The sequence below is a fragment of the Halomarina halobia genome, assembly GCF_029338575.1.
GTDB lineage: Archaea > Halobacteriota > Halobacteria > Halobacteriales > Haloarculaceae > Halomarina > Halomarina halobia.
The window spans coordinates 2,252,322-2,306,739 of record NZ_CP119992.1 but is presented as its reverse complement, the minus strand read 5'-3'; the positions used below and the strand labels follow the sequence as shown (position 1 = coordinate 2,306,739).

Annotated in this window: 58 protein-coding genes and 1 pseudogene (2 of these 59 only partly in view); 36 read left to right on the top strand and 23 right to left on the bottom strand. The window is 70.2% G+C overall.

Translation table 11 applies throughout. The annotated features are described in order from the left end of the window. Positions 1-19 carry the end of a hypothetical protein gene (locus tag P1K31_RS12190; protein ID WP_276303596.1) on the top strand. The gene continues 773 nt to the left of window position 1, outside the view, so 19 of the gene's 792 nt are visible here — the last part of the coding sequence; its start codon lies beyond the left edge, outside the window; its stop codon occupies positions 17-19. Between the two features lie 45 nt (positions 20-64). On the opposite strand, the gene P1K31_RS12185 is transcribed toward P1K31_RS12190, so the two are convergent. Both P1K31_RS12185 and P1K31_RS12180 read right to left on the bottom strand, forming a co-directional pair. Beyond that, on the bottom strand, positions 65-2,374 hold the full coding sequence (locus P1K31_RS12185; RefSeq protein ID WP_276303595.1) for a cation:proton antiporter domain-containing protein: 2,310 nt from the start codon (positions 2,372-2,374) through the stop codon (positions 65-67). Between the two features lie 650 nt (positions 2,375-3,024). Beyond that, positions 3,025-4,905 (bottom strand): ABC transporter ATP-binding protein, encoded by a 1,881-nt coding sequence (locus tag P1K31_RS12180; RefSeq protein ID WP_276303594.1) that lies wholly within the window; start codon positions 4,903-4,905, stop codon positions 3,025-3,027. Between the two features lie 186 nt (positions 4,906-5,091). Here P1K31_RS12180 and P1K31_RS12175 point away from each other — a divergent pair, with 186 nt between their 5' ends. From P1K31_RS12175 to yqeC, 3 genes are all read left to right on the top strand, one after another. Further along, the gene (locus P1K31_RS12175; protein ID WP_276303593.1) at positions 5,092-5,496 is read left to right on the top strand and encodes a DoxX family protein; all 405 of its coding nucleotides are present in this window, start codon (positions 5,092-5,094) and stop codon (positions 5,494-5,496) included. 183 nt (positions 5,497-5,679) lie between these two features. Beyond that, positions 5,680-6,270 (top strand): 50S ribosomal protein L15e, encoded by a 591-nt coding sequence (locus P1K31_RS12170; RefSeq protein ID WP_276303592.1) that lies wholly within the window; start codon positions 5,680-5,682, stop codon positions 6,268-6,270. 118 nt (positions 6,271-6,388) lie between these two features. Next, the gene (gene yqeC / locus P1K31_RS12165) at positions 6,389-7,123 is read left to right on the top strand and encodes a selenium cofactor biosynthesis protein YqeC (protein ID WP_276303591.1); all 735 of its coding nucleotides are present in this window, start codon (positions 6,389-6,391) and stop codon (positions 7,121-7,123) included. Here the strand turns inward: yqeC and mobA are convergent. Together mobA and fdhF are read right to left on the bottom strand one after the other, a co-directional pair. Next, positions 7,120-7,779: a molybdenum cofactor guanylyltransferase gene (gene mobA / locus P1K31_RS12160; protein ID WP_276303590.1), complete on the bottom strand. Its 660-nt coding sequence runs from the start codon at positions 7,777-7,779 to the stop codon at positions 7,120-7,122. The genes yqeC and mobA overlap by 4 nt on opposite strands. A gap of 139 nt (positions 7,780-7,918) precedes the next feature. Continuing rightward, entirely contained in the window at positions 7,919-10,000 is a 2,082-nt protein-coding gene (gene fdhF / locus P1K31_RS12155; protein WP_276303589.1) for a formate dehydrogenase subunit alpha, read from the bottom strand. A gap of 304 nt (positions 10,001-10,304) precedes the next feature. On the opposite strand from fdhF, the gene P1K31_RS12150 reads away from it, so the two are divergent. Beyond that, a complete protein-coding gene (locus P1K31_RS12150; protein ID WP_276303588.1) occupies positions 10,305-10,871 on the top strand; it encodes a hypothetical protein in 567 nt (188 codons plus the stop codon). A 259-nt stretch (positions 10,872-11,130) separates the two neighbouring features. Continuing rightward, entirely contained in the window at positions 11,131-12,279 is a 1,149-nt protein-coding gene (locus P1K31_RS12145; protein WP_276303587.1) for a CobW family GTP-binding protein, read from the top strand. Between the two features lie 5 nt (positions 12,280-12,284). Here P1K31_RS12145 and P1K31_RS12140 read toward each other — a convergent pair whose 3' ends face one another. Beyond that, positions 12,285-12,443: a hypothetical protein gene (locus tag P1K31_RS12140; protein WP_276303586.1), complete on the bottom strand. Its 159-nt coding sequence runs from the start codon at positions 12,441-12,443 to the stop codon at positions 12,285-12,287. A 113-nt stretch (positions 12,444-12,556) separates the two neighbouring features. Between P1K31_RS12140 and P1K31_RS12135 the strand changes: the two genes are divergently transcribed. Further along, a complete protein-coding gene (locus tag P1K31_RS12135; RefSeq protein ID WP_276303585.1) occupies positions 12,557-12,679 on the top strand; it encodes a hypothetical protein in 123 nt (40 codons plus the stop codon). Between the two features lie 32 nt (positions 12,680-12,711). Here the strand turns inward: P1K31_RS12135 and P1K31_RS12130 are convergent, their stop codons facing one another. Both P1K31_RS12130 and P1K31_RS21890 read right to left on the bottom strand, forming a co-directional pair. Then, positions 12,712-13,872, bottom strand: a complete 1,161-nt coding sequence (locus P1K31_RS12130; protein WP_276305741.1) for a glutathione-independent formaldehyde dehydrogenase — start codon at positions 13,870-13,872, stop codon at positions 12,712-12,714. A 44-nt stretch (positions 13,873-13,916) separates the two neighbouring features. Then, entirely contained in the window at positions 13,917-14,177 is a 261-nt protein-coding gene (locus P1K31_RS21890; protein ID WP_368410806.1) for a hypothetical protein, read from the bottom strand. On the opposite strand from P1K31_RS21890, the gene P1K31_RS12125 reads away from it, so the two are divergent. The 5 genes from P1K31_RS12125 to P1K31_RS12105 all read left to right on the top strand — a co-directional run bounded on the left by P1K31_RS12125 (position 14,158) and on the right by P1K31_RS12105 (position 17,423). Next, on the top strand, positions 14,158-14,862 hold the full coding sequence (locus P1K31_RS12125) for a GNAT family N-acetyltransferase (RefSeq protein ID WP_368410805.1): 705 nt from the start codon (positions 14,158-14,160) through the stop codon (positions 14,860-14,862). The genes P1K31_RS21890 and P1K31_RS12125 overlap by 20 nt on opposite strands. Positions 14,863-14,949: 87 nt before the next feature. After that, positions 14,950-15,633 carry a CDP-alcohol phosphatidyltransferase family protein gene (locus tag P1K31_RS12120; RefSeq protein ID WP_276303583.1) on the top strand — a complete coding sequence of 228 codons (684 nt, stop codon included), beginning with the start codon at positions 14,950-14,952 and terminating at the stop codon, positions 15,631-15,633. Then, the gene (locus P1K31_RS12115) at positions 15,630-16,352 is read left to right on the top strand and encodes a CehA/McbA family metallohydrolase (protein WP_276303582.1); all 723 of its coding nucleotides are present in this window, start codon (positions 15,630-15,632) and stop codon (positions 16,350-16,352) included. Before P1K31_RS12120 ends, P1K31_RS12115 begins: the two co-directional genes overlap by 4 nt. A 34-nt stretch (positions 16,353-16,386) precedes the next feature. After that, positions 16,387-16,785: a thioredoxin family protein gene (locus tag P1K31_RS12110; protein WP_276303581.1), complete on the top strand. Its 399-nt coding sequence runs from the start codon at positions 16,387-16,389 to the stop codon at positions 16,783-16,785. 350 nt (positions 16,786-17,135) lie between these two features. Continuing rightward, positions 17,136-17,423 carry a hypothetical protein gene (locus P1K31_RS12105; RefSeq protein ID WP_276303580.1) on the top strand — a complete coding sequence of 96 codons (288 nt, stop codon included), beginning with the start codon at positions 17,136-17,138 and terminating at the stop codon, positions 17,421-17,423. Between the two features lie 63 nt (positions 17,424-17,486). On the opposite strand, the gene P1K31_RS12100 is transcribed toward P1K31_RS12105, so the two are convergent. After that, a complete protein-coding gene (locus tag P1K31_RS12100) occupies positions 17,487-18,116 on the bottom strand; it encodes a DsbA family oxidoreductase (protein ID WP_276303579.1) in 630 nt (209 codons plus the stop codon). A gap of 549 nt (positions 18,117-18,665) precedes the next feature. On the opposite strand from P1K31_RS12100, the gene pyk reads away from it, so the two are divergent. The 3 genes from pyk to P1K31_RS12085 all read left to right on the top strand — a co-directional run bounded on the left by pyk (position 18,666) and on the right by P1K31_RS12085 (position 22,671). Beyond that, positions 18,666-20,462: a pyruvate kinase gene (pyk, locus tag P1K31_RS12095; RefSeq protein ID WP_276303578.1), complete on the top strand. Its 1,797-nt coding sequence runs from the start codon at positions 18,666-18,668 to the stop codon at positions 20,460-20,462. A gap of 143 nt (positions 20,463-20,605) precedes the next feature. Continuing rightward, entirely contained in the window at positions 20,606-21,682 is a 1,077-nt protein-coding gene (gene wecB / locus P1K31_RS12090; protein ID WP_276303577.1) for a non-hydrolyzing UDP-N-acetylglucosamine 2-epimerase, read from the top strand. Beyond that, positions 21,682-22,671: a glycosyltransferase gene (locus tag P1K31_RS12085; RefSeq protein WP_276303576.1), complete on the top strand. Its 990-nt coding sequence runs from the start codon at positions 21,682-21,684 to the stop codon at positions 22,669-22,671. Before wecB ends, P1K31_RS12085 begins: the two co-directional genes overlap by 1 nt. An 83-nt stretch (positions 22,672-22,754) precedes the next feature. Here the strand turns inward: P1K31_RS12085 and P1K31_RS12080 are convergent, their stop codons facing one another. Both P1K31_RS12080 and P1K31_RS12075 read right to left on the bottom strand, forming a co-directional pair. After that, entirely contained in the window at positions 22,755-23,732 is a 978-nt protein-coding gene (locus tag P1K31_RS12080; protein ID WP_276303575.1) for an alkaline phosphatase family protein, read from the bottom strand. 63 nt (positions 23,733-23,795) lie between these two features. Continuing rightward, entirely contained in the window at positions 23,796-24,803 is a 1,008-nt protein-coding gene (locus P1K31_RS12075; RefSeq protein WP_368410804.1) for a glycosyltransferase family 4 protein, read from the bottom strand. A 161-nt stretch (positions 24,804-24,964) separates the two neighbouring features. Here P1K31_RS12075 and P1K31_RS12070 point away from each other — a divergent pair, with 161 nt between their 5' ends. The 4 genes from P1K31_RS12070 to P1K31_RS12055 all read left to right on the top strand — a co-directional run bounded on the left by P1K31_RS12070 (position 24,965) and on the right by P1K31_RS12055 (position 29,481). Next, on the top strand, positions 24,965-26,497 hold the full coding sequence (locus tag P1K31_RS12070) for a flippase (RefSeq protein WP_276303573.1): 1,533 nt from the start codon (positions 24,965-24,967) through the stop codon (positions 26,495-26,497). Between the two features lie 91 nt (positions 26,498-26,588). Next, a complete protein-coding gene (locus tag P1K31_RS12065) occupies positions 26,589-27,611 on the top strand; it encodes an AIR synthase family protein (RefSeq protein WP_276303572.1) in 1,023 nt (340 codons plus the stop codon). A gap of 257 nt (positions 27,612-27,868) precedes the next feature. Then, a complete protein-coding gene (locus P1K31_RS12060; protein ID WP_276303571.1) occupies positions 27,869-29,002 on the top strand; it encodes a hypothetical protein in 1,134 nt (377 codons plus the stop codon). Between the two features lie 128 nt (positions 29,003-29,130). Next, positions 29,131-29,481 carry a DUF8071 domain-containing protein gene (locus P1K31_RS12055; RefSeq protein ID WP_276303570.1) on the top strand — a complete coding sequence of 117 codons (351 nt, stop codon included), beginning with the start codon at positions 29,131-29,133 and terminating at the stop codon, positions 29,479-29,481. A 93-nt stretch (positions 29,482-29,574) separates the two neighbouring features. On the opposite strand, the gene P1K31_RS12050 is transcribed toward P1K31_RS12055, so the two are convergent. Both P1K31_RS12050 and P1K31_RS12045 read right to left on the bottom strand, forming a co-directional pair. Further along, positions 29,575-29,979 carry an HVO_A0114 family putative DNA-binding protein gene (locus P1K31_RS12050; protein WP_276303569.1) on the bottom strand — a complete coding sequence of 135 codons (405 nt, stop codon included), beginning with the start codon at positions 29,977-29,979 and terminating at the stop codon, positions 29,575-29,577. A gap of 51 nt (positions 29,980-30,030) precedes the next feature. Continuing rightward, positions 30,031-30,318 carry a toxin-antitoxin system TumE family protein gene (locus P1K31_RS12045; RefSeq protein ID WP_276303568.1) on the bottom strand — a complete coding sequence of 96 codons (288 nt, stop codon included), beginning with the start codon at positions 30,316-30,318 and terminating at the stop codon, positions 30,031-30,033. A gap of 224 nt (positions 30,319-30,542) precedes the next feature. Between P1K31_RS12045 and thiD the strand changes: the two genes are divergently transcribed. Then, the gene (gene thiD, locus P1K31_RS12040; RefSeq protein ID WP_276303567.1) at positions 30,543-31,889 is read left to right on the top strand and encodes a bifunctional hydroxymethylpyrimidine kinase/phosphomethylpyrimidine kinase; all 1,347 of its coding nucleotides are present in this window, start codon (positions 30,543-30,545) and stop codon (positions 31,887-31,889) included. Positions 31,890-31,897: 8 nt separating this feature from the next. On the opposite strand, the gene P1K31_RS12035 is transcribed toward thiD, so the two are convergent. Beyond that, on the bottom strand, positions 31,898-32,080 hold the full coding sequence (locus tag P1K31_RS12035) for a hypothetical protein (protein ID WP_276303566.1): 183 nt from the start codon (positions 32,078-32,080) through the stop codon (positions 31,898-31,900). Positions 32,081-32,235: 155 nt separating this feature from the next. Between P1K31_RS12035 and P1K31_RS12030 the strand changes: the two genes are divergently transcribed. The 4 genes from P1K31_RS12030 to P1K31_RS12015 all read left to right on the top strand — a co-directional run bounded on the left by P1K31_RS12030 (position 32,236) and on the right by P1K31_RS12015 (position 37,132). Then, entirely contained in the window at positions 32,236-35,490 is a 3,255-nt protein-coding gene (locus P1K31_RS12030) for a glucodextranase DOMON-like domain-containing protein (RefSeq protein WP_276303565.1), read from the top strand. A gap of 158 nt (positions 35,491-35,648) precedes the next feature. Then, the gene (locus P1K31_RS12025) at positions 35,649-36,218 is read left to right on the top strand and encodes a GNAT family N-acetyltransferase (protein WP_276303564.1); all 570 of its coding nucleotides are present in this window, start codon (positions 35,649-35,651) and stop codon (positions 36,216-36,218) included. 252 nt (positions 36,219-36,470) lie between these two features. Then, a complete protein-coding gene (locus P1K31_RS12020; protein ID WP_276303563.1) occupies positions 36,471-36,845 on the top strand; it encodes a MarR family transcriptional regulator in 375 nt (124 codons plus the stop codon). Then, positions 36,845-37,132 (top strand): hypothetical protein, encoded by a 288-nt coding sequence (locus P1K31_RS12015; protein ID WP_276303562.1) that lies wholly within the window; start codon positions 36,845-36,847, stop codon positions 37,130-37,132. The genes P1K31_RS12020 and P1K31_RS12015 overlap by 1 nt, the downstream gene beginning before the upstream one ends. A 295-nt stretch (positions 37,133-37,427) precedes the next feature. Here P1K31_RS12015 and P1K31_RS22080 read toward each other — a convergent pair. Continuing rightward, positions 37,428-37,526 (bottom strand): annotated as a pseudogene (locus P1K31_RS22080) (GNAT family N-acetyltransferase); the annotation flags it as partial. Between the two features lie 115 nt (positions 37,527-37,641). Between P1K31_RS22080 and mutS the strand changes: the two are divergent. The 5 genes from mutS to P1K31_RS11990 all read left to right on the top strand — a co-directional run bounded on the left by mutS (position 37,642) and on the right by P1K31_RS11990 (position 44,460). Then, positions 37,642-40,341, top strand: coding sequence for a DNA mismatch repair protein MutS (gene mutS, locus P1K31_RS12010; RefSeq protein ID WP_276303561.1), 2,700 nt, complete (start codon positions 37,642-37,644; stop codon positions 40,339-40,341). Next, on the top strand, positions 40,338-40,733 hold the full coding sequence (locus tag P1K31_RS12005; RefSeq protein WP_276303560.1) for an NUDIX hydrolase: 396 nt from the start codon (positions 40,338-40,340) through the stop codon (positions 40,731-40,733). Before mutS ends, P1K31_RS12005 begins: the two co-directional genes overlap by 4 nt. Next, positions 40,730-42,754 (top strand): DNA mismatch repair endonuclease MutL, encoded by a 2,025-nt coding sequence (gene mutL / locus P1K31_RS12000; RefSeq protein ID WP_276303559.1) that lies wholly within the window; start codon positions 40,730-40,732, stop codon positions 42,752-42,754. Before P1K31_RS12005 ends, mutL begins: the two co-directional genes overlap by 4 nt. A 201-nt stretch (positions 42,755-42,955) precedes the next feature. Beyond that, complete coding sequence (locus tag P1K31_RS11995; RefSeq protein ID WP_276303558.1) at positions 42,956-44,173, top strand: carboxypeptidase-like regulatory domain-containing protein; 1,218 nt, start codon at positions 42,956-42,958, stop codon at positions 44,171-44,173. A gap of 56 nt (positions 44,174-44,229) precedes the next feature. Further along, the gene (locus tag P1K31_RS11990; RefSeq protein ID WP_276303557.1) at positions 44,230-44,460 is read left to right on the top strand and encodes a hypothetical protein; all 231 of its coding nucleotides are present in this window, start codon (positions 44,230-44,232) and stop codon (positions 44,458-44,460) included. Here the strand turns inward: P1K31_RS11990 and P1K31_RS11985 are convergent. Further along, a complete protein-coding gene (locus tag P1K31_RS11985; RefSeq protein ID WP_276303556.1) occupies positions 44,414-45,175 on the bottom strand; it encodes an SDR family NAD(P)-dependent oxidoreductase in 762 nt (253 codons plus the stop codon). The two genes, P1K31_RS11990 and P1K31_RS11985, sit on opposite strands and share 47 nt — an antisense overlap. 158 nt (positions 45,176-45,333) lie before the next feature. Between P1K31_RS11985 and bcp the strand changes: the two genes are divergently transcribed. After that, on the top strand, positions 45,334-45,795 hold the full coding sequence (gene bcp / locus P1K31_RS11980; RefSeq protein ID WP_276303555.1) for a thioredoxin-dependent thiol peroxidase: 462 nt from the start codon (positions 45,334-45,336) through the stop codon (positions 45,793-45,795). 54 nt (positions 45,796-45,849) lie between these two features. Then, positions 45,850-46,602: an SDR family oxidoreductase gene (locus tag P1K31_RS11975; protein WP_276303554.1), complete on the top strand. Its 753-nt coding sequence runs from the start codon at positions 45,850-45,852 to the stop codon at positions 46,600-46,602. On the opposite strand, the gene P1K31_RS11970 is transcribed toward P1K31_RS11975, so the two are convergent. Together P1K31_RS11970 and P1K31_RS11965 are read right to left on the bottom strand one after the other, a co-directional pair. Then, positions 46,599-46,997 carry a DUF7988 family protein gene (locus P1K31_RS11970; protein ID WP_276303553.1) on the bottom strand — a complete coding sequence of 133 codons (399 nt, stop codon included), beginning with the start codon at positions 46,995-46,997 and terminating at the stop codon, positions 46,599-46,601. The genes P1K31_RS11975 and P1K31_RS11970 overlap by 4 nt on opposite strands. A 4-nt stretch (positions 46,998-47,001) precedes the next feature. Next, a complete protein-coding gene (locus tag P1K31_RS11965; RefSeq protein ID WP_276303552.1) occupies positions 47,002-48,201 on the bottom strand; it encodes an MBL fold metallo-hydrolase in 1,200 nt (399 codons plus the stop codon). A 94-nt stretch (positions 48,202-48,295) separates the two neighbouring features. Here P1K31_RS11965 and P1K31_RS11960 point away from each other — a divergent pair, with 94 nt between their 5' ends. Continuing rightward, positions 48,296-48,931: a rubrerythrin family protein gene (locus P1K31_RS11960; protein WP_276303551.1), complete on the top strand. Its 636-nt coding sequence runs from the start codon at positions 48,296-48,298 to the stop codon at positions 48,929-48,931. A 165-nt stretch (positions 48,932-49,096) separates the two neighbouring features. Here P1K31_RS11960 and P1K31_RS11955 read toward each other — a convergent pair whose 3' ends face one another. The 4 genes from P1K31_RS11955 to P1K31_RS11940 all read right to left on the bottom strand — a co-directional run bounded on the left by P1K31_RS11955 (position 49,097) and on the right by P1K31_RS11940 (position 51,024). After that, positions 49,097-49,516: an acyl-CoA thioesterase gene (locus P1K31_RS11955; RefSeq protein ID WP_276303550.1), complete on the bottom strand. Its 420-nt coding sequence runs from the start codon at positions 49,514-49,516 to the stop codon at positions 49,097-49,099. Between the two features lie 45 nt (positions 49,517-49,561). Beyond that, on the bottom strand, positions 49,562-49,936 hold the full coding sequence (locus P1K31_RS11950) for a DUF8159 domain-containing protein (RefSeq protein ID WP_276303549.1): 375 nt from the start codon (positions 49,934-49,936) through the stop codon (positions 49,562-49,564). Positions 49,937-49,962: 26 nt separating this feature from the next. Further along, positions 49,963-50,616 (bottom strand): DUF6663 family protein, encoded by a 654-nt coding sequence (locus P1K31_RS11945; protein WP_276303548.1) that lies wholly within the window; start codon positions 50,614-50,616, stop codon positions 49,963-49,965. 63 nt (positions 50,617-50,679) lie between these two features. Beyond that, positions 50,680-51,024: a YkvA family protein gene (locus P1K31_RS11940; protein WP_276303546.1), complete on the bottom strand. Its 345-nt coding sequence runs from the start codon at positions 51,022-51,024 to the stop codon at positions 50,680-50,682. An 83-nt stretch (positions 51,025-51,107) separates the two neighbouring features. On the opposite strand from P1K31_RS11940, the gene P1K31_RS11935 reads away from it, so the two are divergent. Together P1K31_RS11935 and P1K31_RS11930 are read left to right on the top strand one after the other, a co-directional pair. After that, complete coding sequence (locus P1K31_RS11935; protein WP_276303545.1) at positions 51,108-52,016, top strand: BtuF-related (seleno)protein; 909 nt, start codon at positions 51,108-51,110, stop codon at positions 52,014-52,016. An 8-nt stretch (positions 52,017-52,024) separates the two neighbouring features. Next, on the top strand, positions 52,025-52,429 hold the full coding sequence (locus P1K31_RS11930) for a desampylase (protein WP_276303544.1): 405 nt from the start codon (positions 52,025-52,027) through the stop codon (positions 52,427-52,429). 11 nt (positions 52,430-52,440) lie between these two features. Here the strand turns inward: P1K31_RS11930 and ubaA are convergent, their stop codons facing one another. Together ubaA and P1K31_RS11920 are read right to left on the bottom strand one after the other, a co-directional pair. After that, positions 52,441-53,265 carry an SAMP-activating enzyme E1 gene (gene ubaA, locus P1K31_RS11925; protein WP_276303543.1) on the bottom strand — a complete coding sequence of 275 codons (825 nt, stop codon included), beginning with the start codon at positions 53,263-53,265 and terminating at the stop codon, positions 52,441-52,443. 76 nt (positions 53,266-53,341) lie between these two features. Continuing rightward, a complete protein-coding gene (locus P1K31_RS11920; RefSeq protein ID WP_276303542.1) occupies positions 53,342-53,692 on the bottom strand; it encodes a hypothetical protein in 351 nt (116 codons plus the stop codon). A gap of 113 nt (positions 53,693-53,805) precedes the next feature. Here P1K31_RS11920 and P1K31_RS11915 point away from each other — a divergent pair, with 113 nt between their 5' ends. Continuing rightward, the gene (locus P1K31_RS11915) at positions 53,806-54,117 is read left to right on the top strand and encodes an EthD family reductase (protein WP_276303541.1); all 312 of its coding nucleotides are present in this window, start codon (positions 53,806-53,808) and stop codon (positions 54,115-54,117) included. Between the two features lie 46 nt (positions 54,118-54,163). Further along, on the top strand, positions 54,164-54,418 hold the 5' end (the start) of the coding sequence (locus P1K31_RS11910) for an MFS transporter (RefSeq protein ID WP_276303540.1). The gene runs 1,011 nt beyond the window's last position; 255 of the gene's 1,266 nt are visible here — the first part of the coding sequence; its start codon is at positions 54,164-54,166; its stop codon lies beyond the right edge, outside the window.

Sequence of the window (54,418 nt, the reverse complement as noted above, 5' to 3'; positions counted from 1 at the left end):
CACGAACGAGAGCGGCTGACGAGTCCGCCCGAGACCGGACCACACCCCCACCCCGTTTCAGGCGTCAGGCGGAGCTGAGGACGGCGACCGGGCAGGGGGCGTTCTTGACGATGTACTCGACGCGGTGGCCGAAGAACGCCCGCTGGGAGACTGGACGGAGGCTCGATCCCATCATGACCAGATCGTGGCCGCCCTCCTCGATCAACCGGACCAGTTCCTCCTCGGGTTCCTCCCTCGCGACTAACACGCGCGTGCTCACCTCGACGCCCATCCGCCGGCCGCGGTCGGCCGCCTCGTCGACGATCTCCTCCCTGAACTCGACCAGCGAGTGGACGTTCTGGTTCCGGCGGGCGACGAACCGGTTGCTTCGGCGGGGCGGGTTCACGTAGTGGACGAGTTCGACCATCGCGTCCCGGTCGCGGGCGACGGCGAACGCGACCTCGGCGGCGTGACGGTTGTACTGCATCCCCGCCGTCGGGAGGAGGATACGCTGGATCGGGTTCTCGTCGACGCCGTATCGGCCGGTCGTCCGGTCCTCGTGGGCGTCGACGACCATGACGGGACACGGCGCGTTCACGATGATGCGGTCGACGGCGGCACCGAACAGCGGGTCGTTCGGCCGAGCGCCGCGCTCCGCGGCCCCGAGCACGAGCAGGTCGTACCCCTGCTCGGCCTCGGCGAGGACGGTCTCGGTCGCGCCGACCGTCTCCTCCCGGACGACGTTCCGGAGATCGTTGTCGCCGTCGAGCGCCAGCCGTTCGGTCATGACCTCGAAGCACCGATCCGGATCGTCCTGGATGGATCGGTCGTCGTCGGCCTCCGCGACGTCGACGGCTCCCGAGGGGTCGCCGCCGTCGGGGAGCAACCGCGCGAACCACCTACCGGAAGCCGTGGAACGGGGACCGGTCGTCGAGGACCCGCTCCGCGCGAGGTACATGTTGGTGACCTCGATCTCCTCGCCGCGGGTCATCAGCCCCACGAGGCGGGCGGCGAACTGCGAGTCCTCGCTTCCGCGGGTGGGGATGAGCACGCGCGTGAGGTTGGCGACGAAGCTCCGCTCGCGCTCTGCCTCGCGTTCGAGGCGCTCGCGCTCCTCCTCGCCCATCTCGATCCGCGGAACCGTAAAGCGCAGCAGCGGCGGGGCCATGATCGAGGTGACGATGGCGACCATGACGATGATCGTGTACATCGCGCCGGTGAGGACGCCGAGGCTGAGGCCGATGGTGGCGATGATGATCTCCATCGCCCCGCGGGCGTTCATGCCCGCGCCGAGGCTGATCCCCTCCCACCGCGAGAGCCCGGCGGCCGCCGCGCCGACGTACGTCCCGACGAACTTCCCCGCGATCGCGACGCCGAGCGCGGCCATCCCGACCGCGAACACCGTCGGGTCGAGCATGGCCGCGAGGTTCACCCGCAGACCGGCGGTGGCGAAGAAGATCGGCGCGAAGACGCCGACGGTGACGACCTCGAAGAGGTGTCGCGCCTGGCGGTCGAACCGCTTCACGTCGCCGACGAGGATGCCGACGACGAACGCGCCGAGCACCGCCTCGATGCCGAGGTAGTGCGTCAGGGAGCCGACGCCGAGCGCGAGCACCATCAGCGTCGTGATCTTCGCCGTGTCCCCGCCCACGGCGTTGTCGACGAAGCGGACGATGCGCCTCGACAGACGGCGGCCGAGGGTGAACGAGACCCCGAGGAAGACCAGCAGAATCAGGATCGTCTCGGCCGCGGACCCGAGGTCGACGACCCCGCTCCGCGCGAGGCCGGCGACGACCGACAGCATGATCCAGCCGAGGCTGTCGTTGATCATCCCCGACGCGAGCGTGATCTGCCCGATGTCACGCCGGACGAGGTCCATGTCCATCAGCACCTTCGCGATGACAGGGATGGAGGAGATGCTCATCGCGGTCGCGACGAACAGGCTGAACACCAGCCGCTGGTCGGGCGACACGAGGAACTCGGCGGGGAGGACGTACGCGAGCGCGAAGCCGAACGCGAACGGGACGGCGACCCCGGCGATGGCGACGCTCGTCGCGGACTTCGCCCGGGCGACGATGAGATCGAGGTCGGTTTCGAGGCCAGTGAGCACGAGCAGCATCAGCAGCCCGACCCACGAGACGACTTCGAGCAGGTGGAACTGCTCGGCCGCGAGGGGGAAGACCGCCTCGAAGACCCCCGGGGCGACCGTCCCGAGGATGGACGGGCCGACGACGATGCCCGCGAGCAACTCGCCGACGACCGACGGGAGGTCCGCCCTCGTCGCGAGCACGCCCAGTCCCCGCGCCACCAGCAACAGCAGGAACAGCTGGAAGAACAGCAGCAACAGGGCGTGGTGGTCGATCGGTTCGACCACCTGCTGGAGGACCACCGGCATCACGGCTCACCCTCGGGCCGGGGGCGGAGCCGCCGGTCGGGTCGGGTCGGAGCGGTCGCAGAGCGGTTCTGCCGTGCGCTCGATACGGCGTATCGGTGGGTGCGGTTACTCATGGTTCGATGGGACGGTGTGACCGAAGGAGGGCCGATCAGACCGGCGTCTTCGTCGCCGGAGGCGCGTCAGCGGGGCGATGCGCCGAGCGTGGGTCGTCGACGCAGGGTCCGTCGGACGGCGGGCGCGTCCGCGGGTCGTCCGTCGAGTCGGTCGGCCGAGACGGCGTCGGCGCGGACGCCGAGTGCGACGGAGACGAGGCCCGGAGCCAGTTCCCCCACCGGGTCGGTGGTCGCGAGTCCGTCGGCGTCCCGCGCGTCGATCGCGATGCGGCGCGTGGGCTCGGTCGTGAGCGACGAGCGGCGTGCGCTCGGACCGCTGCACGGCCCCTCTACGGGACGGAGCGTGATAAATAGTAGGTATAGATTATCGAATCGATAAAATTTTAATCAAATAGTAGCAGACCGTCTTGTACCGCGGCGGCAGATCGAGCCGCGCGCCGGGTCGCGCTCCCGCCGGCCGCGTCGGTCGCCCCTCCGCCGTGGGGCCAGTTCTCGTTACCGACGAGCCACACGGACTCGACTCCTCGCCCTGCGAACTCACTCCTCGCTTCCGTCGGCTCTGAGGAGCCGGTCCAGGACCGCATCGGTGGCCCGCTCACCCGCCTGCACGCTCCACAGGGTGGAGTAGAGCCCACCGGCCGCGAGGAGGTCGTCGTGGGTGCCGCGCTCGACCACCCGGCCCTCTTCGAGGACGACGATCCCCTCGGCGTCCCTGATCGTCGAGAGGCGATGGGCGATGACGAGCGTCGTTCGATCCGCCGTGAGGCGGTCGAGCGCCCGCTGGATGAGCACCTCCGTCTCGGTGTCGACGGCGCTGGTCGCCTCGTCGAGCACGAGCACGGCGGGATCCTGCAGGACCGCGCGGGCGATGGAGATGCGCTGGCGCTGCCCGCCCGAGAGCTTCACCCCGCGCTCTCCCACGCGCGTGTCGTAGCCGTCGGGGAGGTTCCGGACGAAGTCGTGGGCCTCGGCGGCCCTCGCCGCCGCCACCACCGCCTCGTCGTCCGCCTCGAACGCCCCGTACGCGATGTTCTCCCGGACGGTGCCGTCGAAGAGGAACACGTCCTGGCTCACGTAGCCGACGTTGGAGCGGAGGGCGTCGAGCGCGAGGTCCCGAACGTCGATCCCGTCGATCCGGATCGCCCCCCCGTCCACGTCGTACAGCCTGAGGAGGAGCTTCGCGGCGGTCGACTTCCCCGCGCCGGTCGGCCCGACGAAGGCGATCGTCTCGCCCGGCTCGCCGGCGAAGGAGAGCCCCTCGACGACCGGCCGTCCCGGCAGGTACGCGAAGTGGACGTCGTCGTACTCGACCCGGCCCTCGACGCGCTCGGGGCGGACGGCGTCGGCGCGGTCGCGGACCGAAACGGGGCGCTCGACGAGGTCGACGATGCGCTCGCCCGAGGCCCGTGCGTTCTCGTAGGAGTTGACGATGCGCCCCGCCCCGGAGAGCGGTTCGACGAACCGCTGGGTCATGAACAGGAAGGTGACGAACTCGCCCACGAGCAGCTCGCCCGAGAACCCCGGCGGCGGCCCGACGACCAGCCAGTACCCCCCGAGGGCGAACGTCGCGGCGAACGAGAGACCCGCCAGGAGATCCATCGACGGCTGGTAGAGGTACTCCAGCTTGGCGACCGACCAGGTCGTCAGGTAGTTCTCCCAGGAGGCGGCACCCACGCGCTCGTTCTCGTAGCGCTCCGCGTTCGAGGTCTTGATCACCTCCATCCCGCTGAGGTTGTTCTCGATGCGCGTGTTGAGGTCGCCGATGCTCGCTCGGAGCGCGCGGTAACGCGGCCGGATGGTGCGCATGAACCAGACCGTGAAGACCGCGAGGACCGGGACGCCGAGGAGCGTGACGGCGGCGAGCTGCGCGTTCAGGTAGAACAGCAGCGCGGCGATGCCGAGGACGGTCGCGAGCAGCTGGAGCGCGCCGCTCACGGTCGAGCCGAGGAACATCCGCAGGTTGCGCACGTCGTCGTTGAGGATCGCCATCACCTGCCCGGTCTGCTTGTCGTCGAAGAAGGCCATGTCGAGCTCCTGCATCGCGCGGTAGGCGTCCACGCGGACGGCGTGCTGGATGCGGTTCGAGAACAGCGAGAGGCTCACCCCCTGCGTCCAGGTGAGCGCCCCGCCGACGACGAGCGATCCGAGGATGAGCGCGACCGAGAGCCACAGCTGCGTTCGCGGATCGCCGGGGATCCACGCGGCCGGCACTAGCGGAAGGCGGTACGCGACGTCCCTCGACGGGGTGAACAGCGCGTCGATGGCGACGCCGAGCACCAGCGGCGGGACGAGGCTCACCGCTCGGCCGACGATGCTCGTGACCACGCCGAGGACGAACAGCGGGAGTTCGGGCAGGGCGTAGCGGGCGAACAGGTCGCGCACGGGCGCGGCCAGCGGCGAGAAGTCGTCCCCGCTCACGGCGCGCGATCGCGGTCCCGGCGCGACCCGGCGGTAGCGAATCCGTACGGTGACATTAACGTCAGGTAAGCGCCGAGCGGATATGAGGGTCGCGCCGGGCGGGCCGGGCTGCCGCACGACCAACACCTAAGGCAGTCGCGCGACTGGTGAGAGGTATGCGGTACCACGAATCGATGGGTGAGGTCGATGGGTGACTCGACCGACGAACCGGCGGACGCGCCCCCGTCCCGCCTCGCGCGACTGCTGTTCGGCGGCGTCCTCGCGTTCATGGCGCTCGACAACTTCCAGAGCCTGGAGGGGATGGTCCAGTACGCGGAGGGGAACGGCGTGCCGAAGGCCGACCTCGCCGTCCCGTTCGCGAGCGGCGCGTTACTGTTCGGCGGCACCGGGATCGCGCTCTGGAGGCTGCCGCGGCTGGCGGCGACCGCGGTCGCGACGTTCTTCCTCGGCGTCACGCCGCTGATGCACGACTTCTGGAACCGCGAGGGCGAGGAGAAGCAGGCCCAGCAGATCCACTTTCTGAAGAACCTCGCGCTGCTCGGGGCGGCGATCGCCTTCCTCGTCCGCGGGGGGCGACGCTGTCGGACGTGACGGGGCCCGAGTCGCGAAGTGGCGTTTCGAAGGCCCTAAGTACGCCATCGGAGTAGTCACGCTGACTCGCTGGTCGGACGGGCCCCAGCGGGCACCTGCACACCGGAGCAGGCCGGAATGTGGCGCGCGCGGTTCGTCGAACCGCCCTCGCGCTGAACCACCCAACGCCCGTCGGAGCACACCATGGCACGAAGCTTCTACTCCCACATCCGAGAGGCGTGGCAGAACCCGAAGGAAGGCAAGCTGGCCGAACTCCAGTGGCAGCGCCAGCAGGAGTGGCGCGATCAGGGCGCGATCGAGCGCGTCGAACGCCCCACCCGTCTGGACAAGGCCCGCTCGCTCGGCTACAAGGCCAAGCAGGGCGTCGTCGTCGCGCGCGTCAGCGTCCGCAAGGGCGGCGCGCGCAAGCAGCGCTTCACGGCCGGACGCCGCTCGAAGCGCCAGGGCGTCCGCAAGATCACTCGCAAGAAGAACCTCCAGCGCGTCGCCGAGGAGCGCGCCTCGCGGAAGTTCCGCAACCTGCGCGTCCTCAACTCCTACTGGGTGGGCGAGGACGGCTCCCAGAAGTGGTTCGAGGTGATCCTCCTCGATCCCGAGCACGGCGCGATCAGGAACGACGACGACCTCAACTGGATCTGCGACGACTCCCAGCGCGGGCGCGCCTTCCGCGGCAAGACCGGGGCCGGCCGTCGCGGGCGCGGCCTGAACAACCGCGGCACGGGCGCGGAGAAGTCCCGCCCCAGCGTCGGCGCGAACAGGGGCCGCGGAAAGTAGGCACCGCCGCCGCCATTCGTTCTCGACGTTCTTCAGCCGCCCGCCAGCGGCGGCCGCGACCGCGCGCCTCGCGCACGACCGGCGTAGCAGTGAAATCCACGGCGCACGAGGATCCCCCATGGACCTCACCGAGGCGCTCGTTCCCGAGACGGACGTCGGAGCGCCGCTCGTCCCCGTCGTCGGCGCGGGCGGGAAGAAGACGGCGCTCTACACCCTCGCGAACCGGCTCGATCGCGCGGTGGTGACCGCGACCGTCAGGATTCCGCTCTTCGACGAGCACGTCGCGCGCGTCGTCGTCACCGACGACCCGGCGGCGGCGGCCGAGTCCGCGGGACCGGACGACTGGCCGCTCGGCGTCGTCCCCGAGCGCGAGGGCGACCGCTACCTGGGGTACGATCCCGACGACGTGGGCGCGCTGGCCGGGTCCGACCTCGACGCCGTGCTCGTGAAGGCCGACGGCGCGCGGATGCGCGAGTTCAAGGCCCCCGGCGAGGACGAACCGCGACTGCCCGACGGCACTGACGCGGTCCTCGCCATCGCCAGCGTGCAGGTCGTCGGCCGCCCGCTGACGGCGGAGTACGTCCACCGCCCCGAGCGGGTCGCGGCCCTCACCGGCCGTGAGGTCGGCGACACCGTCCGCGCCGAGGACGTGGCGACGGTGCTCGCCCACCCGGAGGGCGGATTCGAGAACGTCCCCGACGGCGCGACCGTGATCCCCGTGCTCAACAAGGTGGACGACGAGGACTGGGAGCGGACCGCCCGCACCGTCGCCCGGACGATCAGAGAGCGCGCCGACGTACCCTACGTCGCGCTGACGCGGCTGAACCGCGGTGAACTGATCGCGACCGTCTAGGCGAGGCGCTCCTCGGCCGCCGCGAACTCCTCGCGGGTGTTCACGTTCTCGAACGTGTCGAGCGAGCCGCGCGCCCGGATCGCGGGTTCGTCCACGACGACGTAGTCCAGTTCGAACAGCGGGGCGACGACCCGGCGCTCGCCGCGTTCGAGCGCCGCGTCGCAGGCGTCGGCCATCGCCGCCGCCCGGTAGACCGCGTGGGTCGTCTGGAACCACTCGTCGTCGAGGCGCGGAACCGCCGCGTCGTACGACCGCGTCCGCGTCTCGCCGTCCGCACCCGCCTCGCCGCCGTCGCGTCCCGTCGCCCGCTCGAACAGGTACCGGACCACGTCCGGTTCGACGAACGGCATGTCGCAGGCGACGACGAACGCGTACTCGTCCTCGACGGCGCGGAGTCCGGTCCGGATGCCGGCCATCGGTCCCTCGTCGGGGTCGTCGTCGACGGCGAACGCGGTATCGAGAGGATAGCCGTCGAGCGCCGCCCGGACGGCGGAGACCTGTTCCTCGCGGCAGTTGACGACCAGCGCGTCGACGACTCCGGCGAGGCGGTCCGCGACCCGGCGGATCATCGGCGTCCCGGCGAGGTCGGCGACGGCCTTGTCGGCCTCGCCGAAGCGCGTCGAGCGACCCCCGGCGACGACGACGGCGGTGGACATGATCGCGGGTACGCGCCGCTCCCGAGAAAACCGCACGGATTCATCGAATACAGGAACGTTTCGGTCCTGGAGTGGAAACGGAGGGGTTCGCCACCGCGTTCGGGGGCCGACGAACCGACCGCGAACGCCGGTAGCGGGGTCAGTCGCCCGGCTGGGGGGTCGGTTCGACGTCGACCTCGACGCTCGCTGCCGACGCCTTGTACTCCGGGATCTTCGCGACCGGGTCGAGAACGTCGTTCGTCAACTGGTTGATCGGGGAGTCCGCGAAGTGCGGCGTCGACCAGAGGATGCCCGGCTTCACGTCCTCGGTGACGTGCGCCTTGACGCGCACCTCGCCGCGACGCGAGACGAGCCGCACGTACTGCTCGTCCTCGATCCCCAGCGACTCCGCGTCGACGGGGTTGATGTCGACGAAGTTCTCCGGCGTCCGCCGGATCAGCGTCGGGGAGCGGGTGCTCATCGTCCCCGTGTTGTAGTGCTCCTCCAGCCGGGCCGTCGTCAGCACGAACGGGTACTCCTCGTCCTCGACCTCCTTCGGCGGCTGGTGTCTCACCCCCCGGAGCTTGCCGAGCCCGTTCGGCGTGTCGAACGACCCCTCGTAGAGGAACGGATCGCCCTCGTCGTCCTCGTCGTAGCAGGGCCAGTGGATGCCCTCGAAGCCGATCCGCTCGTAGGTGATGCCGCGGTAGATGGGCGCGACCTCCCTGAGTTCCTCGAAGGCCTCCTCGGGGGTCTCGAAGTCGAAGCCCTCCCCGAAGAGGCGCGTGCCGACCTCACAGAGGATCTCCAGGTCGTGTCGCGTGTTCCCGGGAACGCGCGTCGCGGGCCGCATGAGCTGGACGCGGCGGTCGGTGTTCGTCACGGTGCCGCCGCGCTCGGCCCACGAGGTGGCGGGGAGGACCACGTCGGCCAGTTCGGCCGTGTCGGACATGAAGATGTCCTGCGCGACGATGAACTCGAGCCGTTCGAGGTGCTCTCTCACCTCGTTGCCGTTCGGTTCGCTGATGACGGGGTTCTCGCCCATGACGTAGGCCCCGTGGATCTGCTCGCCGGCGGCCTGCGTTATCTCGACGTTGGACAGCCCGGGTTCCGGCGGCAGTTCGAAGCCCCACACCGCCTCGACCTCCGCGCGCCCCTCGTCGTCGTCGACGGGGATGTAGCCGGGGAACGTGTTGTACATCGCGCCCACGTCGCAGGTCCCCTGGACGTTGTTCTGCCCGCGGAGCGGGTTCACGCCGGTCCCGGGCCGGCCGAGGTTGCCCGTCGCGAGCGCGAGGTTGATGAGGTTCTGGACGTTGTCCGTCCCGCAGGCGTGCTGGCTCATCCCCATCCCGGTGAAGATAGCGGCGTTGTCCGCGGTGGCGTACGTCTCGGCCGCCCGCTGGATGTCCTCCAGGGGGACGTCGCAGATCTCGGCCGCCTCCTCGACGTCGAAGTCCTCGAGCGTCTCGACGAGGTCCTCGAAGCCCTCCGTCCGCTCCGCTACGAACTCCTCGTCCACCCAGCCGTTGTCGAGGATCGTCCTGAGGACGACGTTCAGCAGCGGGATGTCGGTCCCCGGTTTCACCTGCAGGTGGAGGTCGGCGTCCCGACTGGTCTTGTTCGCGTGCGGATCGACCTGGACGACGAAGGTGTCCTCGAGGGCGGCCTGCTTGAAGTACTTGCTGTGCGCGATGGGGTGCTGCTCGCTCGGGTTGGCGCCGTGTATCCAGTACACGTCCGCCTCCTCCATGAGGTCCTGCATGCTGTTGGTCATCGCGCCCGCGCCGAGGCTCTGCCTGAGCGCCGCGACCGTCGAGGCGTGACACATCCGCGTGCAGTTGTCGACGTTGTTGGTGCCGTACCGGCGGGCCAGCTTCTGGAGCACGTAGTTCTCCTCGTTCGTGCACTTCGAGGACCCGAAGAAGCCCATCGCGTCCGGTCCGTACTCCTCGCGGATGCGCCCCATCTCCGCGGTGACGCGCTCTAACGCCTCCTCCCACGTCGCCTCGCGGAACTCGCCGTCCTCGCGGATCAGCGGCTCAGTGAGGCGGTCCTCGTGGTTCACCACCTCCGTCGACGCGCCGCCCTTGATGCAGAGCGCGCCCTCGTTGACGGGCGCGTCGAACCACGGTTTGAGGCGTACCTCTCCCTCCTCCTCGCCCTCCTGAAGCTGTAGCCCGCACCCGACGCCGCAGTACGGACAGATCGTACAAACTCCCTCGTTCGCTTCCTGGCTCATGACTGGTGTGGTGTGTCTCTCGGTGGTCTGTCGCGATCGGCGCCGGCGATCGGTTTCCGAACCGACGCGACTGTTCTACGTTACCAGTCGTCAGACGAGGCGCGGGGGGTTGAAACTTACGCACCACCCGCCGACGTTCGTCGCGTCGAGACCGTGCGGCGGGGCGAGGGATCGTCCCGCGGGTCGCCGGGAACGCGGACGGCCCGCGCTCCCGGTAGGGTTAGGGGCGCCGCCGCCGTCTAGCCGGACGGATCGCGGCGAGCGCGAACGCCGGCGTGCACCCGCCGGAGGTGGTGAGTCACGGATGAAACTCGACAGAGCGGTCGTGGTCGAACTGAGCCGGGACTACGAGCGACAGGAACCCCTGTACCTCGTCGAGCGGGACTACCTGGAGACGCTGCCCGACGCGTTCGAGAGCGGGACCGTCCTCTGGAAGGACGTGGAGTGGATCGTCTGGTGGTACTTCAGACGGTACCTCGGGGAGTTCCCGCACGGGGAGCGGGAGGCGGCCGAGCGCCGGTTCCGCGACAACGAGTGGGAGACCGTGAGCGAGGTCGTCGAGTCGGTCGTCGGGATCGCGGCGGACGGCGAGAAGGTCGAGCGACTGCTCCGGTTGCGCGGGGTGGACGTACCGATCGCGTCCGCCGTTCTCCAGTACGCGGACCCGTCGGCGTACGTCGTCGTCGACGAACGGACCTGGACCGCGCTCCGTGACGCCGGCGCGCTGGCCGACGGCTACCCCGACCCGCCGTCGGTCGACGAGTACCTCCGGTACCTGGAGCGGTGTCGGGCGCTGGCCGACGACCTCGACGTCGAGCTCCAGACCCTGTACCGGGCGCTCTGGCGACTGTCGGCGGAAGGAGGGGCGTAGCGGCTCAGAACGGCGGCGTCAGGTCGGGATCCCGTCGCCGCCGCGCGAGGACGAGGAGGGCGGCGGCCGCGAGCGCGAGCGAACCGAGGAGCGAACGCGGTTTCGACATGGCGAGTCGTTCGTCCGCCCGCCAGTTAGGCCTTGGCGCGGAGGGGCGGCCGTCGCGGGGAGCCCGCGCCACCGAACGTAGACGGCGGCAGAACAGTCAGTTGAAGTGACGGACGGCGGATACTTGCCGTCGCGGGACGACTCCCCGGCGATGAGCGACACGAAGGTTCCGGTGACGGTCGTCACGGGCGCGCTCGGGGCGGGCAAGACGACGCTCGTGAACCGCCTGCTGACCGCGCCCGGCGACCGGCGGGTCGCGGTGATCGTCAACGACGTGGGGGAGGTGAACGTCGACGCGGCGCTCGTCGAGGCCGAGGCGGACGGCATCGTCGACCTCTCCAACGGCTGCATCTGCTGTCGCCTGCGCGACGACCTCGTCACCGAGGTGGTGCGGCTGGCCCGCGAGCGCACGTTCGACTACCTCGTCGTCGAAGCCTCCGGGATCAGCGAACCCGTCCCCATCGCGCGGACGCTCACCGTCGGTTCCGAGGACGGACCGGACCCCGTCGACGACTACCGCCTCGACACCGTGGTGACCGTCGTCGACGCGTACGGGTTCTGGAAGGAGTTCGACGCGGGCGCGGACCTCCCGCCCGGTCACGACCCCGACCGCCCGCTCGCCGACGTGCTCGTCGACGGGATCGAGTTCTGCGACGTGCTCCTGCTCAACAAGTGCGACGCGGTGCCCGACGACGTGCTCGACGAGATCGAGGCCGTGATCCGGCGGCTCCAGCCCCGCGCGGCGCTGCACCGGACGACTCACTCGGACGTCCCACCCGAGGCGGTGCTCGCGACCGGGCGGTTCGACTTCGAGGCGGCGAGCCGCGAACAGGGCTGGAAGCGCGAACTCGCGGGCGGCGGGCGCGACGACGGGGGCGGTGACGATCACGGGCACGACCACGATCACGAGCACAGCCACGATCACGGCCGCGATCGCTCCGCCGCGGAGGCCCACGGCGTCGAGTCGTTCGTCTACGAGCGCGACCGGCCGTTCCACTCGCGGCGCTTCGCCGCCTGGCTCGACGACTGGGACGGCTCGGTCGTCCGCGCGAAGGGCTTCTGCCGGCTCGCGAGTCGCCCGGAGGAGGTGATCGGGCTGAACCAGGCCGGCCCGTCGTTGCGCGTCGGCCCCATCGGGGAGTGGGGCGACGACGACCCGGTCACGCGGCTGGTGTTCATCGGGACCGACCTCGATCCGGATCGACAGCGGGCGGAACTCGACGCGTGTCTGCTCGACCCCGGCGAGTCCGACGCGACGCAGGAGGAGGACCCCTTCCCGCGCGAGACGCTGCTGAAGTGACCTCCTCAGGGCGACGCGCCCGGCCCGATCTGCTCGCGCAGCTCCTCGTAGGACTCGTGGAAGCCGTAGGTCGACTCGCTCCGTCCCCTAACGGCGTTCTGGTAGACCTCGTCGTACTGGAGGAGCGCGGACCAGCCCTCCCCGACGTTACAGTAGAGGCACACGACCGTACGTACCGTCGAGCGGAAGAATAACGATTGTGGTGACTGCGGCGGACCTGGAACGACGGGACGGTCTCCGTCAGAGGGATACGTGCCACCCGAGTACGCGTCCTCGTATGCCGATCGGCAGATGTACGCGCTGTGACTGGCGTGCGGTGGCGGGATCCCACTCGAAGATGACGAGGCTCTACCAGGACCACCTCAGGGCCGAGCACCCGAAGGCGTGGCTCCGCACCTGAACGCGTCGAAAAACGGAGATCGGTAGCGACGGTTACGGCTCGAGCAGCACCTTCGTGACGCCCTCCTCGCGCTCGTCGAACCGCTCGTACATCTCGGGCGCGCGGTCGAGGCCGACGCGGTGTGAGACGACGAAGCTGGGGTCGGCGCGCCCCTCGATGATGAGGTCGCGCAGTTGCCGGTTGTACTGCTTTACGTTACACTGGCCCGTGCCGAGGCGCAGGCCCTTCTCGAACAGCTTCCCGAAGTCGATGCCGAGCCGACCCTGGGCGGCCATCTCGTCGGGCGCGCCGGGGTCGGACGGGACGTACAGCCCCGGGATCCCCAGCTGACCCGTCGCGCGGACGACCTGGATGAGCTGGTTGAGCACGACCGCCGGGTTCTCCCGGGCGGGGTCGTAGGCCTCGTCGCCGGGATCGGTGTCCGGGTCGATGGCCTGGTAGCCGACGGCGTCCACGCCGCGATCGACGCCGTCGCCGTGGGCCTCCTTGATCTGTTCGACCGGGTCGGCCTCCTCGAAGTTGATCGGCGTGGCGTCGCAGTGCTCGACCGCCAGGTCGAGACGGCTCTCGACGCGGTCGACGACGTAGATCTCGGCGGCCCCCTTGATCCTCGCGCTGTAGGCGGCCATCAGCCCCACCGGTCCCGCGCCGAAGATCGCGATGGACTCGCCGGGCTGGAGGCCCGCCAGTTCCGTCCCGTGCCAGCCGGTCGGGAAGATGTCCGCGAGCAGGGCGAAGGAGTCCTCGTGCTCGTTCCCCTCCGGAAGCTTCAGCGCGTTGAAGTCGGCGTAGGGCACGCGGAGCTTCTCGGCCTGCCCGCCCTTGTACGGCCCCATCGCGACGTAGCCGTACGCGCCCCCGGCGAAGCCGGGGTTGACGTTCGTGCAGAAGCCCGTGAAGCCGTTCTCGCAGTTCCGGCAGTGCCCGCAGGCGACGTTGAACGGGAGGACGATCCGATCCCCCTCCGAGAGCGTTTCGACGCCCTCGCCGACCTCCGTGACGGTCCCCATGTTCTCGTGACCGAAGACGATCCCCGGTTCGGCGGACGTCCGCCCCTCGTACATGTGGAGGTCGGAGCCGCAGATGGCCGTCGTCGTGATGTCGATGAGTACGTCGTTCGGGCTCTCGAGTTCCGGTTCGTCAACCTCCTCCACTGCGACGTCGTGCGGTCCCTTGTACACGACCGCGTCCATTGTCATCGAATTACACCTCACCTCACAACACACCGCATGGCTCCTTACTCGTTTTTCAGAGACGGGTTGACTGTAGCCCCGAGGGGACAATCACCGACGCCGTTCCCGCCCGCCGACGGTGGTGCCGGTCGTCGCTTCGAGGTGTTTGACGAGCGCCGCCGCGTCCTCCTCGCCGACCCGAGCGACCGGGTCGCGCTGGCGGCCTTCCGGGTCGCGGCCGTCGTCGCGTCGTGCGAGACGGTGCTCGTGTCGACGACGACGGTGTCCGCCGTGAGTCCCTCGACGATGCCCTCCTCGCCCGTCACCACCGCGCGAAGCGCCTCGGGGCCGGTCACCCTCGCGAAGACGGCGGCCGGCGACCCCCGGACCACGAACTATATTCCCCGGGGGCAGAATACATACCCAATGGCCGCCCGCCTCCCCCTCTGGCGCGTGACCCGCACCGCCCGCGCTCGGCGACTGTACGAGTGGCTGGCGGCGCGGGGCGTCACCGGGGCCCGCATGTACCAGTACGTCCGCGACCTGGACGAGGGCCTTCCCGCGCCCGCGCCCCCCGCCGACGTGACGCTCGCACGGGAGAGCGGAGCCGACGCGGGGCTGGAACGGCTCGACGGCGACCTCGCCCGGGACGATACCGTCGTCGTCGCCCGGAGCGACGACGGTGGCGAGGCCGCCGGACAGGTGGTCGTCAGCGTCGGGCGGCCGGTCCGCGTCCCGCCGCTCGGCGCGACGGTGCGCACCGACGGGGCGTACGTCTGGCGGCTCTACGTCCCGCCCGCCCACCGCGGCCGCGGTATCGCGACGGCGCTCGTCGCGGCGGGCGCTCGGGCGGCCCGCGAGCGCGGAGCCGACCGGGCGGCCGCGCTCGTCGCCACGGACAACCGCCCCTCCCAGCGGGTGTTCGAGGCAAACGGCTTCGAGGCGCGGACGCTCCACACGTACTACCGGTTCCGGAACGCGACCCGCCGCGGTCGGCGACGGCTGCGATAGGGGGCAGAAATACCCATATTTAGATCTAAATAAATATTATATGCGAAATATTTATAAATCAGTTCGTCGCAGGCGTGACTGTACGCGATGTCCGACGAAATCGGGTCTGCGGTCCGGCGGGTCGTGACGCGGGTCGACCGACGAGGGCCGCGCTTCGAGCGGGAGAACGTCCTCCGGCGGCTGACCGTCGCGGACTACATCAGCCTCGCGGCGCTGTTCTGGGGGTGGGCGAGCGCCGTGCTCTTCCTCTCCGGGGAACCGAACTGGGCCGTGCTGGCGATGCTCGGCGGTTACGGCTTCGACAAGCTCGACGGGTACTGGGCGCGCCGTTCGGGCGTCAGTTCGGCGTTCGGCCGGCAGATCGACTCCTTCATCGATGTCTTCGTCTACCTCGTGAGCGCGGCGCTCCTCTATCACTACGCGCTCGCGCCGACCGTCTACGCCAGCCTCGTCGTGGGCTTTCTCGTGGTCGCGTTCGGCGGCCTCCGGCTCGTACGGCACAACGACGAGGGGTTCATCGCGGAGGACGGGACGAGCTACTACCGGGGGACGACCGTCGTCCACACGAACCTCGTGGCGGTCGGCTGCTACCTCTCGGCGGCGTTCACCGGGGTTCCGAACGGCTGGATCGCCGGCGCGCTCCTCGTCCTCGTCAGTCCGCTGATGGTGTCGGACTACCGCGCGCCGAAGACCGACCGCAGCCACGCCCTGGCCGCGCTCGCGGCGCTGGCCGTCGCCGCCGGCTGCCTCTACCTGGAGGTCGGCGCGTGAGGACCCGACGGCTGACCGTCGATCCGCACGCCCACTCGGCGGGCTCCTACGACGCGACGGGGACGGTCGGGGAGCTCCTCGCGCGGGCGAGCGCCGCGGGGCTCGACGCGATCGCCGTGACCGACCACGACGCCATCGAGCGATCGCTACGGGCGGTCGAGCTGGCCCCCTCCTACGGGCTGCTCGCGGTTCCGGGGGTCGAGGTGTCGACCGCCGACGGACACCTGCTCGCGCTCGGCGTCGATCGGTGCCCGCCCGCCGGCGAATCGTTCGCGCGCACCGTCGAGCGCGTCCGCGACCGGGGGGGCGTCGCGGTCGTCCCCCACCCGTTCGAGCGGCTCCGACACGGGGTCCGGGCGGCCGCCGTCGACGACTGCGACGCGGTCGAGACGTACAACGCCTGCTCGCTCCTCTGCGTCCGGCGGCGGGCGGCCCGGCGGTTCGCCGCCGAGCGGGGATACGCCCGCGTCGGGGGGAGCGACGCCCACACGCCCGCGATGGTCGGGCGGGCGTACACGGAGGTGGTCGTCGAGACGACGGCCGCGGCGTCCGAGGAGGTGCCCGTCGACGCGGTGCTCGACGCGATCCGGCGCGGCGCGACGCGCGCTCGCGGGCGACGGACGCCGGTCCACCGGTTCGTCCGCAAGTACGCGACGAACGCCCGCCTGAAGACGGGCGCGCTGCTCGCGAGCCAGGGCGCGACGCTCACGCGCCGGTGACGGAGGTAAGTAGTCGGCGGACCTACCGGAGGGCGTGACCGACACGACCGCCGAAACTGATCCGCTCGCCGCGGCGCGCGAGCGCCCGGACCGCCCCGTCCGCCTGCGGGACGGCGACGACCTCGACGCGCTGGTCGCGGCCCACGACCTCGTGCTCGTGGACTTCCACACGAAGGGCTGTACCCTCTGTCGGAGCATCGAACCGGTCCTCGGGAACGTCGCGCGGGCCACGGACGCGGTGGTCGCGCTCCTCAACCCGCGAGAGGACCTCCCGCTCGTCGAGGAGTACGCGATCCGGAGCGTGCCGACGCTCGTGCTGTTCGAGCGGGGCGAAGTCGTCGATCGTCTCGCGGAGGGATTTCGGGGGACGGAGGCGATCGTCGCGTTCGTCGAACGGCGCGGCGAGGGAGGAGAGGGGAGAGAGTACGAGTAGCGGCCGCGGCGGGGAGGGGAGAGTGCCGCGGTCCGCACGAGTGGCTGTCGGCGGCGAGTCGAGCGGGTGCCGCCGACGGACGGAGGTTCGGGGGCGACGTAATGGGCTTTCTGTTCGGGACGAACGCGACGGCGCCGGTCTCCTCGCGCCCGCCGCAGACCCGAGAGAGCGCCCCGCGATCGTGACCGATCGTACACTATCTTCCAGGACTGAGAGCCGCACGCACATCTAATCGACGTTACGAAAATATTTACTACGATCCGAATTCTATCGTCGAACGCGAACGTCCGCACGTCCTTCTCTCGTCGGCACGCCGGGCGCGTGACAGCGAACTACGGAGAGACTACATCATGTGGCAAGACTACGTCATCCTCGTCGGAAGCATCGTCGCCATAACCAGCCTCGTCCCGACCCTCCTCGACGATGAGGCGGCCGTCCCCTACTCGACGAGCGTCCCGACCGTGTTCGTCCTCCTCGGGCAGTCGGTCGCGTTCTACACGATCGGCCTCGTCGGGTCGGCCCTGGGGGCGGTCGCGGGGTTCGTCCTCTGGACGTTCATCGCGGTGTACAAGTCGCCGCCGACCGGGGAGCCCCGGGAGCGGGCCGAGAGCACCACCGCGGTACAGCCGGCTGACTGACTCGTTCTTCACCGGTTCCTCCGACCTCACCCCCGATCTCGGGCGCGAGGAGGATCAGCCGGGCTAGACGCCCTCGACGAGCCGCTTCAGCTGCTCCGGCGGGACCGCGCCGCGGGCGGCGTAGCCGTCGTAGGCGAACGTCGGCACGCCCGTCACGCCGTCCCGCTGGGCCTCGGCGAACCGCTCGCGGAGGCGCTCGCGCAGGTCGTCGTCCGCGAGCGCGTCCCGGATCTCGTCCCCGGCCAGGCCGACGTCCTCGGCGAGGTCGACGAGCACGTCCGGGTCGCCGATGTCCCGGCCCTCCGTCCAGAGCGCCTCGAAGATCGCCTCGTCGAACTCGCGCCACCGCTCGGGGTGTTCCTCCTTCACGTGGAACGACGCGACCTGCGCGTTCAGGGAGTCGACGTCGGTGGCGATCTCCTGGGTCATCTCGACGTCGTACTGCTCCTGGAGCCGCCGGACGTTCTGTCTGGCCTGTTCGTAGTACCCCTCGTCCTTCCCGTCGTCGACGTCGGGATCGATCTCGCCGTCCGGCCCCCGCTTCCCCGACCGGAGGTCGAACGGGTGCCAGTCGAGCGCGAGCGACTCCTCGCGCGTCTCCTCGTACCGTTCGAGGGATCGGCGTCCCAGGTAGCAGAACGGACAGACGTAGTCGGAGTAGATCGTGATCGTCTCCGATCGCTCTTCGCTCATACGTTCACGTAACGGAGGACGCGCCAAAAGACACTCGTCCGGGTGTGCGAGCGGGTCGCCCGACCGGCGACTCGAACGCGTCGCCCCGCCCGCGACGGGGATCTCCCCCGCGGCGACCGTCGGGAGGGCACGGCACGTATCGGCTCGCCGGAGGAGTGGAGGACCGACATCGAACGGACGGTGAACTTCAGCGACGCGGTCCTCGCCGTCGCCATCACGCTTGCCGCCCTCTACGTCCCGGTTTCCGAAGCGCCCCCGAGACGCTCCGGTCCGGCAGCTCGCCGGTCTGGCACGAGCTGACCAGCTACGCGATCAGCTTCCTCGTCGTCGGCTCCTACTGGCTCGCGCTGTTCTTGGAACCGGGTCCGCCCACGCGCGCGCGTCGCCGAGCCGGTACTGTTCAGATGAGATCGGCTCAGCCGAGCCATCCGGAGAGACCTCCTCGAAAGTCCCTCACCGCGGCGGCTGATCGGCCGGCAGCGGCTTCTCCGAACCCTGCCCCCTGAGCCGGCGCGAGGGTTTTTATCCGATGCCGGGCGACAGTAACCGATGGGCGACGCGAAGATCGTCTGCACGCTCGGGCCGGCCTCGGCGTCGCGGGAGACGATCCGCGACCTCGCCGACGCGGGGATGGCCGTCGCGCGGATCAACGCCAGCCACGGCACCAGCGAGGAGCGCGCGGCGCTCCTCGACCGCGTCCGCGAGGTCGACCGCGAATCGGACGCGCCGCTGGCGTCGATGATCGACCTGCAGGGACCGGAGATCCGCACCGCGCCGCTCGACGACGCGGTTCACCTCGACGAGGGGAGCGAGGTGCGTTTCGTCGAGGGGGAGGCGGCGAGCGCGGAGCGGGTCGGGCTCTCTGCGTCGCTAGCGGACGCGGACCCGGGCGACCGGGTGCTGATCGACGACGGGCGGATCGAGGCGACCGTCGAGCGCGTCGAGGACGGCGCGGTCGTCGCCCGCGTCGACAGCGGCGGCGCTCTCGGAAGTCGCAAGGGCGTGAACGTCCCCGGCCTCGACCTCGACCTCCCGCCCGTGACCGAGCGCGACCGGACGGACGTCGAACTGGCCGTCGAGCGGGGGGCGGACTTCGTCGCCGCGAGCTTCGTCCGCACCGCCGAGGACGTGCTGGCCGTCGCGGGCGTCGTCGAGGACCTCGGCGGCGACGTCCCGGTAGTGGCGAAGCTGGAGCGCAGCGGCGCGGTCGAGCACCTCGACGGGATCGTCGAGGCGGCCTACGGCGTGATGGTGGCGCGCGGCGACCTCGGCGTCGAGTACCCGATGGAGGAGGTGCCGCTCATCCAGAAGCGGATCGTCCGTCGCTGCCGCGAGACCGGCACGCCGGTGATCGTCGCCACGGAGATGCTCGACTCGATGGTCCACGCCCGTCGACCCACCCGCGCGGAGGCGTCGGACGTGGCGAACGCGGTACTCGACGGCACCGACGCGGTGATGCTCTCGGCGGAGACCGCCGTCGGCGACCACCCCGTCCGCGTCGTCGAGACGATGGCCCGCATCGTCGCGGAGGTCGAGGCGAGCGGGGAGTACGCCGACCTGCGCGAGGGGCGCGTCCCGCGGGCGGGCGCGACCAGCGCCGACTCGCTCGCCCGGGCCGCGCGCTTCCTCGCCCGCGACGTCGGCGCGAGCGCCGTCGTCGCCGCCAGCGAGTCCGGCTACACGGCGCTCAAGACGGCGAAGTACCGCCCGCAGGTGCCCGTCGTCGCCGCGACGCCGAGCGAACGGGTGCGCCGACGCCTCGCGCTCTCGTGGGGCATCCACCCGGTCCGCGTCGACCACGTCGCGGACGCCGAGGCGGTCATCCGCCGGGCGGTCGACGCCGCGCTCGGCGCGGGCGTCGCGGAGAGCGGCGACACCGTCGTCGTCCTCTCGGGGATGATGACGGGCGTCGAGGGGGCCGACACGACGAACATGCTCAAGGTGCACGTCGCGGCCGAGACGCTGGCGACCGGCCGCGGCGCGGTCAGCGGCCGGGTCGTCGGCCCCGTCGCGTACACCGACGGCGACCTGCGCGACGTGCCCGAGGGGGCGGTCGTCGTCCTCCCCGAGGAGTTCGACGACGCGTTCGACGGCGATCCGAAGCGGATCGGCGCGATCGTCGCCGCCCGCCGCGGCATGACGGGCTACCCCGCCATCGTCGCTCGCGAACTGGGCGTGCCGATGATCTCGGGTGCGGCGCTCGACCGCCGCGTCGTCCCGGCCGGGACGACCGTCACCGTGGACGCCGAACGCGGCGTCGTCTACGAGGGCGACGTGATGACCCGCGAGCGCGACGCGGAGGAACGCGACGCGACGGGGCGCGGCGCGGGGGAGCGCGGCTCGTAGGGAGAGGGGGGACGCGGGATCGGCGACCCGCCGACGGGGTGGGAGCCGACCTCGCACCCTCGCCGGGCCGGGACGGTTGGCACCACGCGTCGATGGTCAGCGGGGGCAGAAAGACGGAAGGGGATGGCCGTGGCGTATCCGATATGCGAGAACTCGTGGTCGTCGTCGGGACGCGCCCTGAGATCATCAAGATGGCCCCGGTGATACGGGCCGCCGAGGGGACGTTCGACCGCTATCTGGTCCACACGGGACAGCACTACGACGCGGAGATGAGCGGCGCGTTCTTCGAGGCGCTCGACCTCCCGGCCCCCGACGAGAACCTCGAGATCGGCAGCGGCACGCAGGGCGAGCAGACCGCCGACGGGCTCGTCGGCGTCGAGCGACTCCTCCTGGAGCGCGACCCGGCCGCCGCGGTGGCGCTCGGCGACACGAACGCCGTCCTCTCGACGGCGCTCGCGGCCTCGAAGCTTTCCACCACGTTCGGCCACGTCGAGGCCGGGCTACGGAGCTTCGACCGCAGCATGCCCGAGGAGGTGAACCGCGTCGTCGCCGATCACGTCGCCGACCTCTCGTTCGCGCCGACCGGGCAGGCCGTCGCCAACCTCGCCGAGGAGGGCGTCACCGACGGCGTCCACGAGACCGGCAACACGATCGTCGACGCCTGCCGCGAGCACGCCCCCCTCGCCGCGGAGCGCTCCGCCGTGCTCGAGCGGTTCGACCTGGAGGGGTGCTACGCCGCGGCGACCATCCACCGGGCGTCGAACACCGACGACCCCGAGCGTCTGCGCGCCATCATGGACGCCCTCGACGGCGCGAGTGCCCCGGTCGTCCTCCCGGCGCACCCGCGCACGCGAGGCGTCCTCGACGAGATCGGCTACGAACCCTCGGGGTCGCTCCGCCTGGTCGAGCCCCTCGACTACCTCGACTTCCTCAAGCTGCTCGACGCGGCCCGCGTCGTCGTAACCGACTCGGGCGGGATCCAGGAGGAGGCCTCGATCCTCGAGGTCCCCTGCCTCACCGTCCGGCCCAACACGGAACGCCCGGAGACGGTCGAGGCCGGCGTGAACGAGCTCGTCGAGCCCGGGGAGCTGGGCGCGCGCCTCGACGCCCTGCTGACCGACGACGACGCCCACGACGCCATGACGGGCCATCCGGACCTCTACGGCGACGGGCGCGCGGGCGAGCGCATCGTCGACGCGCTCGCCGCCGAATTCGACTGATGGCGCGGGTACTCTGGCTGACGCCGGACAAGCCCGAGAACGTCAGCGTCGGTCGTCGCCGCATCGCTGACGAACTCGAGGCGCGGGGGTTCGAGATCGCGCTCCGCGGGACGACCCCGGCCACTGTCCTCGCTTCTCTGCGCGAGCGCGACCGCTACGACGTCGTCGTCGGGACGACCCGCTCGGGGGCGCTGGCCGGAACGCTCCTGAAGGCGCTCGGGACGCCCCTCGTGGTGGATCACATCGACCCCATCCGCCAGTTCGAGGCGACCCACCCGCGCTGGCTGTCGCTGCCGGTCCGCGCGCTGGAGGCGCTCGCCTTCCGCCTCGCCGATCACGTCCTCTACGTCTACGAGGAGGAGGGGAGGCGGGTGCGACGCCGCGCCCGATCGGCCTCGAAGACCGACCTCGGCGTCGCCTACGAGCGCTTCGCCGATCCGGACGGGGCGACGGTCGAGCGGGCGCGCGAGCGCCTCGCGGACGCGGGCGTCCCCGCTGACGATCGGGTCGCGATCTACGTCGGCGGCCTCGAGCCGCTCTACCGCATCGAGGAGCTGCTGGCCGCGTCGCGGTTCCTCGACGGCTGGACGCTCGTCGTCCTCGGCGCGGGGACGCTCGAACCGGCGGTCCGGCGCGCGGCGCGCGACCGCGAGAACGTCGTCTTCCTCGGGACGGTCCCCCATTCCGACGTGCCGGGCTACCTCCGCGCGGCGGACGTGGGCGTCTGCCTGGTGGACGACCCGCACACGCTGAAGGTGCTCGAGTACGGCGCGGCGGGGCTCTCGGTGGTGCAGGCCCGCGGGCGTGCCGAGGCGCGCTTCGACGGCTACGTCACCTTCTGCGACCCGACGCCCGCGGGCGTCGCCGCGGGCATCCGCGAGGCGGGCGGACGCGACGGCGGCGACGGCTTCGGCGAGTACGTGGCCCGCTTCGACTACGGGCGGGTGGCCGACGACTACGCCGACGCGATAGCCCGCGCCCTCTCCTGACGTGGACGCGGACTGTCGGACGGAAGCCCCTAAAGAATCTCGCCAGGGGTGGCGAGTCGCTTCACGAAGCTACGTCCGAAGTATCACTCGACGTAGCCGAGCGCCTGGAGCCGGTCGGAGACGGTCTCCGGGTCGGCGTCGGTCTCGGACTCGACGGAGCCGACGCGGACGGCCCGCCGCTCGCCGATCGTCCGGACGGCCCACGGGACGGTGACGAGGTCGGGGTGCCGACAGCCGACCGGGTGGCCGTACAGGCGGACCGGGATCGGGGAGCTGCGCTCCCCGAGCAGGTTGCCGTGGTCGGAGGTGATCGCGACGCGCCCCTCGATCGCGTCGAGGAGCGGTTCGACGTGTTCGAGCGCGTACTCGAGGTTGCGGCGGTAGCCCGCCCACACCTCGTCGTAGGAGACGTAGCCGTAGCGGAGCGCCTGCCAGACGTCGCGGGCGCGGTCGTCCGCGTTCTCGTTCTGGATCAGGTCGGTCCCGCCCCAGTTGGTGAACTGGAGGTCGGGGTCGCGGACGAAGGGGTAGTGGGGCTGCATGTAGTGGACGACGATCCGCTTGTCGGGGTACGCCTCGTGCGCCTCGATCGCCGCCTCCGTCACCGCGTCCGCGGGGATGCTCCCCAGTTTCGGATCGTAGGCGTCGTGCCACACCTCCTCGAGGCGGTGGAAGACGTCCGGCGCGTGGCGCGAGGTGGTCGGGTTGCCCGTCACGTAGACGATGTCGCCGTGGGGGGCCGTGTCGGTGAACGCCCGCTTGGTCCACTCGCTGGTCGCGCTGCCGGGGCTCGCGACCCGCTCGTAGGAGTCGTAGGCGGTGGTGTCGACGGTCTCCTCGAAGAGGTCGTACCGGCACGCGTCGAGGACGACCAGCGTGTCCCAGTCCGCACCCACCACGTCGAAGGAGTCGTCCGGCCGAAGCGCGCGCCGGATCGGCGCGTTAATGCGCGCCTGGATGCGGTTCGCCCACCAGTCGACGTCGTCCCCGTTGCGCCGGATCTCGGAGTAGGCGTAGGAGGCTGCGCGTTCGACGTCCGAAACTGCGCGTTGGATGACCATGTGATAGATCGTGTGCGAGGCGACGATATAACGACCACGGCCGACGCGCCCCGTGGGACCGGTTCACAGGAGCGACGCCCACAGGTCGACGTAGGCGGTCGCGGCCCGCTCGTCGTAGTCAGCCATCCGCGACTCGCTCGCGGCCGCGACCTCGCGGCGGCGGGCCGGGTCGCGGAGGAGTTCGCCGACGGCGTGCTCGACGCCGGCCGGCGTCGGGGGGCAGAGGTAGCCCGCGGCGCCGGCGGCCTCCGGGACGCCCATCGTCCCGCCGCAGACGACGGGGAGGCCCGCCGCCTGCGCCTCGAGGACGGTCATCGCCAGGGAGTCGAGGAAGCTGACGTAGACGAACAGGTCGGCGTTCGCGAGGAGCGAGGGGACGTCAGAACGGAACCCGAGCAGGTCGACCCGATCCGCGTGCGGGTAGGCCTCGACGAACGAGGCGAGCGAGTCGAACGCGCGGCCGGCGCCGGCGACCGCGAAGCGGAGTTCCTCGTGGGCGTCGAACAGGGGTTCGATCCCGCGGAGGACGGTCCGAACGCCGCGGGCCTTCTCCTCGTACCGCAGGTTGGTCACCGTCAGGAGGCGGAACTCGTCGTCGTCGCGGGAGCGGGCGGCGGCCGCGCGGCGGAACGGTTCGAGGTCGAACGGCCGGTCGATGACGCACCCCTCGTCGAACCGGTACCGGCGTCGCATCATCTCCCGGCAGACCTCGCTGACGAAGACGGCGGCGTCGGCCCGGTCGAGGACCCACTGCGCGCGGCGCGCGAGCCACCACGCCTTCGGGAGGGAGTACTGCCCGTGGTCGTTGGTGTAGTCGGCCCACCCGCGGACGGCGGCGACCAGCGGGACCCCCCGTCGCTCCGAGAGGAGCGCCGCGAGGACGCCGTTGCCGACGAGTTCGTCCGCCTGGACGAGGTCGTAGCGGCGGCGGAGCAACCGGGCGACGCGTGCGGGAACCGACGCCGAATCGGTGTAGACGTCGACCTCGAACTCGGGGCGGACGCGCTCGACGGTCGTCGCGAGCGCCGTCGCGAAGTCGGGGCGGGCGTGGAGGAGCGCGACGCGCGGCATCGTCACCGACGGCGCGGGCGGGGGCGATCTGCGAACGGGACGGTCCGAGCGTGCGGGGACGAGCGACGACGCATGGGACGGTGATGACGCGGGGTCGGCATAACTCGCCCGGCTCGACACAAGCCACAACCGCTACCAATGAGTGCCGACAATGGGCGTCTGTGCCGACCGACTCGAAATCCGTCGTACGCACCCTCTTCAAGGGCGGAACCGTGCTCTTTCTCGGGCTCTTTCTCGAACTCGGGATCTCGTTTCTGGCGAAGCTCGTCATCGCCCGCGTCCTCGGGCCCGTCGACTACGGGGTGGTCTCGCTCGGCATCACGACGACGACGATCGCCTCGACGCTCGTCCTGCTCGGCCTCGACGTCGGCGTCGGGCGGTACCTCCCCCGGTCGAAGACGGCCGAGGAGCGACGCGGCGTTCTCGTCTCCGCGTTCCAGCTCGCCGTCCCGCTCTCGATCGTGGTCGGGATCGGAGTGTCGCTCGCCGCGCCCGTCATCGCGACGGACCTGTTTCACGACCCGTCGACCGAGCCCGTCCTCCGGGTGTTCGGGCTGGCGATCCCGCTCGCGGCGCTGATGAAGCTCACCATCGGCGGCGTCCAGGGGCTCCAGCGGTCGCTCCCCAAGGTGCTCATCAGGAACATCGTCAACCCGGTCGCCCGGTTCGCGGGCATCCTCCTCGTGCTCGCGCTCGGGTTCCGCGGCGTCGGCATCGCCTGGGCGTACGTCCTCTCGTACGCCGTCGCCGGGGCGGTGGGGGTGTACTTCCTCGCCACCCGAACGCCGCTGTTCGAACGGGGCGTCCGGGCGGTGTCGATGCACCGGGAGTTGCTCGCCTTCTCCGCGCCGCTCGTCGTCTCCACGACGATGACGCTCGTCCTGTCGGACATCGACACGTTCATGCTCGGGGCGCTGTCGACGAGCGGCGCGGTCGGCATCTACAACACCGTCTACCCGATCGCCGAACTCCTCACGGTGATGCTCGCGTCGTTCAGCTTCATCTTCATGCCGGTCGTCTCGGAGCTCCACGGCGAGGGCCAGTACGAGGAGACCCGGCGGCTCTACCAGGTCGTCGCGAAGTGGATCTTCGTCCTGTCGCTGCCGCTGTTCGCGCTGCTCTCGCTGTACCCCCGTCGCGCCATCCTGCTCACGTTCGGCCCGGAGTACGTCGCCGGCGCGCTCGCGCTGTCCGTGCTCACGATCGCCTTCTTCACGCACGCCATCGCCGGGCCGAACTCGAGCGCGCTCACCTCGGTCGGCCGCACGCGGCTCATCATGCTCGACAACACGTTCATCGCGGCGCTCAACGTCGGGCTGAACCTCGTGCTCATCCCCCGGTACTCCTACCTCGGGGCGGCGGCCGCCACGGCGGTGTCGTACGTCCTCCTGAACCTGCTCTACTCCTACCAGCTCTACCGCGAGATGGGGGCTCACCCGTTCAGCCCGACGCTCGTGCGCTCGGGGGCCGTCTCGGTCGCGCTCGTCGCCGGCCACTACGCCCTCGTGTCGGCGCTCGATCCGACGCTCTCGCAGTTCGTCGCGCTGTACGCCGGCTTCCTCCTCGCCTACCTGCTCGTCGTCCTCCGGTTCGGCGTCGAGCAGGAGGAGGTGATGCTCGTGCTGAGCTTCGAGGAGCGCTTCGGCGTCGACCTCGGGCCGCTCAAGCGCCTCGCGCGCCGGTTCGTCGCGTGAACGATGGATCGAGTCGGACGGGGCTGTCGCGCCTCGCGCGCGAATCGGCTCGAACGCATCAGCTAAGGACCATCCAGTGTTACCACCCGGTATGGCAGATCTGGGCAAGGTAGACCGCGAGTTCTTCGACGAGTACATCTACCCGCACCTCGGCGCGGACCGCGGGGACGTGCTGCTCGCCCCGCAGCACGGGGTGGACTTCGGGGCCATCGAGGTGGGTGGGAAGGCGATCGCGATGGCGACCGATCCGGTGTTCGTCATGCCCTCGCTCGGCTTCGAGCGGGCGGCGTGGTTCGCGTTCCACATCCTCGTGAGCGACGTGGCGGTCTCCGGCCTCGCGCCGACGCACCTGAGCATCGACTTCAACCTCCCGCCGGAGATCACCGACGAGCAGTTCGCCACCGTCTGGGAAACGATGGACGCCGAGGCGCGCGAACTGGGCGTGAGCGTCGTCACCGGCCACACCGCCCGCTACGAGGGGTGCAACTACCCGATGGTCGGCGGCGCGACGGCCATCGCCGTGGGCGAGCACGACGACCTCGTCCGCCCGGACGGGGCGCGCGTCGGCGACCGCGTCGTCGTGACGAAGGGGCCAGGGGTGGAGGCGACGGGCCTGCTCTCCGTGCAGTTCGAGGAACTCATGCGCGGGGAGGTGCCCGACGGGGAGATCGAGGCCGCCCAGGAGCGCTTCTACGACATGTCCCCGGTGCGGGACGCACTGGTCGCCGCGGCGGCCGCCCCCGTCAGCGCGATGCACGACGCCACCGAGTGCGGCGTCTACGGCGGCTGCTACGAGCTCGCGCGCGCCGCGGGCGTCGGCATCGAACTCGACCGCGACCCGATCCCCGTCCTGCCGGGCGTGGAGGCGACCTGCGAGTTCTTCGACATCGACCCGTGGGCATCGATCAGCGAGGGGACGCTCCTGCTCACGGTGCCCGAGGAGGGCGTGGACGACGTGCTCGACGCGCTCGACGCCGAGGGCGTTCCCGCCGCCGACGCGGGCCGGGTGGTCGAGGGCTCCGGGCTGGTCGTGGACGGCGAGCCGACCGACCACCCCGGCGCGGACCCCTACTGGGCGGCTGTCGCGGAGAACCTGCCGAAACTGGAGGGGTAGGAATTAACACATCGCGGGAACGACGTGGCAGCTAGTACCACCTCTACTCTCCAATCGCCTATTCGGTACGTATCGGGGTTCACAGGGAGTCGAGCAACGGCAGGTGTCTCGTTTTCGAGTTAGTATCGAGGCATCCACTATTTTATGTCGACTGTAGTGTCAATGGCGGTTAGAAGTATGTGGTGGTCATAAGAGACACCAGACCCATTAAATATACCTATACATTATGTAATTAATGATTAAATAAAATTATACTGATGGTAGAAAGAGATGGAATCGTCATGGAAAGACAAGATCAGGGATTAGAGACGAAAGCAGAATCAGGAGAGAAAGACCGCGTAAACCGACGATCAGTACTCGGAGCGCTAGCAGCTACAGGTGTTGGTGCTAGTACATCGGTGTGGCTAACGGGTGAAGTAGGCGCGGTCTCCTCCGACCAAGTCACTATCGTTCAAGGAACCAAACTGATCGAACAGAGTGATGGAACAAGGGAAGTTATAGATATCAAAAAAGAGGTCCCCGCTGACTGGTACTATGATCTACAGCAAGCGAAGACAGCATTCGAACGACGCAATCGCCACTTACTAAGAACACCGGGTGTCATTGAGACAACACTCTCTGCAGGGCGATATGGAGGTCGGAACGCGAGAATTGAAGTCAAACTGTCGCCAGAAGCAGCGGATCAAGACGGTACTACTCTTGATGAGGTTCGGGGGGATATACCAACTAGAATCGACGGTATCGAGGTAAAGGTTCAAACCATAGATCGACTACCCAAGCTAACGAATTGTTATGAACATCCATCAAATCCGCCCGAGGCGGGAGTCCAAGTCGAGACATCTGATGGGTGGGGGTCGCTCGGTGGAAGGGCGTACAAAAACGGACATTGGCATTTTATGACTGCCGAGCATCTCTGGGGGAGTAATCCAGACGTTCTCTATATTGATGGAGATATTATCGGCGATTCAGAGGACTGGGATTGCTGGGACGATTTCGCCGCTTTGAATCCACTGAACGGTTGGGATCCTACGGACGGCATTGCGGGAACAAGTATATACGTCACCGCTCAAATGTCAGAGGACGGAATCTGGGACGTTGAGGCAGCGGGTGAGACTCTAAGTAAACAGGGTGCGAGAACGTGCTATACGGAAGGCACGTGTAAAGGCATCGGAAGTGCACTCGTGTATGACAGCAACTGTAACAATCGAGATAAACAAGTCAAATGGGGGACATACAACGATATTGAGCAGGGAGACAGTGGTGCGCTTGTCTACAAACCTAACTGGAACGGCCACGACTGGGCAGTCAGTCTAGTCGCTGCGGAATCGGACATCGTTTTCGGTACTGGCTGTTTCCATATCGATAACCTCCACGGTTACCATTGGGACTGAAATCATTATGATCGTTGGTTCGACAAAACATTTTTGCGAAGTGAGATTAAATAGGCGAGAACACCATGCATCAAACTCATAGATCCATAATCTTTGGGGAAAACCGAGGCAGATCTAGGCGAGGTATCGTGATAGCAATAACCCTACTTATTTTTGCCTACCTATTTTGGGCAATAGAAGGTGTCTCGAGTGCTGCATACGATCTCAGTCCTATAGACGTAATAGGAGGTGGATTGGCGCTCTTATTACTGTTAGCTACTATCCAGGCATACTATAACGACGGACTTCTTATCAGCTGGCTGCTTGTTTTTCTGCCCGTTTTTGGAACCGCACTTAGCGGTGTGGGCGTCGGTCTTATCCGGCCCACACCGATGAAATCATTTGGACTCGCAATTGGGATAGCCCTCTTCGCTGCTCTTACGTTAGGAACGGTAGGATTTCTGCTCGGGACCGCCATTCGGAGAGGATTTAAAAGGTAGCTAATATGACCTAATGATCTAACGGTCGTTCGATTATTTCCCTTTGAGATCAGGCCCTTCAACAAAAACCAGCACTTCGCCTACCTCCGGTGTTCATGCCGGCGCTTCCTTCCGCCCCGAGTCCTTCGTCGGGAGCGGGATCTCGACGTCGATCTCATCGTACCAGATCACCGGGCGCTTCGACCGGCCGTCTTGCTCGAATCGGATCACGCCGAGCGCCTCCAGCTCGTTCAGATTCGCGCTGACCTCGGCGATGCCCCGACCGACGAGGCGCGCGGTTTCGCGCATACTCGCCGGTTCGTGTTCGGCGATCGTCCGAATCAATTCCATGTTCTTCTCGCTAAAGACGCGCGCCAAGTCGGCCTCGGACTTGAGGATGAGGACCGACCGATCTTCGGGCGCTGCGCCCTGGTCGATCGCTTCGAGGCGGGCACGGATTCGATCACGTGCCTGCTCGACCGGTTCGACCCGGACCGTGAGGGTGGTGGTGGCGTCCATCGGTGGTTGGCTTCGTTTCAGTTGGCTTCGATTTTCGATAGCGATTCGACGCTACTTCTCCGGGGGGTGCTCCCGAAAGCGATCGTAGAGTCGTGCGAGTCCCGTGAAGTCGATGCGTTCGACCTCGTCGCCGACGTGTTTCTCGTGTACGCCGTGGCTGTTGTCGAATCTGATGATCGGATCGTCTTCCCCGTCCGTGTATCCGTAGTGGAGGCGGTATTTGATACCCTCCGGGAACTTTTCTGACTTTGGTACGCGGATGATGCTGACCTGCTCGACGGACCCACGCTCAGGGTGGGCGATACGATAATCCTCGACTACATAGATGTCTTCGCCCATCCGCATATGTTAGGATACACCCAAACACGATAAGCGTTAGGATACAACCAAACATAGCGTCGGGGTGAGAGAGGAGGTGACGCTCCGTACGCGAACAATCGACGGGGTTTGTGTCGACCGGGGAGACTAATACATCGTCTCGCTCCGGTAAGTTCATTTCGAGTTCGAGCGACCCGAACGCGACCACCGCACACTATACCTACGTGGTAACCCCATCTCGACGCATGCGACAGTCAGCACCAGTCACCCGTCCGGTGACGCTCACCATCGCGGGTAGCGACTCCGGCGGCGGCGCGGGCATCCAGGCAGACCTGAAGACGGCGGAGGCGTTCGGCGCGTTCGGCACGAGCGTCGTCGCGGCCACGACGGCACAGAACACGCGGGGGGTCACGGACGTGCACGTCCCGCCCGTCGAGCACGTCGAGGCGCAGCTCGACGCCGTGCTCTCGGACTTCGAGATCGGCGCGGCCAAGACCGGGATGCTCGCCACCGCGGAGGTGGTCGGGACGGTCGCCGACTACGCCGCCGACTTCGACTTCCCGCTGGTGGTCGACCCGGTGATGGTCGCCGCGTCGGGCGACCGCCTGCTGGCCGAGGCGGCCGAGGAGGCCTACAAGGCGCTGATCGCGGAGGCCGCGGTGGTGACGCCGAACGCCGACGAGGTCGAGGTGCTCGTCGGCGAGCGCCCGGAGACGGCGGCCGACGCGCGCGAGGCGGGCGAGGCGCTGCTCGACCTCGGCGCGCGTGCGGCGCTCGTGAAGGGCGGGCACCTCGACACCGGCGACGAGGTGGTGGACGTGCTCGTCGCCCGCGACCGGGTCGAGACGTACCGCCACCCGCGCGTGGACACCGACGCGACCCACGGCTCGGGGTGCACGCTTGCGAGCGCGATCGCGACCCGCCTCGCTCACGGCGACGATCCCTTCGCCGCCGTCGGGCGCGCGACCGACTTCATGGAGCGGGCCGTCCGGTACCACCACGCCGTCGGCGAAGGGCCGGGGGCGGTCCACCACCTCGCGGCGCTGCGCGAGCGCGCCGACCGGCAGCGCACGGCGGCCGCGGTCGAGGGGATCGCGCGCGATCTCCTCGGGGAGGGCGAGCGCGTCCGCGCGCTCGTCCCCGAGGTGGGGACGAACGTCGCCGGGGCGACCCCCTACGCCGAGGGGGTCGATGAGATCGCCGCGATCGACGGGCGGGTCCGGCGGACGGCGGGCGGGATCAGTTCGGCGGGGGGCGCGCGCTTCGGGGCGTCCGAGCACGTCGCGCGCGTCCTGCTGACCGCGCGGGAGTTCGACCCGGCGCTCCGGTTCGCGCTGAACGTCCGGTACGGCGACGACGTGCGGGCGGCGCTCGACGCGCTCGGGCGGTCGGTCGCCGTCGCGGGCGGGGAGACGGGTTACGAGGGGGGCGTAGCGAGGGCGTTCGAGGGCAGGGCGGCGGAGACGCCCGACGCGATCGCCTTCGAGGCGGGCGTCGGTCGCGAGGCGACGGCGGTCCTGCTCGCCGAGGGCGCGGCGGCGCTGACGGAGCGCGCGCTGTCGCTCGCCGACGCGGTCGCGAAGAACGGGTGAGGTGACCGTCAGCCGTACGCCCGGTTGATCTCCGCGACGTCGTCCGACCCGCACGACTCGCACGCGACGGTCTCCGGAACCCCGCCGGACTCGGGGACGGCGGTCGTGAAGACGGTACCGCACTCCTGGCACTCCCACGCGACGGTCTCGTCCACGCGGAGCGCCTCCTTGACGCGGTCGAGGAGGTTCATCGTCGGCCCTCCAACCCGAAGAGTACGCGACGGATCGACATCAATATTGTGCTACTCTGTACCACGATTCGGACGTGTGCCCGACGACGACAGACATTCTATCGAGTAGTTGTGCGAAATAATTAAGTCTGAAGCGAGTAATTATTTCTTCACAAATGACACGACTGTCACGGCGGGAGGCGCTTCGACTGGTCGGCGCGGGCGCGCTCGGCGCGTCGGCGCTACCCGCGGCCGCCCAGGCCCGCGAGGGACCCTCCGGGGGTGCGGACGCCACGTGGACGACCGGCGAGCAGTACGGGATCGGGACGGTGGCCGACCACGGGTCGGACGAACCGAACCGCGTGTGGTTCACGCTCACCGAGGGCTCGCTGGCGAGCGTGCGCTTCCCGCGCATCGATCTCATGAACACCCGGACGCTCGACTTCGTGGTCGCGGACGGGTCGGGGTACGCGAAGCGCACGCACGACGTCGAACGGATCGACGGCGGGAGGGAGACGCTCTCTCGGCGGACGGAACCGAGCGACGACGACGCGCTCCTGTTCCGCCAGACGATCGAGGAGACGGGTGACGGACGGGAGTGGACGCTCGCCGTCGAGTACGCGATCGACCCCGACCGCGAGGCGGTGCTGGCGGACGTGTCCTTCGAGGCGGGCGACGGGCGCGAGTACGACGTGTACGCCGTCGCCGACCTCGCGCTGTCCAGCACCGGGATGGCCGACGCCGCCTCGGTCCGCGGCGACGACTCCGGATCGGGGCGCGGCGTCGCCGCGGGGTACGCCCTCACCGCCCGCGACACCGGCGCGAACGACGACGAGGCGGTGTTCCTCGACCCCGACGGGAACCCGTACAACGTTGCGACGGCGCTCGTCGCCCGCCGCGGGTTCGGCTGGGCGACCGTCGACGTGGTCGGCGGCGACGCCGTCTCGCCGCTGCTGACCGCGGGCGACGCCTCGACGACCTACGACGGCGCGGAGGGGAACGTCGTCCTCGCGGGTCGCCTCGCGTCGGGCGCGCGGCGGGTCCACGAGACGGTCGCGCTCGGGTTCGCCGAGGGGGCCGACGAGGACGCCGCGCGCGAGGAGGCCCGCGGGGCGCTCCGTCGGGACTTCGCCGCCGCGCGCGCCCGCTACGCGCGGACCTGGCGCGACTACCTCGGCGGCCTCGCGGTGCCGGAGTCGGTCCGCGGCGACCCCGACCTCAGACGCCAGTACGACGTCGCCGCGATGGCGCTGAAGGCGGCCGACTCGAAGCTGTTCCCCGGCGCAGGGGTCGCCAGCCTCAGCGTGCCGTGGGGGGAGGCCGTGAACGCCAACGAACCGCAGGACTACGGCTACAACTTCACCTGGTCGCGGGACCTCTACCAGGCGTTCACGGCGCTCGCGGCGATGGGCGACGTCGACAGCGCGCGGGAGGCGGTCGAGTACCTCTACGCCTACCAGCAGGGCGAGGACGGGTTCCTCCCCCAGAACACGTACGTCGACGGGCGCACGCGCTGGGGCGGCGAGCAGATGGACAACGTCTCCTTCCCGCAGGTGATGGCCTACCAGCTGAGAGAGCGCTTCGGCGTCGGCTTCGAGGAGGCCGACTACGGCTACGAGAACGTCAGGCGCTCCGCGGACTACGTCGTCGCCAACGGGCCGGCCACCGGCCAGGAGCGGTGGGAGGAGGAGTCCGGCTACTCGCCGAGCACGATCGCGGCGGAGGTCGCGGGCCTCGCCGCCGCCGCCTCCCTCGCCGCGGACGAGGGCGAGCGCGCCGACGCGCTCGCCTACCTCGCGCTCGCGGATCACTGGCGGGCGAACGTCGAGGAGTGGACGGTCACCGAGACCGGGAGCAAGTCCAAGCAACCGTACTACGTCCGCGTCAACGACGACCGCGACCCGGACGACGGCGCGCCGCTCGACATCAACAACGGCGGGCCGACGCTCGACGAGCGCGAGTGCGTCGACGCGGGCTTCCTCGAACTCGTCCGCCTCGGGGTGAAGCCGTGGGACGACCCGACGATCCGCACCTCGCTCGGCGTCGTGGACGACACCATCCGCGTGGACACGCCCAACGGCCCCGCCTGGTACCGCTACAACGGCGACGGCTACGGCGAGCAGGACGGCTCCGACTATCCCGAGGGCGCACCGTGGTCGCTCGACAACTCCGGACGGGGGCGGCTCTGGCCGATCTTCACCGGCGAGCGCGGCGAGTACGAACTGCTCGCGGGCGGGACGGGCGACCTCGCGCCCGCGTCCCTCCTGCGGACGATGGCGAACTTCGCCAACTCCGGGCTGATGCTCCCCGAGCAGGTGTGGGACCGCGAGGACCCGACCGAGTACGGCTGGGCGTTCGGCGAGGGGACGGGTTCCGCCACGCCCCTCTCCTGGAGCATGGCGCAGTTCGTCCGCCTGGCGCACTCGATCGACGCGGGCGAACCCGTCGAGACCCCCCGCTTCGTGAGCGAGCGCTACGGCGCGGGCGACCCGCCCGAGGGACCGGCCCTCGACGTGGAGTTCCCGCCCAGCGTCGTCGGCGACCGGACCGCGACCGTCTCGGGCGCGACCGACGGCGCGGAGGTCGTGGTCAAGGCTGGCGGGGAGACCGTCTCCCGCGAGGTGACCGACGGGGCGTTCGAGGTCGACGTGGCGGTCGGCGACGGCGAGACGGCGATCACCGTCGTCGCCGCCACCGGCGAGGCCGACGCGACGGCGGCCGGCACCGCCGTCGCGCGGTCGTCGGTCGCCCGCGTCGACGTGGGCGAGGCCGTCCGCGAGTGGGCGGACCCCGCAGGCGACGACCACGGCCCCGGCTCGTACGTCTACCCGACGGCGGGCGAGTTCGTCGACGGCGCGTTCGACCTCACCTCCTTCGGCGTCTACGAGACGGCCGACGCCTACCAGTTCCTCGTCGGCCTCGGGACCCTGACGAACCCCTGGGGCGGGAACGAGCTCTCGCTGCAGTCGATCCAGCTCTACCTCCGCGATCCGAACGCGAGCGGCGGGACGACGGCGGCTCGCGAGGGCGTCAACGCCTCGTTCGAGGCAGCCTACCAGCGCCGCGTGTTCGTCGAGGGGTTCGTCCCGCCGGTCGTCGAGGCCGCCGACGGGAGCGTCGTCTCCCGGGACGTGCGCGTGACGGGGTACCGGTCGGTCGACGCCGTGGAGATCGAGGTCCCGAAGTCTGCCCTCGGCGGGAGCCTCGACGGGACGGAACTCGTCCCGCTCCTGCTCGGGCAGGACGGCTACAGCCCCGGTCGCGTGCGCCCAGTGGAGGCCGAGGCGGGCGACTACGCCTTCGGCGGCGGGGTCGACGGCGACGCGAACCCGAACGTCGTCGACCTCGTGACCCCCGAGGGCGCGAGCCAGGCGGAGGCGCTGTCGTACTCCGGGGAGGAGGAGCCAGTGATCCCGTTCCTGTCGCTCTGATCCGAACGCTTATGCCGATTCTGGCGGCAGTGGGGCGTAGAGCTGACCGATGACCCGCTCCTCTCGCTTCTGAGCCGATCGACGCGCCAGTAACGCGTCGGGCGCTCAGCGTACGCTATCGCCGCACCGCCAGCCGACCGACCATCGAGAGGACAGTAATGCCAGGACCGACGTTCATCACGTGCGACCGTATAGATTTGAAGACGATCGAGGAGGAGGACCTCCCGTTCCTCCGGGAGGGGGTGAACCACCCCGACGTGCGCCGGTACATCGACGTCTTCCGGACGCCGCACACCGAGGAGCGCTACCGTGAGGAGCTGTGGCCCATAGAGACGGGCGACGACGGCGTCACGCTGCTCACGGTCCCGCGCGAGGACGAGCACGCGGGCGACCCAGTCGGGTCGGTGCAGCTGTACCCGATCGACCACGCCCGCGGGTGGGCGAACCTCGGTGTCTGGTTCCACCCGAAGGCGTGGGGGAGGGGGTACGCCCTCGAAGCCTGCGCGCACCTCCTCGACTACGGGTTCCGCCGCCTGCGTCTGCACCGGATCTCCGCGAGCGCGATGGCCCCCAACGAGGCGTCCGTCGCGCTCTGCGAACGCCTCGGGTTCGTCCACGAGGGGACCGTCCGCGAGGCCAGTTTCGTCGGCGGGGAGCGCGTCGACGACGAGAGCTACGGCCTCCTGGTCCACGAGTGGGAGGGGCCGGAGGCGGTCCTCGGGGAATAGCCACGAGGGCGTAGTGAGGTCGACACGGTTTCAGAGGGTGACCGGATCGTCTCCCCGATTCGTGACGTAATTGCGGTCATTCTCCGCCGTGGATCCGAAGAAAAGGGGATTCGTACCGGAAGTCGTTGGATCGTCAGCGATGATTCCGATCGTAACGGCTCAGATACCGGTAGCAGCAGCCCTCTGGTCAAACGAGTAGCAACATACGTACAGAGGTTTTATCGTGCAGAGTGACGTAGGTACATGGTGACAATGCCGATCAACATCGACACGTTCGAGGGGAGTTCGGAGGACGCGCTCGGCGGTGGGCTCACGCAACCGGAGCGCGTCCTGTCGTTTCTCGCCTCGCACGCCGACAAGGCGTTCCGACCGATCGAAATCGCCGAAGAGACGGGGATCCCGCGGAACTCGATCAGTTCCGTGTTGCGACGCCTCGAAGGGCAGGAGCTCGTCCGGCACAAGGGAGAGTACTGGGCCATCACGGACGACCGGGACCGCCTCCACTCGCTCACACAGTACGAACTCGTCACGGAGAGTCTGAACGACCTCTACGGTGAAGAGGATCCATCCGAGTGGGTCGGACATATGCCAGTCAGGGACGAGGCCGATACGAGCGATGACACATGATGCGGGATGCCGAGGGCGAGATCGCCGAGTTCGAGCGTGGAGACGTCGTCTGGGGAGTCGATCCGTTCAAGCAGGATCCGATCACGGATCCCGAGGTGTCCCCCGACGGTGGGGGTGTTGCACCCCGTCCGTGGCTTATCGTCAGTACTGAAGCCGTTCCCTTCCACCCCGATCAGTATCTCTGTCTCACGCTCACGACGCGGACGTGGCACGGCGCTTCGATCCCCCTCTCGGCGGAGAGCTGGGCAGAAGGCGGTGCGCCGGAGGGATCGTCGATCATGCCGTAGTCGATCTCCGCGATTCGACACGAATTCCTGGATACGACGGGAGACCTCGTCGCTCGCCTCGACGTCGTTCCCGACGACGGTGTCCCCGAGGACGGATACCAGGGCCACCTCACCGAAGCGATTACGGCCGAAGCCACACGTCGTGTCATCGGGTATCTCGAAGAGACACTCGTCACGTGAGCTACCCGGCCCTCAAGCACGAGCCGTTAGGCGACCGACGGAGTGGAGGGGAGGCTGATATCCTGATCAGTGCGAATTATCTACATCTAAAGGATCCCATTGAACTCCTCGTGAGCTACCCGTCTACACCGGCCACCAGCGTATAGCGGGACGGCTCGAAGCCGAGCCTCTCGTAGAAGGCGAGAGCGCGTTCGTTGTCCACGTCGACTTCGAGCGGTTCGAGGGCGTCGCCGTCGAGACGTACTGATCACTGACCGACGCCCGCCGGACGCCCACCCCGCGCGGACGAACCCACAGCGTTTTGCTCCGCCCGCCACCACTCAACAGTCATGACTGCGGAGGGAATCGTCGGACAGTACCTCGCCCTGAAGCGCGAGTCGGACGCCGACCTGCTCGCCATGCAGATGGGCGACTTCTACGAGTTCTTCCACGAGGACGCCGAGGCGGTCGGGCGCGAACTCGACCTGAAGGTGTCCGAGCGTTCGAGCGGCGGGGAGTCCTACAAGATGGCGGGCGTGCCCCTCTCCGAGCTCACGCCGTACCTGACGGCGCTGGTCGAGCGGGGCTACCGCGTCGCCGTCGCGGACCAGCGCGAGCGCGAGGACGGCGAGATCGTCCGCGAGATCGTCCGCGTGGCGACGCCGGGCACGCTGCTCGAGACGACGAGCGAGGAGGCGCGCTACCTGGCGACCGTCGTCCGGGAGGGCGAGGGCGCGAGCGGAGGAGGGTACGGTCTCGCGTTCGTCGACGTGACGACCGGCCGCTTTCACGTCACGACCGTGGAGGGCGCGGGAGCCGTCTGCACCGAGCTGTACCGCTTCGCGCCGATGGAGGTGCTTCCGGGCCCGGAGGTCCGGGGGGACGACGACCTGCTCGCGCGCGTCGAGGAGCGCGTCGAGGCGACGGTCACCCTCCACGCGACGGAGGACTTCGCGCCCGGGCGGGCGCGTCACGCCGTCCGCGAGCACTTCGGCGACGTGCTCGGGGCGCTCGGCGGATCGGACGGCGGTCCGGCTCGGTCGCGCTCCGGCTCCGCCGAGGGGAGTGCCGATCCGATCGGGGGGGCCGCCGTCCGCGCGGCGGGCGCGGCGCTCTCCTACCTCTCGGCGACGGGCGTCGGCGCGCTGGCGTCGGTGACGCGGCTCCAGCCCTACCGCCCGGACGACCACGTCGAACTCGACGCGACGACCCAGCGCAACCTCGAACTCACCGAGACGATGACCGGCGCGGGCCGCTCGCTGTACGAGACGATCGACCGCACCGTGACGAGCGCGGGCGGGCGACTGCTGAAGGAGTGGCTCGGGCGGCCCCGCCGGTCCCGGGGCGAGCTCGAGCGGCGACAGTCGACGGTGGCCGCCTTCGCGCACGCCGCGCTCGCGCGCGAGGAGTTCCGGGAGGTGCTCGGGGAGGCGTATGACCTCGAACGCCTCGCCAGCCGGAGCGTCTCGGGGAGCGCCGACGCGGGCGACTTCCTGCGCGTGCGCGAGACGCTCGCGCTCCTTCCGCGGCTCGCCGAGGTCGTCTCCGGTTCGGAGCGCCTGCGGGCGTCGCCGGCGAGCGAGGTGCTCTCGCGACCGGATCACGAGGCCGCCGCGGACCTCCGCGAGGCGCTCTCGGCGGCGCTCGCGGACGACCCGCCGAACGCGGTCACTGGGGGCGGGGTGATCCGCCACGGGTTCGACGACGAACTGGACGACCTGATCGACCGGCTGGAGACGAACCGGGAGTGGTTCGAGACGCTCGACGAGCGCGAGCGTCGGCGGACGGGCATCTCCCGGCTCTCGGTCGGGCGCAACAAGACCGACGGCTACTACCTCCAGGTGGCGAAGGCCGAGGCCGACGCGGTCCCCGACGACTACGAGGGCATCAAGACGCTGAAGAACGCCCAGCGATACGTCACCGACGAACTCCGGGAACGCGAGCGCGAGATCCTCCGCCTGGAGGAGCGCCGCGCGGACCTGGAGTACGAGCTGTTCTGCGAACTCCGTGACGAGGTGGCGGAGCGGGTCGCGCTCCTGCAGGACGTGGGCCGGGCGTTCGCGGAGCTCGACGCGCTCGCGGGCCTCGCGGTGCACGCCGTCAAACGCGACTGGACGCGACCGGAGCTCGCCGAACCGGGCGCGCTCGACGTGGAGGCGGGCCGCCACCCCGTCGTGGAGACGGACACCGAGTTCGTCCCGAACGACCTCCACCTCGACGCCGACCGCCGCTTCCTCATCGTGACGGGGCCGAACATGAGCGGGAAGTCAACCTACATGCGCCAGGCGGCGCTCATCACGCTGCTGGCGCAGGTGGGGAGCTTCGTCCCCGCCCGGCGGGCGCGCGTGGGCGTCGTCGACGGCATCTACACGCGCGTCGGCGCGCTGGACGAACTCGCCCAGGGGCGCTCGACGTTCATGGTAGAGATGCAGGAGCTCTCGAACATCCTCCACTCTGCCACCGAGGACTCGCTCGTGATTCTCGACGAGGTGGGCCGCGGGACGGCCACCTACGACGGCATCAGCATCGCGTGGGCGGCGACGGAGTACCTGCACAACGTCGTCGGCGCGATGACGCTCTTCGCCACCCACTACCACGAGCTGACGACGCTCGCGGACCACCTGCCGCGCGTGGTCAACGTCCACGTCACGGTCGACGACCGCGACGGCGAAGTGACCTTCCTCCGCACCGTCGAGGAGGGCGCGACCGACCGCTCCTACGGGGTGTACGTCGCGGACCTCGCGGGCGTCCCCGCGCCGGTCGTCGACCGCGCGGACGAGGTGCTCGACGCGCTCCGGGAGGAGCGCGCCATCGAGGCGAAGGGCGGAGGCGGCGGCACCGTCCAGGCCGTCTTCGATCTGGGCTCGGGGGCGTTCCGGACCGCGGCGGAGGCCGACGGGGGATCGGCGACCGCGCCGGAGCCCGAACCCGATCCCGATCCGGAGGTCGAGCGCGTGCTGGCCGACCTCCGGGACGCCGACCCGAACGAGATGACGCCGCTGGAGGCGCTCCGGCTGGTGCAGGACCTCCGGGGGCGGTTGCCGGAATGACCGAGCGACCCCTCCGGGCGACCGTCCACCAGAAGACGGTGCTGTTCGGCCCCGACCGGGACGTGCTGCTCCTCCGGGATCCGGAGGAGGGCTGGGAGTTCCCGGGCGGTCGGCTCGGCGTCGGCGAACGCCCGATCGACGGCCTGCGGCGCGAGGTCCGCGAGGAGACGGGACTTGAAGTGGCCGTGGGGCGACCGATCCACACCGTGGCGTGGCGGAGCAGCGGAAAGGGGCGGTTCGCGGTGATCTACCGCTGTACGACGGTTCTCACCGAGGTGCGCCTGAGCCACGAGCACGTCGAGTACCGGTGGGTCGACCCCGACGACGCGCCCCGACTGCTGAACGACCGGCAGACGGCGGCGCTCGAACGCGCCCTGGAGGAATCGCGATGAGCGACGAGATCCGCCGGCTCGACCCGAAGACGGTGGAGCGCATCGCCGCCGGCGAGGTGGTCGAGCGGCCCGCATCGGTCGTAAAGGAACTGGTCGAGAACAGCCTCGACGCCGACGCCTCGCGGATCGCCGTGAGCGTCGAGAACGGCGGAATCGACGGCGTACGCGTCGCCGACGACGGGAGTGGGATGGACGAGGAGGCGGTCCGCCGGGCCGTCGAGGAGCACACGACGAGCAAGATAACCGACGTCGAGGACCTGGAGCGGGGGGTCCACACGCTCGGCTTTCGCGGCGAGGCGCTGCACGCCATCGGGGCGGTCTCGCGGCTCTCGATCACGACCAGGCCGCGGGGGGAGGCGCGGGGGACGGAACTCGTCGTCGAGGGGGGCGACGTCGAGCGCTCGAAGCCCGCCGGCTGCCCCGAGGGGACGACCGTCGAGGTCGCGGACCTGTTCTACAACGTCCCCGCCCGGCGGAAGTACCTGAAGCGGCCCGCGACGGAGGCCGACCACGTCCAGCGCGTGGTGACGGGCTACGCGCTGGCGAATCCCGACGTCGCCGTCTCCTTCGAGGCCGACGGGCGCGAGCGCTTCGCCACGCCGGGCCGCGGCGACCGCAGGAGCGCCGTGATGGCCGTCTACGGCCGCGAGGTGGCGAGCGCGATGGTGCCGATCGAGGGCGACGCCTCGGCCCTCCCGGACGGCCCCCTCGAGAACGTGTCGGGGCTGGTGAGCCACCCGGAGACGACCCGCGCGAGCCGCGAGTACTGCTCCGCGTTCGTAAACGGGCGGTACGTCACCGCGAGCGCGGTCCGGGAGGCGATCGTGGACGCCTACGGAACGCAGCTCGCGCCGGACCGCTACCCCTTCGCGGTCGTCTTCCTCGACGTGGACCCGGCGACCGTGGACGTGAACGTCCACCCGCGCAAGCTCGAGGTCAGGTTCGCGGACGAGGCGGGCGCGCGCGAGCAGGTCCGGGCGGCCGTGGAGCGCGCGCTGCTCGACGAGGGGCTGATCCGCTCGGGCGCGCCGCGCGGGCGGTCCGCCCCCGAGCAGGCCGAGATCGCCCCCGAGCGCGTCGAGACGGACGAGGCGGGCGAGGAATCGGGAGACGATGGCGGCGAGCGGGCGAAGGCGTCCGGCCCGTCCGCGACGTCCGCCGACGGGACGGCGCGCTCCGACTCCGGAACGGCGTCGGGTGACGGGGACGCCCCGCACGACGCGCACGCCGATTCGGCGGCCGACGGCGCGGCGTCCGCGTCGTCCGTCTCCGCCGCGCCGACGGACGATCCGATGTACGCCGACGAGCGCGGGCCGACGCCCGGGGAGGATCCGCACGAGCGCCGGCGGTCGGGGAAGTTCCGCCCCGCGACCGAGCAGACCCGCCTGAGCGACGACGACCCGGAGCCGGAGTACGAGCGCCTGCCGCCGCTCTCCGTGCTCGGGCAGTACGACGACACCTACGTCGTCGCCGAGACCGACGACGGCCTCGTGCTGATCGACCAGCACGCCGCCGACGAGCGGGTGAACTACGAACGACTCCGCGAGGCGTTCGCGGAGGACGTGACGACGCAGGCGCTCGCGGACCCCGTCCGTCTCGAACTCACCGCGCGCGAGGCGGCGCTGTTCGAGGACTTCGAGGACGCCCTCGCCTCGCTCGGCTTCCACGCGGGGCTCGCGGCGGACCGCGTCGCCGAGGTGCGCACCGTCCCCGCGCTGCTGACGGGGCGCGAGGACCTCGTACGCGACCTCCTGACGGCGTTCGTGGCCGGCGACGGGGCGAGCACGGTCGAGGCCGCGGCCGACGAACTGCTCGCCGACCTCGCCTGCTACCCCTCCGTGACGGGAAACACCTCGCTGACGGAGGGCTCGGTCGTCGACCTGCTCTCCGCGCTCGACGACTGCGAGAACCCCTACGCCTGCCCGCACGGCCGCCCCACGATCGTCGCCTTCGACCGCGAGGAGATCGAGGACCGATTCGAGCGCGACTACCCGGGACACGCCGGCCGTCGGCGGGAGTAACGCCCTCGGACCGCGCTGGCGTCGAGCGGGTGGCGAGCGCGGCGCGATCGAGGGGCAGTCCTCCGCGCGACCCGCCGGGAGGTCGAGGCGGTCGCCGAGCGGATGGAGCGCGCCCGCCGGCGGGAGCGACGGTAGGCCGAACGTGTCGAACGGGTCGAACGAGACGATAGAGATTTGATACACTCTCTCTATCGTGATAGTATGCGAACAATGTACGTTGTGTCGGTCGTCATCCTCCTGGCCGCCACGACGCTTCCGGCGGCCGCGGCGGCGGACCAGGTGACGCTCACCGTCAGCGTCGTCGACGGGGACGGCGCACCCGTCGCCGGCGCGCAGGTGACCGCGGAGTGGGCGGACGGGCGCGCGACCGACACGACGCGGAGCAACGGGCAGGTGCTCGTGGACGTGCCCGCCGGGGCCGACGTGACCATCACCGTCGACGACGACCGCTACGTCAGGAACCGACCCTACGTCCTCACCGACGCCTCCGGCGGCGAGGTGACCGTCCCCGTCGCGGAGCGCGGCCGCGCCGCCGTCCACGTGCGCGACGACGACGGCCCCGTCGCGAGCGCGCGGGTGACCGTCGCGCGGGACGGCGACGTGATCGCGACCGGCTGGACGAACGACGACGGCGCGTTCGCCACTGGTGACATCGAGCAGGGGGTCTACGAGGTGCAGGTCGAGAAACCCGGTTACTACGACCGCGAGCGCACGATCGCGGTCGACGGCGAACGGCTCTGGCTGCTCGACCTCGAAGCGGGGACGGTCCCGGTGGCGGTGCGTGTCGTCGACGCTCACTTCGACCCGCCGCGTCCGATCCCCGGCGCTCGCGTGACGGTCGGCGAGCGCGAGAGCGTGGAGACGAACGGCGACGGCGCGTTCACGTTCCCCCTGCCGGTGAACACGGCGTTCGACCTCCGGGTCGAGAAGGCGGGGTACGAGCCGGCCGCCCGCACCCTCTCCGTCGGGGAGTCGGCGACCGCCGCGACCGTCGCCACCCGGCGCGTTCCGGCGCTCTCGCTCTCGGCCGCCAACTCGAAGGTCGTCGTCGGCCAGACGCTGCGCGTCACGGTGACGGACGAGTACGGCGACCCGGTCGCGGATGCCGGGATCCGCATCGACGGCGAGCGCGTCGCCGAGACTGGCGACGACGGGACGGCGCGCGTCGGAATCGAGGCCGCGGGCGAGCGGCGACTCGTCGCCGTTGCGGCGGGCGTCACGTCCGACACGGTGCTCGTCGAGGGCGTACGAGCGGGCGGCGACGAACCGACGGCGACGACGCCCGCGTCGGAGGCGACGACGAACGACACCGCCCCGGCGACGACCGCCGACGTCGGGCCGGGGTTCACGCCCCTCGCCGCGCTGGCGGCGGTCGCCCTCGCGCTGGGCCTCGCCGCCCGTCGGCGGTCGGGACTGTAGAGCCCTACCGGGGCGTCACAGTGAGATTCACGTGATGTTCACCTCGAATGGCCACCGTGGCAAGCGACAGCGCGAGCGTCCAGGGTAGCGTCCGCCAGCTGTTCCCCTTCGAGCGCGACGTGCTCGTCCTCTCGCTGTCGATGGTCGCGTTCTCGGGGCTCTGGTTCGCGGCCTGCCCGCCGCACGAGGCGCTCATCGTCGGCCCCGCCGAGCGGAACGCCAGCGGCCGCGGCGACGTGATCACGAGATGGAGTACCCGCCGTCCACGATCAGGCCGTGTCCGGTGACGTAGGACGACTCCTCGGAGAGCAGAAACAGGATCGCGTCGGCGATCTCCTCGGGTTCGCCGAGGCGCTTGAGCGGGTACTGCGCCTCCATCCGCGCGCGGACCTCCTCCGGGTTCGACTGCGTCTCGAAGTACTGGCGGCCGAGGTCGGTGTCGGTGAACCCCGGGCAGACGGCGTTGGCGCGGACGCCCTTCGGTCCCGCCTCGGCGGCGATCGCCCGCGTGAAGTTGAGCACCGCCCCCTTCGTCAGCGAGTAGACCGCCTGCTTCGGCAGGCCGAGGACGGCCGCGAGCGAGGCGACGTTGACGATCGCGCCACGGCCCTGCTCCTTCATGATCGGGAGGGCGGCGTGACAGCCGTGCCAGACGCCGTAGACGTTGATGTCGACGACCCGCTCCAGCACGTCCGTCCCCGTCTCCTCGGCGTACGCGGGCGGGTGGCCGACGCCCGCGTTGTTGACGATCCCGTCGAGGCCGTACTCCTCCGCGGTCGCCGCCACGAGGTCGTGAACGCGGTCGCCGTCGGTCACGTCGAGCGCGTGGGAGACGGCCTCGCCGCCCGCGTCGCGGACGGCCTCTGCGGTCTCCGCGGCGGCCTCCTCGTCCACGTCGGTGGCGACCACGGTCGCCCCCTCCGCCGCGCAGGCCAGCGCGGTCGCCTCGCCGATCCCGGCACCTGCACCGGTCACGAACACGGTCGCGTCATCGAGTCGCATACCCCCGGATCGTCACGGGGGGATATACTGTCGGTTGCACCCTCGCGAAAGTAGTGGGCACTCACGGGTGTCCACACTGTTCGCTGGCCTACAACCGACAGTATAACTCCCGGGGGAGACCGCAACCCGTTTGCCCTCGCTTCGCCACTCGATAGACGATGCTCTCGGCAGGCGACGACGCACCCGACTTCGAACTGCTCGATCAGGACGGCCAGCCGACCCGACTGACCGACTTCGCCGGTCCGGTCGTCGTCTACTTCTACCCGCGCGCGGACACCCCCGGCTGCACGACCGAGGCCTGCGGCTTCCGCGACGCGTGGGACGAGTACGAGGAGCGCGGCGTCACCGTCCTCGGGATCAGCGACGACTCGACCGCCGACCTCCGGACGTTCGCGAAGAAGTACGACCTCCCGTTCACGCTCCTGTCGGATCCGGAGGGGGAGGTGGCGGCGCAGTACGACTCCTACGGCGAGAAGGCCATGTTCGGCAACACCTTCGACGGCACCTTCCGCAACACGTACGTCGTCGACGGCGGCGAGATCGTCGCCGCGTACGAGGACGTCTCGCCCGAGGGCCACGCCGAGGAGATCCTGTCGGACCTCGAGGCGCGGGGGGCGTAGGGGAGCCTCGCCGGAAGGGAAAGACCGAGGCCGCTCGCCGCTGTAGCGCCGCCCATGACGCGACCACTCGACGGGCAGACCGCCATCGTAACCGGAGCGAGTTCGGGTATCGGCGCGGCCGCCGCGCACGCGCTGGCGCGGGACGGCGCGAGCGTGGTGCTCGCCGCCCGCCGCGAGGAGCGCCTGCGGGAACTCGCCGACGCGGTCGAGGACGAGCACGGCGGCGAGGCGGCGGTCGTCCCGACGGACGTGCGCGACGAGGAGGGAGTCGAGGCGCTCGTCGAGGCCACGGTCGAGCGATTCGGGGGGCTCGACGTCCTGCTCAACAACGCCGGCCTCGCGCGCGGCGCGGGCGTCGCCGACCTCACCACTGAAGAGTACCGGACGATGATGGAGACGAACGTCGACGGGATGTTCTTCGCCACCCGCGCCGCCCTCCCGCACCTCCGCGAATCCGCGGGGACGCTCCTGTTCGTCGGGAGCTTCGCGGGGCAGTACCCCCGCCCGTTCAACCCGGTCTACGCGGCGAGCAAGTGGTGGACGCGCGGGTTCGCCCTCAGCGTGGCCGCCCGCGTGGGCGACGAGGGGGTCGCGGTGACGGTGATCAACCCCGCCGCGGTGCGCACGGAGTTCGCGATCCCGGGGTTCGGCGAGGAGGAGGCGACCGCGTTCGAGGACCGCTTCGAGTACGGCGAGGCGGTCGAACCCGAGGAGGTGGCCGAGGCGGTCGCCTTCGCCTCGCGGCAGGACCCCTCCTACGCGAGCGAGATCGACCTCTACGACCGCGGGAAGCTCTCGATGTTCTAGCGCACCTCGACCGACACCGCCGCCTCCGGCGTCCGGGCCGTGCGGACGTACCGACGCGGGCCGTGTTCGAGGCGGAAGACCTCGATCCTGACGACGAGTCGCCCCGAGTCGAGCGTCGCGCGCAGGATCGGCCCGGCGCTGGTGACGACGACGTACGGCGGCGCGGCGACGGGGTCGGCCGGCAGCTCCTCGCCCGCCGCCTCGACGGCCCCGGCGAGCACCCCCGGGAACTGCTGCGTGATCCCGGCGTGCGCGAGCGCGGCGCTCAGCGGGTTCGACAGCGAGTCAACGGTGTCGAGATCCTCGCTCTCCGCGACCGCGTCGGCGCAGTCGAGCACCCGCTCCACGAGCCGCCGGTGCTCCGTCAGCAGGTAGGTTCGGACGGCCTCGCGCATCGGCTCACCCCGCGGCACAGTTGTTCGGTCCGAGTTCGAGTTCGAACGCCGTCTCGTCGTCCACGTCCTCCCGGCCGAGGTTGACGGCGATGATCTCCTCGTAGTTCGCCGGGCGGGCTCCCATCCTGTCGAGGACGAACTCGACGAACGCCTCGCGGTCCTGCTCGAAGGCCGGCAGGCGCTCGCGGAGGTCGCCGAGCGCGGCGACGAACGGCCCCGTCGCCGCCACGTCCGGTTCGACGTGCCCCGGCGCGACGGTCAGATCGTCCGGGAGGTCGGCGAAGCGCTCGGTGAGCGTCGCGTGGAGGTCGCGGGCCATCTCCCGCGCGCCGTCGTCGTCCGCCGCTCGCGGACTCCGTCCGCTCGCGCGTTCCGAGGCGCGACGCGCATCGCGTTCCAAATCGGGGCGCGGCACGCGCTCTACGAACAGGCCGTCGCCGGTGAGGAGGAGATCGCTCACGCGGTAGGCGGTCATCTCCGTCGTGTGGCCGGGCGCGGCGATCGCCTCGACGGTGATCCCCCCGACGTCGAGTGTCTCGCCCGGCGCGAGGAGCGTGAAGGCCTCGGCGTCGGCGAGCCCGCGATCGACGGCCCCGCTCGGGAGGACGGGTTCGACGCCCGCCGCGGACAGTTCGCGGACGCCGCTCACGTGGTCGGCGTGGACGTGCGTGTCGAGCGCGTAGGCGAGCTCCGCGCCGAGGGCGCGCGCGTCCGCGAGGTACCGCTCGGCGAACGCGCGCAGCGGGTCGATCACCCCCGCCTCGCCGTCGCTCACCACCAGGTACGCGAGACAGCCGCTCGACGGCCGGAGGTACTGAAGGACGGTCGCGTTCGAGTCGACGTCCAGTTCCGCGACCTCGTAGAGGCGCGCCCAGCCCTCCATCCCCCCGGCGAGGTTGATCGCGTCGACACCCTCCTCGCGCAGCATCGCGGCCACCTCGTCGCTCGCTTCCCCCTGCGGGCAGACGACGACGACCTCCTCGGGCAGGTCGGACGCGAGATCGGCGACGCTGTCGGTGGCTCCCGCGGCGACGAAACGCATGTACGGGATCGCGGACCGTTCGGGCGCGTCGATGCGCCACTCGTCGATCTCGGACCTGTTTCGCACGTCGAGGAGGTGGACGCGCTCCCCGCCCGCGAGGCGGTCGCGGAGCGTCGCCGCGTCGATGGCGTCGGCCGACGCCGTCGAGGACTCCTGGTTCATACCTCGACCGAGGTGATCCGCGCCGATAAGCGCCGCGCGACCGTTCCGATACTCGACACGACCCTACATATGCCGCGGCGGTGTGGAGTCGCGTATGGACGCAGGGGAGTTCACGGCGACCGTCCGGGAGGAGTGCGAGCGGGAACTCGACCGCCTCGGGAGCGAGAAGGCGCTCGTGGCGGCGACCGCGGCGCAGCTCGACCGTGAGCACGTGCTCGCGAGCGCGGCGCGGACCGAACTCCGCGCCGTCGGGACGTTCGAGTCGTGGGCGGCGAGCGAGAGCGCGGAGGCGGCGCGCGCGGCCTTCGTCGGCGCCGCCGAGCGGGAGCGCGAGCACGCCGACCGCGTCGTCGCGCTGCTGGACGAGGGCGCGGAGCCCGAGCCCGACGCCGATCCGCTCCACGAGTACCTCCGCGGGCTCGATTCGACGGCCGAGCGCGTCGCTGCCGGGATGGTCGGCCGCCCGATGGTCACCGACCGGACGCTCCTACAGACGATCAACTTCTTCGTCAACGAGTCCGACGAGCGGACGGCTGACCGCTTCCGCGAGCTGCGCGGGGAGACGCGGGAGACGATCGAGGAGGGAGCGCGGCTGCTCGAGGAGGTGTGCGAGGGCGACGACGACTGGGAGCGCGCCGAGGCAGCCGCCGTCGAGGTCGTCGAGCGCGCCTACGAGGAGTACGCCGAGACGCTCGAGGGGATGGGCGTCGATCCCCGGCCGGTGTGCTGACGCGGGGTCTCCGGTTTACCTGGCGAACAGGCGGCACGGTCGCTCCACGGGTCACTGTGCCGCGCAACCGCAGGACGACCCGTGGCGAGAGTCAGCGCACGGGGACGCTGGCCGCCCCCTCCTACTTGAACTCTCGCCGCGTTCTGCCGGTCAGCCGATTCCGGCCTACTGCTCGGGGGGTTCGTCCTGGAAGGCGACGACGGCGTCCCGGAAATCGTCGGGGACGCGCGTCGCCTTCCCGTCCTCGTCGACGGCGACGTGGACGACGCCGCCCTCCGCGAGCACCGCGTCGTCCCGCTTCCGGCGGGCGCGGTAGGCGAACCGGATGCTCGACTCGCCGATCGACTCCACGCCGAGGGCGTTGACGATCACGTCCCCGAAGCGGGCCGGGGCGCGGTAGTCGAGGTCGACGTGGGCGACGTGGACGTCCCAGTCGGCGGCGAGCATCGCGTCGTAGTCGTAGTCGATCGCCCGGAGGTAGGCGTTGACCGCCTCGTCCTGGTAGGTGACGTACTCGCCGTAGAAGACGACGCCCTGCTGGTCGGTCTCCGCGAAGCGCACCCGGTTCTCGAACACGTCGTGCATACCGGGGGAAGCGAGGCGACCGGGATAGCTGTTGGCGCTCGTCGATCAGTCCCCGTCCGTCTCGAGGCGCGGTCCCCACGCGCGGACGGCGTCGATAGCCCGCCGCGAGAACTCGTGCTCGTCGATGTCGCCCGCCTCCAGCGCGCGGAGCCACGCCTCGCGCACCTCCCACGTCCCGTGGACCACCCCCTCGGGGTTCGTGACGGTCGCGCCCACGTCCTGGGGTTCCCAGTCGTCGTACTCCCGGAGGGTGACGATCACGCTCCCGACCTGCCGCGGGGGGACCCCGCCGGTGGGGAGGACCGTCTCGTAGACCAGTTCGAGCGTCCCGTCGACGACACCCGCATCCCTCAGGTAGACGTTCTGACTCATGAGGTGCTCCTCCAGGTGCTCGTACAGCGCCTCGTCGACGCGGGGCATGATCGAACGTCGAGGGCGGGGAGGGATTAAGCCTGCCCGTCGCCATCGTGGCTCTCGCCGCTCCCGCGGTCGTCGGTCCCGCGCGTCCCGCGTCCCGTATCGATCCCGTACGTCTCCCGCACCGTCCGCGCGAGCAGTCCGTCGCGCGCGAGCGCGACGTAGACGATCACGAACGGGCCCTCGCTCGGATCGAGGACGAACACCTCGTACGGCGGGTCGGCCCCCTCGATGCGGTCGAGCAGCGGTTCGAGGGGCGTGATCCCGTCCTCGAACTCGGCGAAGAGGTCGCGCTCGCCGGCCTGCTCCGCGAAGACGTAGAGGACGCCGTTGACCTCGCCGTCGGTGCCCCGGGTGACGCGGGAGTTCATCGCCGCGCCCGTGCGCTCGGCCTCACGCCAGCACTCGAGCGCCGCCTCGAAGGCGGGCGAGACGCCGCGGGCGAACGCGAACCGCGTCTCCGTCTCGCGTTCGACGGTCGCGAAGCGCGGCCGCTCGCCGGACCAGTCGAACGTCGCGCGGACGGCGTTGCCCGGTTCGAGGGCGGCCACTCGCTCGGCGAGCGGCCCCTCGTACCCCTCGCGGGCGACGTAGACGGGGTCCGTCGTCTCCGCGTCGAGCAGCAGGTACTCGTCGGGCGCGCGGGTGCTCCGGAGGACGCGATAGACGCCGGCGTCGGTCATCGTCGGGGATTGGCGGGCGCGCGCCGAGTGACTGTCGGATTCGTCCCGCTCCGGCGCGCACGCTCAGAGCCAGCCGAGTCGCCAGGCGACGGCGACCACGGACAGCGCGAGGACCGAGAGGACGACGCCGGCGGCGACCCATATCTGCTCGCGGGCCGCGTCGCGGTGCTCCTCGAGCACGTCGTCCGGGACGACGCTGGCGACGCCCTGCCGGGCGAGGACGCCGAGCAGGAGGTCGTCACCCCAGCCGAGCACCGGGATCACGTCGGGGAGGAGGTCGATCGGGACCAGGAGGTAGGCAACGGCGACTAGCACGAGCGCGGCGGCGCGCCGCGGCGTCCGCCGGTCGAGGGCGACGCGGACGAGCGCGTAGGCCTCGACGAGCGCCGACGAGAGGAACCGGACCATCGGGCCCCGTACGCGTCGACGCGACTTGAGGCGTGCGCCGGCCCGGACTGACTATTTATCCTCCGGCGGCCGCTAGGGGCGGTATGCGCATCGTCACGCTGCTCCCCTCGGCGACGGAGATCGTCTACGCGCTCGGCCTCGAACCCGTGGCGGTCTCCCACGAGTGCGACTACCCGCCCGAGGCTGCCGGGAAACCCGCTGTGAACGGGACGCGGATCGACCCGACCGCCACGAGCGCGGAGATCGACGGCCAGGTGCTCGACGCAGAGCGCGAGGGAGAGGGCGTCTACGAGATCGACCTCGACGCGCTCGCCGAGGCCGACCCCGACCTGATCGTCACGCAGGGGTTGTGTGACGTCTGCGCGGTGGACGAGGTGCTCGTCGAGCGTGCCGTCGAGCGACTCGATCTCGACTGCCGGATCCTGACGACCGATCCCCACAGCCTGGCGGACGTGTTCGACGACGTGCGGCGGGTCGGGCGAGCGACGGGTCGGGAGGGACAGGCCGAACAGCTCGTGGCCGAACTCCGCGCCGGGGTCAACGCCGTCCGCGACGTCGCCGCCACGGTGGAGGACCGCCCCCGCGTCGCCGTGCTCGACTGGCTCGACCCCGTGATGACCGCGGGCCACTGGGTGCCCGAGATGATCGAGTACGCGGGCGGCGAGGCGCTCTTCGACGCGCCCGCGTCCGTCCCCCGCGAGTGGGAGGAGATCCGCGAGGCCGACCCCGACGTGCTCGTCGCCGCCCCCTGCGGCTTCGGCCTCGATCAGACCGCGGCGAACCTGACCGACCTCACGGAGCGTCCGGGGTGGGACGACCTGACGGCGGTCCGCTCGGGCCGCGCCTACGCGATGGACGGGCACCACTACGTGAACCGCCCGGGACCGCGCCTCCTCGACACCCTGGAGTACCTCGCGGTGCTGCTCCACCCCGCGCTGTTCGACGCGCCGCCGGAGGACGCCGCCCGCCCGCTATCGCACGTGGCGGTCTGAGTGGGACGATGCTCGTCCTCCCGCGCGCCGCGTTCGACGCGCTGCTCGCCCACGCCCGCGACGGCGTGCCCGAGGAGGTCTGCGGCGTCCTCGGCGGCGTCGAGGACGGGGAGCGGGCGCGCGTGACCGGCCACCGCCGGGTGACGAACGTCGCCGCGACGCCCGAGACGCGCTACGAACTCGACCCGGCGGAACAGCTGGCGGCGATGCGGGCGATCGAGGAGGGGGGCGAGGCGGTCGTGGGCTTCTATCACTCTCACCCGAGGGGACCGCCGCGGCCGAGCGCGACCGACCGGGCAGAGGCGACCTGGACGGGGGCGCGCTACGTCATCGTCGTTCCGGGCGAGGCGTTCGTCGGCTGCTGGCGGTGGACGGGCGAGGACTTCGAGCGGGAGTCGGTGACCGTCGTCTGATCTCCGGGCGGCTACTCCGCCCGGATCGCGCAGGTCTCCTCGTACTCCACGTCGTGGACTGACTCGATCCGCGGGTTCTCGCCGCAGACGGGGCAGTCGGGGTTCCTCCGGATCTCGACCGTCTCGAAGGTCATGTCGGAGGCGTCGTAGAGGATCAGCCGGCCGTCGAGCGTCTCGCCGTAGCCGAGCGCAAGCTTCATCGCCTCGGTGGCCTGGACGCAGCCGACCGTCCCGGGGAGGACGCCGAGGACGCCCGCCTCGGCGCAGCTCGGGACCGTGCCCGCGGGCGGCGCTTCCGGGAAGAGACACCGGTAGCACGGCGAGTCCTCGCGCGCCTCGAAGGTCGTCACCTGCCCCTCGAACCGGAGGATCGCGCCGTGGGAGAAGGGGACGCCCGCGAGCGTGCAGGCGTCGTTGACGAGGTAGCGGGTGGCGAAGTTGTCCGAGCCGTCGACGACCACGTCGTAGTCGGCGATGAGTTCCTCGACGTTGTCGGCCCCGAGGCGCACCTCGTGGGGTTCGACAGTCACGTCGGGGTTCTGTCGCGCGACGAAGTCGGCGGCCGACTCGACCTTGGGGCGGCCGACGTCCGCCTCGCCGTGGATCACCTGTCGCTGGAGGTTCGAGCGTTCGACGACGTCGTCGTCGACGATCCCGAGCGTACCGACGCCCGCCGCGGCGAGGTACTGGATGACCGGCGAGCCGAGGCCCCCCGCGCCGACGCACAGCACCCGCGCGTCGAGGAGCGTCGCCTGCCCCTCGGGGCCCACCTCGTCCATGATGATGTGCCGGGAGTACCGGTCTAGCTGTTCGGGAGAGAGCGCGAGATCGGCCATACCCACCTCAGGCGGTGACGGAGGATAAGCCCCGGGGTGCGCGGGACGGCGACGGAGGGCGCGGCGCGGTCGCTCCTCACTCCTCGGGCGGCGGACCCCGTCCCCGACCGCGGGCGAACAGCAGGACGGCGAAGGCGATCGGCGAGAGGACGGCCAGCACGACGGCGACGAAGGCGAGCACGAAGTTGAACCCGGGATCGAAGGTCGACTCGCCCCCACCCCCCGCCTCCTCCTGGGCGGGCGCGGAGGCGTTACCTCCAGTTGCGTTACCCCCCGTGGCGTTGCCCTCCGTCGCGTTGGCCCCGCTCTCGTTGCCCCCGCCCTCCTGTGCGGCCGCGAGGCCGGCGGCCGACGCGGCGGCGGCGACTCCCGCGCCCGCCCCGGTCCGCAGGAACGTTCGCCGACAGACTCGGTCGTTTTCGGTCACGGTGAGCGTGTAGTTCACCCTCCGAACATATGAGGATTGCCCGCCGGAACGCGCCCGGCGGGCGGCGACGCGGGCGAACAGTTACGTGCCCCCGCCGAGAGCTACGCGTAGCCATGACGAAGATCGTCTTCGGCCTCAAGCGCGCCGAGGGGATGAGTCGCGAGGAGTTCGAGCGGTACTACATGAACGAACACGCCCCGATGGCGGAGGAGATGTCGGGAGTGCAGCGCTACACCGTCGCGTTCCCGGCGGAGGAGGACGCCGAGTACGACGCGCTCGCCGAGGTCCACTTCGAGGACCGCGACTCGCTCGACGCCGCGCTGGCGTCCGACGCCGGCCGCGCCGCGGGAGCGGACCTCGCCAACTTCGCCGACACCGACGACATGCTCCAGCTGATCGTGGAGGAGAACGTCGTCGTCGGCTGACGATCGGTTCCGCAATCGCTTTTCGCGCAGCGTTCGCAGGGAGGGCATGTCCGTACGCCCGCGAGTCGCCACGCCCGCGTCCCTGCAGTTCGGCGCCCTCTATCTCACCCGGTTCGCGATGGGTTTCGGGCTGGCTACCCTCGCGACCCTCCTACCGACGTACATCGACCTCTATCGCCCCTCGGGGCTCGTCCTCGGCCTGTTCTACACCGGCTTCACCCTCGCGCAGACCGCGACCGTGGTTCCGGCGGCGTGGGCGGGCGACCGCTACGACAAGCGAACGATCCTGCTCGCGGGTCTG

What these genes read in the sequence shown, in the direction of transcription:
- P1K31_RS12025 (WP_276303564.1), top strand. Translation starts at nt 35,649, where the DNA reads ATGCCAGGACCGACGTTCATCACGTGCGACCGTATAGATTTGAAGACG.
- P1K31_RS12135 (WP_276303585.1), top strand. Translation starts at nt 12,557, where the DNA reads ATGCCGATCGGCAGATGTACGCGCTGTGACTGGCGTGCGGTGGCGGGA.
- P1K31_RS12035 (WP_276303566.1), bottom strand. Translation starts at nt 32,080, where the DNA reads ATGAACCTCCTCGACCGCGTCAAGGAGGCGCTCCGCGTGGACGAGACC.
- P1K31_RS12175 (WP_276303593.1), top strand. Translation starts at nt 5,092, where the DNA reads ATGGGTGACTCGACCGACGAACCGGCGGACGCGCCCCCGTCCCGCCTC.
- P1K31_RS12065 (WP_276303572.1), top strand. Translation starts at nt 26,589, where the DNA reads ATGGCAGATCTGGGCAAGGTAGACCGCGAGTTCTTCGACGAGTACATC.
- P1K31_RS11915 (WP_276303541.1), top strand. Translation starts at nt 53,806, where the DNA reads ATGACGAAGATCGTCTTCGGCCTCAAGCGCGCCGAGGGGATGAGTCGC.
- P1K31_RS12075 (WP_368410804.1), bottom strand. Translation starts at nt 24,803, where the DNA reads ATGCCGCGCGTCGCGCTCCTCCACGCCCGCCCCGACTTCGCGACGGCG.
- fdhF (WP_276303589.1), bottom strand. Translation starts at nt 10,000, where the DNA reads ATGAGCCAGGAAGCGAACGAGGGAGTTTGTACGATCTGTCCGTACTGC.
- mutL (WP_276303559.1), top strand. Translation starts at nt 40,730, where the DNA reads ATGAGCGACGAGATCCGCCGGCTCGACCCGAAGACGGTGGAGCGCATC.
- P1K31_RS12080 (WP_276303575.1), bottom strand. Translation starts at nt 23,732, where the DNA reads ATGGTCATCCAACGCGCAGTTTCGGACGTCGAACGCGCAGCCTCCTAC.
- P1K31_RS11995 (WP_276303558.1), top strand. Translation starts at nt 42,956, where the DNA reads ATGCGAACAATGTACGTTGTGTCGGTCGTCATCCTCCTGGCCGCCACG.
- P1K31_RS11935 (WP_276303545.1), top strand. Translation starts at nt 51,108, where the DNA reads ATGCGCATCGTCACGCTGCTCCCCTCGGCGACGGAGATCGTCTACGCG.
- wecB (WP_276303577.1), top strand. Translation starts at nt 20,606, where the DNA reads ATGCGAGAACTCGTGGTCGTCGTCGGGACGCGCCCTGAGATCATCAAG.
- pyk (WP_276303578.1), top strand. Translation starts at nt 18,666, where the DNA reads ATGGGCGACGCGAAGATCGTCTGCACGCTCGGGCCGGCCTCGGCGTCG.
- P1K31_RS12030 (WP_276303565.1), top strand. Translation starts at nt 32,236, where the DNA reads ATGACACGACTGTCACGGCGGGAGGCGCTTCGACTGGTCGGCGCGGGC.
- P1K31_RS12085 (WP_276303576.1), top strand. Translation starts at nt 21,682, where the DNA reads ATGGCGCGGGTACTCTGGCTGACGCCGGACAAGCCCGAGAACGTCAGC.
- yqeC (WP_276303591.1), top strand. Translation starts at nt 6,389, where the DNA reads ATGGACCTCACCGAGGCGCTCGTTCCCGAGACGGACGTCGGAGCGCCG.
- P1K31_RS12125 (WP_368410805.1), top strand. Translation starts at nt 14,158, where the DNA reads ATGCCCTCCTCGCCCGTCACCACCGCGCGAAGCGCCTCGGGGCCGGTC.
- P1K31_RS12150 (WP_276303588.1), top strand. Translation starts at nt 10,305, where the DNA reads ATGAAACTCGACAGAGCGGTCGTGGTCGAACTGAGCCGGGACTACGAG.
- P1K31_RS12105 (WP_276303580.1), top strand. Translation starts at nt 17,136, where the DNA reads ATGTGGCAAGACTACGTCATCCTCGTCGGAAGCATCGTCGCCATAACC.
- P1K31_RS12020 (WP_276303563.1), top strand. Translation starts at nt 36,471, where the DNA reads ATGCCGATCAACATCGACACGTTCGAGGGGAGTTCGGAGGACGCGCTC.
- P1K31_RS12045 (WP_276303568.1), bottom strand. Translation starts at nt 30,318, where the DNA reads ATGGGCGAAGACATCTATGTAGTCGAGGATTATCGTATCGCCCACCCT.
- P1K31_RS12185 (WP_276303595.1), bottom strand. Translation starts at nt 2,374, where the DNA reads ATGCCGGTGGTCCTCCAGCAGGTGGTCGAACCGATCGACCACCACGCC.
- thiD (WP_276303567.1), top strand. Translation starts at nt 30,543, where the DNA reads ATGCGACAGTCAGCACCAGTCACCCGTCCGGTGACGCTCACCATCGCG.
- P1K31_RS11930 (WP_276303544.1), top strand. Translation starts at nt 52,025, where the DNA reads ATGCTCGTCCTCCCGCGCGCCGCGTTCGACGCGCTGCTCGCCCACGCC.
- ubaA (WP_276303543.1), bottom strand. Translation starts at nt 53,265, where the DNA reads ATGGCCGATCTCGCGCTCTCTCCCGAACAGCTAGACCGGTACTCCCGG.
- P1K31_RS12015 (WP_276303562.1), top strand. Translation starts at nt 36,845, where the DNA reads ATGCGGGATGCCGAGGGCGAGATCGCCGAGTTCGAGCGTGGAGACGTC.
- P1K31_RS11955 (WP_276303550.1), bottom strand. Translation starts at nt 49,516, where the DNA reads ATGCACGACGTGTTCGAGAACCGGGTGCGCTTCGCGGAGACCGACCAG.
- P1K31_RS11965 (WP_276303552.1), bottom strand. Translation starts at nt 48,201, where the DNA reads ATGAACCAGGAGTCCTCGACGGCGTCGGCCGACGCCATCGACGCGGCG.
- mutS (WP_276303561.1), top strand. Translation starts at nt 37,642, where the DNA reads ATGACTGCGGAGGGAATCGTCGGACAGTACCTCGCCCTGAAGCGCGAG.
- P1K31_RS12005 (WP_276303560.1), top strand. Translation starts at nt 40,338, where the DNA reads ATGACCGAGCGACCCCTCCGGGCGACCGTCCACCAGAAGACGGTGCTG.
- P1K31_RS12145 (WP_276303587.1), top strand. Translation starts at nt 11,131, where the DNA reads ATGAGCGACACGAAGGTTCCGGTGACGGTCGTCACGGGCGCGCTCGGG.
- P1K31_RS11970 (WP_276303553.1), bottom strand. Translation starts at nt 46,997, where the DNA reads ATGCGCGAGGCCGTCCGAACCTACCTGCTGACGGAGCACCGGCGGCTC.
- P1K31_RS12170 (WP_276303592.1), top strand. Translation starts at nt 5,680, where the DNA reads ATGGCACGAAGCTTCTACTCCCACATCCGAGAGGCGTGGCAGAACCCG.
- P1K31_RS11945 (WP_276303548.1), bottom strand. Translation starts at nt 50,616, where the DNA reads ATGACCGACGCCGGCGTCTATCGCGTCCTCCGGAGCACCCGCGCGCCC.
- P1K31_RS12100 (WP_276303579.1), bottom strand. Translation starts at nt 18,116, where the DNA reads ATGAGCGAAGAGCGATCGGAGACGATCACGATCTACTCCGACTACGTC.
- P1K31_RS12130 (WP_276305741.1), bottom strand. Translation starts at nt 13,872, where the DNA reads ATGGACGCGGTCGTGTACAAGGGACCGCACGACGTCGCAGTGGAGGAG.
- mobA (WP_276303590.1), bottom strand. Translation starts at nt 7,779, where the DNA reads ATGTCCACCGCCGTCGTCGTCGCCGGGGGTCGCTCGACGCGCTTCGGC.
- bcp (WP_276303555.1), top strand. Translation starts at nt 45,334, where the DNA reads ATGCTCTCGGCAGGCGACGACGCACCCGACTTCGAACTGCTCGATCAG.
- P1K31_RS11950 (WP_276303549.1), bottom strand. Translation starts at nt 49,936, where the DNA reads ATGCCCCGCGTCGACGAGGCGCTGTACGAGCACCTGGAGGAGCACCTC.
- P1K31_RS11940 (WP_276303546.1), bottom strand. Translation starts at nt 51,024, where the DNA reads ATGGTCCGGTTCCTCTCGTCGGCGCTCGTCGAGGCCTACGCGCTCGTC.
- P1K31_RS12060 (WP_276303571.1), top strand. Translation starts at nt 27,869, where the DNA reads ATGGTAGAAAGAGATGGAATCGTCATGGAAAGACAAGATCAGGGATTA.
- P1K31_RS11985 (WP_276303556.1), bottom strand. Translation starts at nt 45,175, where the DNA reads ATGCGACTCGATGACGCGACCGTGTTCGTGACCGGTGCAGGTGCCGGG.
- P1K31_RS11975 (WP_276303554.1), top strand. Translation starts at nt 45,850, where the DNA reads ATGACGCGACCACTCGACGGGCAGACCGCCATCGTAACCGGAGCGAGT.
- P1K31_RS11960 (WP_276303551.1), top strand. Translation starts at nt 48,296, where the DNA reads ATGGACGCAGGGGAGTTCACGGCGACCGTCCGGGAGGAGTGCGAGCGG.
- P1K31_RS12120 (WP_276303583.1), top strand. Translation starts at nt 14,950, where the DNA reads ATGTCCGACGAAATCGGGTCTGCGGTCCGGCGGGTCGTGACGCGGGTC.
- P1K31_RS12050 (WP_276303569.1), bottom strand. Translation starts at nt 29,979, where the DNA reads ATGGACGCCACCACCACCCTCACGGTCCGGGTCGAACCGGTCGAGCAG.